A 56,327-nucleotide genomic window follows, 5' to 3' on the forward strand; every position below is an offset into this window, starting at 1 on the left:
TGGCCAGCAGCCACCACAACAAGATCCTGGAGGAGCTCGGCGAGGCGATGGAGGAGGCCTAGCCGGTCAGCTCGCCGCGGAGCTCCCCGCGACCGCACTGTCGAATCGCAGGGTGACCCGGGTGCCGGCCGGGGTGCGCAGCGTTTCCACGTCGTCGGCCAATCCGCTCATCAGGGTGAGCCCGCGTCCGCGGCGACGGCTGCGCAGGCTGGCCGACGAATCGCCGATCCACTGGCCGGTGTCGCTGACGGTGACGACGACGGTGTCGCGATGCAGGAAGGCCTCGACGGACACCGTCTGGCGCGACTCGTTGCGGCTGCCGTGTTCGATCGCGTTGGTGACCGCTTCACCGGTTGCCAACAGGATGTCCGTTTCGCGACTCGGCACGACGAAGATGCTGCTCAGCCAGCCCCGCAGCTGTTCGCGCGCGACGGGAATCTGGGCGGGCGCGGCCGACACCACGGTGGCGAAGCTATTCGCGGAGAGGTGGCTTGGCCGTAACGCAAGCACAACCACGTCGTCGCGGTAGCCGGACGGTGGGGCCATCCGGGAAAGCAACTCCGCACAGATCGATTCCACCGGCTGGCCGGCGCACTGCGCCGCCGCCGCTTGCAGGCGGGCGAATCCGTCGTCGAGCGTTTCGCCGGGTCGTTCCATGAGTCCGTCGGTGTAGAGCAGCAGCAGCCCGCCCGGTGGCAGCTCCGCCGTTGCGGTGGCTCCGGGCGGGTCGTCGGCGGTGTCGGTGGCGGCGCGCCGGGTCACCGACACCGGCGTACGCCGACCGGATTCCAAGAACATCGCCTGCCCGTCGGGCAGGACCAGCAGCGGATACGGGTGGCCGGCGCAGCTGTAGCTGATGGTGGCGGCACCGGCGGGGCCTTCGGTGTCGATCAGCGCGTAGGCGACCGTCGCGCAGCGCGCGCCGTCGACGCTGACGCCGTATCTGTCCAGCGCGCCCAGCACCGCGTCCGGCTCGCCCGCGGTGAGCGCGGCGGCGGCCACCGCGGCGCGCAGCCGGCTCATCACGATGGCCGCGGGCAGGCCGTGTCCGACCACGTCACCGACCGATATCGCGATCTTGCCACCCTGGTCCAGGGGGGTGACCGAATACCAGTCGCCGCCGACCCGCATGGCCTCACCGGCCGGCTGATAGATGGCCGCCACGACGGCGGCGGTGGAACAGCGGTCCAGGTCCAGCAGGTGCTCCTGAAAGTCGACGGCGATCTCGTGTTCGCGGGCCATCAGGCGCACCCGGTCCAACGCGGAGGACGTCAGCTCGGCCATGCGGCCGAAGGCATCGAGTTCGGCGGTGTCGAACTGGCGCGGCGCCGGCCACAGCAGCGAAAGCACACCCAGGATGCGGTCAGAGCCGTCCCGCAGCGGGTGGGTTACGCACGCGCGGATGCTCGCGGCGCTGTCCTGCACGGCGAGTTCGTAGCGCGGGGGCAGTTCGAAGGTGTCGGTGACGATCATGGGCTCGCCGGTTCGGGCGACGTCGGCGCCGATCAGCGGGGCATCGAGCGCGACGATGTGGTACCGGTCGCGGAACTCCGCGGGCAGATCGCCGGCGTATTCGAACCGCAGGTACTGCTCGCCGTCGATCACTCCGATCGCGACGGCACCGGCGTCTCCCGAGCCGAACGAGGAGCCCAGCAGGGCGTCCATGATTCCGGAGATCGAGTTGGTGGTCTGCAGCGCCGAGTCGAGGTGCACCAGGTCCGAGGCCAGGCTCGACTGCGCCTCACGGCGCTGCCGGTCACGCTCGCGGCCAACCGCCGACAGCCGCGACGCCACCCGGTCGATCAGCTCCTGTGACCGGAACGGCTTGGCCAGGTAGTCGTCGGCCCCACCGGCGTAGCCCTCGTTGACGGCGTCCGCGCCCGCCCGGGCGGACAGCATCAGGATCGGCGTCGCCGCCAGGTCCGGGTCCGCACGAACGGCGGCCACGAATCCGAAACCGTCCAGTCCCGGCATCATCACGTCGGTGACGATCGCGTCCGGGCGCAGGTTTCGGGTCGCGGCCAGCGCCGACTCGCCGTCGGCGACCAGAACCGTCTCCCAGCGGGTGGACAACACCCGGTCCAGGTGGGCGCGCATGTCGGCGTTGTCGTCGGCGATCAGCACCAACTGGCGGCCGGGCCGGGGCGCGGCGGCGACCGGTTCGGCAACCGACATCACCCACTGACTGGCCTCGGCGACATACGGATTGGTTTCGTCCAGCCCGGCGGGCAACGGGTGGACCACCGGACCTGAGACCGATCGCGGCACCCGGATGGTCACGGTGGTCCCGCGGTCCAATTCGCTGTCGATCTGGACCGTTCCGCGGTGCAGGTCGACCAGGCCCCGCACCAGAGACAATCCGATGCCGGTGCCCTCCACACTGCGTCCGCGCGCGTTGTCGACCCGGTAGAAACGCTCGAACAGCCGGTTCAGATCCTCGGCGCCGATACCGACTCCGGTGTCGCTTATGGCGAGCTCGCAGTGCGTGGAGTCGGTTCGGACCCGCACCGAGATCGTGCCCTGCAGCGTGTATTTGACCGCGTTGGACAGCAGGTTGAGGACGGTCGTCTCCCACATGCCCGGGTCGACGTCGGCCAGCGCCGCCGCGCAGTCCAGCGTGAGTTCGAGCCCGGCCCGGTGACACAGCTCGGTGAACGACGACGCAATCTGCGCGGAGAGCGCGCCGACGTCGGTGCGCACCAGCTTCGCGTTGGCCCGGCCGGCCTCGATGCGGGAGAAGTCGAGCAGGGAGTCGACCAGGCGCTGCAGGCGCCGCGCGTTGCGTCCCGCGGTGGTAAGCCGCTCCGCGAGAACGCTTTCCGGTGCCGCATCGGACAGCGCGTCATCGAGCGGTCCGAGCAGCAGGGTCAGCGGGGTCCGGAACTCGTGGCTGACGTTGGTCAGGAACGCGGTCTTGGCCCGGTCCAGTTCGGCCAGCGCGTCGGCGCGGTGCCGCTGCAGCTCGTAGGAGACGATCGAGGCGAATGTCGACGACAGCTGGTCGGCCAGCAGTTTGCAGAAACCGCGGTACTGCGTGTCGAGGGGACAGCGCGGATTCGTGCCGACGACCAAGGCGCCGGCGGTCGCGCCCTCACCCACTGGTAGCACCAGCACGCGGTCCGGGCAGTCGTCGCCCAAAGCCGCCTCGATGCCGGGAACCCTCGCCGCGAGATCGCCGATTTCTTGTACGTCGCCCCTAGACCGCGACGCCGGGTCCGAGTCGGTCCACTGAGCGAGCGAATTCGGCAGGACCGACAGCGCCGAGGCGGTAGCACCCCGCAGAGTGGTGTCACCCTCCGCGTCGGCGACATACATGGCGATCAATGGGAGGTCCGCCGGCTGTGCCGCGCACACCTCGACGGTCGCGCTCACCGCGTCATCGATGGTCTGGGTTTCCCTGACCGCGGACGCGACGGCGTTGAGCACGTGCAGCCGCCGCTCGCCCATCACCCGCTCGGTCGTCTCGGTGACCGCGCAGAAGATCCCGGACACATCGCCGCCGGCGGCGATCATCGGGCCGTAGGTGAAGGTGAAATATCGGTCCCGCCGCCGGCCTTCCATCACCATTGACAGCAGCAGGTCGCGGGACCAGGTGGCCGCGCCCGTCGCGACGACCCCGGCGAGCATCGGGCCGATCGAGTCCCAAATGTCCCACCACACTTCCCGGCCGGGCCGGCCCAGTGCAGCCGGATGTTTGTCCGCCAGGGCAGGTATGTAGGCGTCGTTGTAGACCAGGAAGAGATCCTGCGGCCCCAACCACAGCACGATCGGAAAACGCGACGTCAGCGCGGTCGCCACCGCCGCGCGGAATTCGGCCGGCCAGTCACCCGGGGGTCCCAGCGGGTGTGCGTCCCAGTCGTATTCGGCGAACCGCCGGCCCATCTCGCCGCCCAACGAAACAGCAGCGGCCAGGTCAGCCGGCAGTCGCGAGTCCATCACTGCCGTCTTCGTTGCAACGCCGCGGCTAACGTCGGGTAGATGTCGAAGACCCGGTCCAACTCGGTGACCTGGATCGGCCGCAGCACCTGGTCGTGGTCGGCGACCAGCCGAATTGACGTCCCGCCGGCTTTCGCGTCCTCGTGACAGTCGAGCACGGCGTTCAACGCGGCGCTTCCGAAGAAATCAACAGCCTGCAAGTCGATCACCACCGGTCGGACCGGCTGCGCCGAGGCCAGCTCGAGCGCGGTGGTCAGGTGAGCGGAAAGCTCACCGACATTACTGGAGTCGACATCGCCTTTGACGCTCACAATCACTACGTCTTCGTGAGCCTCGTGTTCGACCGCCAACAACCTCACGCCTTTCGCCGCAGTCAACGGGGAATCTGCAGCCGCTAAGCCCGACGACGCGGCAGGGATGCGCGGGCGCGCATCGCAGATCACTCGAGATTAACCCCTACCCGAACTGCTCGTTTGCCGATTCGCTGGTTACCCGATGTGCTCGGGAGGAATCCTCTCGTGCACGGTCAGCAGCAAATGGTCGAACTGACTCTGCACGGTGGCCGACGGAGCCGGCAGGCTGGCCACTTCGGTGAGCAGTTGCTTGGCTAGTGCACGCAGTTTCACGTTGGTCTCCTGCGACCGCCACTGCAGCACGCGAAACGCCTGCTCGGCGCTGACCCGGTAGATGGACATCAGCACGCCCTTGGCCTGTTCGATGGCCGCGCGGTTCTCGAACAGGTCCGGCAGCGCGGTGTCGAGCACCGCCTGCCGCGTCTCGTCGAACGTGTTTGTGAGGTCGATGTAGTAGCCGGCGGTGCCCAGCACGGCGCCCGACTCGTCCAGCATGCGGTCGGCGACGACGATCGCGTCGTGCACCGTGCCCGCGGTGTCGATGAACCGGTGCCGGCTGGAGAACGACTCCTCGGACTGCAGGGCGTAGTCGAGCAACTCCTGAACATGCGCGCGGTCGTCGGGATGCTTGTGCGACAGCAGCAGTTCGGTCGTCGGCACGACCTCCCCGGGTTCGTAGCCGTGCATCCTGGCCACCTCGTCGGACCATTCCCAGCGCTGACCCACGAACCAGAACCGGAAGGCGCCGATGTTCAGGTATCCGGGGGCCGGGTCGACCGGATCGGAAAATCGCACGCCGTCCCCATCGGATGACGATTCCCCTGTTCGCCTGCGCTGTTGCACGTTTGCATTTTTCCACTAAGGGAATGCCCTCGGCTACCGCCCCGGGGGAAAAGGCCGTCACGGTGCGATGTGCTCCGAGGTGGGGGTAACGTCGCGTGCGGACCCATCCATACGACGCGGGAGCGCACGCCGAGTGCGCTGAGAGGACGGCTCGGGGCCGTCGACCGTACGAACCTGACCGGGTAATGCCGGCGTAGGGAGATGAAAAATGACTGATGTCCTTTCCGGAACCGCGTCGGGCACCGACTCGCCCGGCGTCGAGCCTGCCGTGACCACCGGCCCCATCGCGGGCAGCAGCAAGGCCTATCGCGAGATCGACGGCCCGGACGGGGTGACCCTGCGGGTGCCGCTACGGCGGGTGCACCTGTCCACCGGCGACGACTTCGACCTGTACGACACCTCCGGGCCCTACACGGATCCGGACGCGACGATCGATCTGACGGCCGGACTGCCCGCGCGTGCCGGGCTGGTTCGCGACCGCGGCACCCAGCTGCAGCGCGCCCGAGCCGGGGAGATCACCGCGGAGATGGCGTTCATCGCCGCCCGCGAGGGCATGCCCGCCGAGCTGGTGCGCGACGAAGTCGCGCGGGGCCGCGCGGTGATCCCGGCCAACCACAACCACCCCGAGATCGAGCCGATGATCATCGGTAAGGCGTTCGCGACCAAGGTGAACGCCAACATCGGCAACTCTGCGGTGACGTCCTCGATCGCCGAGGAGGTCGACAAGATGGTGTGGGCCACCCGGTGGGGTGCGGACACCATCATGGACCTGTCCACCGGCAAGAACATCCACGAAACCCGCGAGTGGATCCTGCGTAACTCGCCGGTGCCCGTCGGCACCGTGCCCATCTATCAGGCGCTGGAAAAGGTCAAGGGGGACCCGACCGAACTGACCTGGGAGATCTACCGCGACACCGTGATCGAGCAGTGCGAGCAGGGTGTGGACTACATGACCGTGCACGCCGGGGTGTTGCTGCGCTACGTGCCGCTGACCGCCAAGCGCGTCACCGGCATCGTGTCCCGCGGCGGCTCGATCATGGCGGCCTGGTGCCTGGCGCATCACCGGGAGTCGTTCCTGTACACCAACTTCGACGAGCTCTGCGAGATCTTCGCCCGCTACGACGTCACCTTCTCCCTCGGTGACGGCCTGCGGCCGGGCTCGATCGCCGACGCCAACGACGCCGCGCAGTTCGCCGAGCTGCGCACCCTGGGTGAGCTGACCAAGATCGCGAAATCCCATGGCGTGCAGGTGATGATCGAGGGTCCGGGCCACGTCCCGATGCACAAGATCGTCGAGAACGTGCGGCTTGAAGAGGAGTGGTGCGAGGAGGCGCCGTTCTACACGCTGGGCCCGCTGGCCACCGACATCGCGCCGGCCTACGACCACATCACTTCGGCGATCGGCGCGGCCATCATCGCCCAGGCCGGCACCGCGATGCTGTGCTACGTGACTCCCAAGGAACACCTGGGGCTGCCGGATCGCAAGGACGTCAAGGACGGGGTGATCGCCTACAAGATCGCCGCGCACGCCGGCGATCTGGCCAAGGGGCATCCGCATGCGCAGGAACGCGACGACGCTTTGAGCACAGCGCGTTTCGAATTCCGGTGGAACGACCAGTTCGCGCTGTCTTTGGACCCCGACACCGCACGCGAGTACCACGACGAGACGCTGCCGGCCGAGCCCGCCAAGACCGCGCACTTCTGCTCCATGTGCGGGCCGAAGTTCTGCTCGATGCGCATCACCCAGGACGTCCGCGACTACGCCGCCAAACACGGCCTGGACAGCGAGGAGGCGATCGAGGCGGCCATGAGCGAGGGCATGGCGGAGAAGTCTCGCGAGTTCGCCGAGCACGGCAACCGGGTGTATCTACCGCTGGCCCAGCAGTGATCGCAAGCGCGGCCGCGGTGATCGCAAACGCGGCGCGGCCGGGCGCAGCGGGTCGCCGCCATCTGGCCCAGTGACGTTCCTGCCGCTGCCCGCGCCGGGCACGACCCCGCGGCGGGTGCTGTCCATCGCCGGATCGGACTCCGGGGGCGGCGCGGGCATCCAAGCCGACATGCGCACCATGGCGCTGCTGGGTGTGCACGCGTGCGTCGCCGTTACCGCGGTCACCGTGCAGAACACGTTGGGCGTGCAGAGTTTTCACGAGGTGCCCGGTGATGTCGTCGCCGGCCAGATCGAAGCCGTGGCCGGCGACATCGGCATCCAGTCCGCCAAGACCGGAATGCTGGCGTCGCCGCGCATCATCGACACCGTGGCCACCACGTGGCGCCGGCTCGGGTTGACGGTTCCGCTCGTCGTCGACCCGGTAGCGGCTTCCATGCACGGCGACCCGCTCATGGCACCGGCGGCTCTGGATTCGCTTCGCAACCAACTGTTTCCGTTGGCGACGCTGGTGACACCGAACCTCGACGAGGTGCGGCTGCTGGTGGACATCGACGTGGTGGACGGCGATTCACAACGCGCGGCGGCCAAGGCCCTGCATGCGCTGGGCCCGCAGTGGGTTCTGGTCAAGGGCGGTCACCTGCGGTCATCGGATCGCAGCTGCGACCTGCTCTACGATGGCGCCGATTTCCACGAGTTCGACGCGCAGCGGGTCTCCACCGGTAACGACCACGGCGGCGGCGACACACTCGCCAGCGCCGTAGCGTGCGCGCTGGCGCACGACTTCACGGTGCCGGACGCCGTTGCGTTCGGCAAGCGGTGGGTCACCGAATGTCTGCGCGCCGCTTACCCGTTGGGCCATGGCCATGGTCCCGTCTCCCCACTGTTCCGGCTGTCATGAATCTCGATCAGATCGCGGGCATCGCGCACGAGCCGAACGGTCACCCCAAGGGTGTGGTCGTCTTGACCCACGGCGCCGGCGGCAACCGGGATTCCGTTCTGTTGCAACAGGTGTGCGACGAATGGGCACAGCGGGGCTGGCTTGCGGTGCGCTACAACCTGCCCTACCGGCGGCGCCGGCCCACCGGACCGCCGTCCGGTTCGGCCGCCACCGATCGGGCCGGTATCGTCGAGGCCATCGAATTGTGCCGCCGCCTTGCCACCGGGCCGCTGATCGCGGGCGGACATTCCTATGGCGGCCGCCAGACATCCATGGTCGTCGCGGCCGGGGAGGCGGCGGTGGACGTGCTGACGCTGTTCTCCTATCCGGTCCATCCCCCGGGTAAGCCCGAGCGCGCCCGCACCGAGCACCTGCCCGACATCACCGTGCCGACGGTGTTCACCCACGGGACGTCGGATCCGTTCGGCACGCCCGACGAACTGCGCGCCGCTGCCGCGTTGGTCACCGGAACGACCGCGGTCGTCGAGATCGCCAGTGCCCGACACGATCTGCGATCCAAGACCCTGAACGTGCCGGCGCTGGCCGTCGACGCCGCGCTGCAGCTGCTCGGTCGGGATTAGACAGCTGCAACTGGACAGTTTTAGCTGTCTAATTTAGAGTGGTGGCGTGGATGGCATCAGCGACTCCGCGGCAGCGGCGGCGCGCGATATCCGGGTGGTGTTCAGCAGGCTACGGCGCCGCTTGAAAGACATCGCGGTCGACGGTTTGACACCGTCGCAGACGGCGGTGCTCACGCGGCTGTGGAAAGATGGGCCGTCGTCGGCCAGCGCATTGGCCGGCGCGGAACAGGTACGTCCCCAGTCGATGGCCACCATCCTCGCCGCCTTGCGCCAGCGCGGGCTCATCGAACGCGCCCCGGACCCGAATGACGGTCGGCGCCAGGTGGTCTCGCTGACCCCGGCCGGGAAAAAGCGGGCCGAAAGCGACCGTCGCGCACGCGAGGAGTGGCTGGCCCGCGCCATCCAGGAGCGCTACACCGAGGCCGAGCGACGCGTCATCGTCGACGTGTTGTCGCTACTCGAGCGCTTGACCGAGCAATGAAAGGACGCGTGCCACAATGGAAGTAGGACTGCACTTCATCGACTTTCTGCCGGGAGACCCGGCCCGCCTGGGCCCAACGCTGGCGGACGCGGCCAAGGCCGCCGAGCAGGGCGGCGCCACCCTGTTCACCCTGGCCGACCACTTTTTCCAGATGGAAGAGCTTGCACCCGCAGAGAATCCGTTCCTCGAGGGCTACACGACGCTGGGCTTCCTGGCCGCCCAGACGACCACGATCGACCTGGCCCTGCTGGTCACCGGGGTCACCTATCGCTACCCCGGCGTGCTGGCCAAGGCGGTCACTACCCTGGACGTGCTGTCGCAGGGCCGGTCGATGCTGGGGCTGGGCGCGGCCTGGTACGAGCGCGAGCACACCGCGCTGGGCATCCCGTATCCGTCGTTGAGCACCCGCTTCGAAATGCTCGAAGAGACGTTGCAGATCTGCCGGCAGATGTGGAGTGACAACGATGGGCCCTACCGCGGTGAGCACTACCGGCTGAACGAGACGATCTGTGCGCCGCAACCGATTCGGTGTCCCCCGATCCTGATCGGCGGGGACGGCGAGAAGAAGACGCTGCGCCTGGTCGCGCAATACGCCGACATCTGGAACAGCATGTCGACGGACGTCGACGAGCTCGAGCACAAGATCGAGGTGCTGAACCGGCACTGCGACACGGTGGGCAGAGATCCCGGTGACATCCGCAAGACGTCCGGCGGCCTCGCCGGCAGCGACCCCTTCGGGAACACCGACGAGTTCCTGAAGACGGTCGAACGCTACGCCGGGCTCGGTGTCGACATGATCAATATCGGTCCGCTGCCCGGCAATCCGGATCCGGTCGGCTTTGTCCGCCGCCTGGGCGACGAAGTGATTCCCCGGCTCGCCGAAATAGGTTGACGGGGTTGGTGTTGCGTTACCCGGGATAGCGCGAATAACAGGCGTCCGCATTGCCGGTCACGCCACCGCGGAAGGCCGCGATCCGGGTGAAACCGGCCGGCACGCTGGTGCCATCCGCGTCGCTGGCGACCAGATGGTTGGTGAGCAGGCCGGCAACCGCTTCGTCGAGATCACCTGCGGTCAGCACCAATTGGTTGCGCGAGGGCAGGTCGATCGGCTCTGCCATCTTGCGGTGCACCACACCGGTCAGGCATGCGGTCCGCAGCGCGGTCCACGGGCTCTGCATCGGCAGGCCGCGTTCATGCTGCACCGCCAGCGCATATCTCGACATCACGACGGACAGGGCGGTGTCGTCGCCTTGCGGCAGGGTCTGTTCCTTCTCGTCGGCGACGGTGCCCATGGCGGCGAGCCCGGGCAGGTCGATGACGATGGTGTTGGTGCCCGGGCAGTAGGACGCCGGCGGGGTGGCCTTGGCATCCGGGCAATCGGCCGGCTGATAGGACAGCGCCGGTGGGCTGGTCGGGGCGAAGATCTTTCCCAGCAGCTCCATCAGAGTCGACATGGTGTCCTTGTTGATCGGCACCTCACCGGTCTCGGGTGTGCCGGTGGTGGAGTCGACCCGCAGGGCGTTGGGCAGATCACCGCGGCGCTGCTCGATTTCGTTGCGGTTGATCGCCGCGCACGCCGAAGCGCCGTTGAGGAAACCCATCTGGAAGGCGCTGATACGGTCCAGGGCCGACCCGTGCGCGTCGTCGTTTTCGGTCTCGCTGTCCATCACCGGGTCACGCGTGGTGATGATTCCCGCCAGCACGTGGTCGAGCCCGTCGGCGGTGCTCAGCGTGAAACGCGGCGACTTGCCGTCGGCGACCCAGTACAGGTAGACGCCCGCGAAGCAATCGGCCTGCTGTTCGTGAACGATGGTCGCGTCCCGCCTGGTCACCAGCTTCGCCATCTGCTGCAGCGCATGGCCGAATTCGTGTGCCAGCACACCGGTGACGGACATGTCACCGAAATACTTCTGCGCCATGGGCATGAATACGCCGCGGTCCCAGGCGATCAGGTTGCACTTGCCGGTGTAGAAGGCGTTGACGAGTTTGTAGGTGTCGTTGTGGCACACGATCGGGCTGCTCGGATTGGTGGAGTCGTAGGAGACCATCTTGCTGACCGGAACGAACTTGCCCCGCAGCGACTGGTCGTACACCGACTGCCAGTAGTCCTCGATGTCGTTGACCGACAGCAGCGCCAAGGCGTCGATCGGCCCGTTGTCGGTGTTGAGCACCTTGCCGGTGGGACTCGGTGCGTTCGAACGGATCCCGCTGGGCCCATTGGTCGCGGGAAGGCCCCCGACCAGGAAGGGGTCGTTGAGCGTCGACAGCGCGCGCCCCTCGACGAACGTCGAGCAACCGCCCACCACGAGTACCGTCGCTGCCCACACGAGTGCCGACCTGAGCGCATGGCAATTCATGACCAACCTCATCCCGACCGGCTACAGGACAGCACCAAAGCAACTCATTCTAGAGGCATTGGCGATACGCGGCAGGAGGAATGGAGGGACCCAGCAAACACGGGTCGCGCGCGGAGTCGCTAGAAACGCGGTGGCTCGGTAACACCGACTGGCTCTTACTACATCCCCAGCCAGATCCGACACATCACCACCGCAGGCGAGTTTGCGTAGCGCTGGCACACGTCAAGCTTGCGTCCGCGACCGGCCCACACTACAGACACGGCGGAGGACCTTTGGTAAAGCGCCTAACCCGGTCAGGTTCTTTCCACAGGTCGATCGTTTGAACCACCCAGTAAACGGCGAATTCGCCGATCAACGCCACCTCGGCCACCAGGCCCCAATGGCCCCTTAACCCTGTTGACTGATGAACCCAGAGAACTGCAATCAACGTCGCCAGCATCAGCCAGGCAATCCCCCAGTAGATGCGCTTATAACCGCGCTGATGCGCTGACTTCGACGGGTCCTCTCGCCCGACGACATATGCGGTGCAGAACGTGGTGGCGATGAAGGCCGAGAGCAGCAGTACCGCGGCTGCGCCGTGGGCATATGCCTTGAACGCGTCCCGAAAGAACAGCAGCGCAATCAGGCCGAGCACCATAATCAGCCAGAAAACGCACAGCGACACTATTCCCCCCGGCCTTCGCATCCGCGGGGGGCGGCCGCGCATCCATTGGATCAGCATCACCGACCAGATCACCAAATAGCCCAGACCCAATGCGATGGCGACCGCCCAAACATTGGGAAACATGGCGGCCTGGGCGTGGTCGTCGAAGTCGAGCGGCAGATTAGCCGGCCCGGCGCACAGGTCCTCGGGTCGAGGCTGCGGCACTATCGCGGCGGTCAATGCGCTGACCCCGGCCAGAGTCAACAAGACATCCTCGGTGTCGGTGCTGCCCTTGTAGATGATGAATAGCGTGCCGAGCGCCAGGAGCGCGGCGATGACGAGGCTGTGCGCGGAGGTGTAATAGTAAGTGCTGATGGCCGATTGCCAGCAGTTTGCCGATATCTTTTCGATGATCACGCCCGCACCGAGCATCACCATTAGTACGACCATGGCGACGCGTAAGTCGCGGTATATGGCAAGCGTGACGGGAGTCCGAGGCCGGCCGGGGCTAGTCATGTTCGGTACCTGTTTGTGGACGATGTCGGGCGATATGGCTGACTGCACAGGATTTTAGGGACATTAGTCCAACGGTGTGCAGCTATGCGCTTCTGATTTGAAGTCGCGCCGCAGCGCTGTTGAGAGGGGGTATGCCACGGTGTCCCGCGCCATCTGGCAGCTGGCGATCACGCCAGCACCGAAACGTCTTCATCGAATGATGACCTGACACAGCGCCTTGAGATTCGACGTCTGCGTCGGCCCGCCGTTCGATGCCGTCGCGATCCACTGACACGGTAACGGGACCTGCTTTCGCGGCAAGGACTTCCGAAGCATCAAACCGCGGCCGACAAGTTACGGAACCCGGGTGCGATGCCTCTTGTTGTGCGGCGGCACACCGTTGACCCCACCGATCGACTCCGCGTAGCTACCGACGGCGAACCCGACGCCAGAACCCATGACCGCCAACGCTTCCCGGTTGATGTTGTCGACGGTGTCGCGCGGGCTCTGGAAGTTCGGGTCGAACGGCACGCCGGCCTGGCCGCCCCACAATCGGGCCTGCACGGGGGTTTTCGGCTGTGACGCGCCGGTGGTCATGCCCCCGACGGGCACGCCCGCAACCATGAAGGGGTGGTAGTCGGCCCTGGTGTCCAGCGGCATGTCCGCGGGACGCTTGCCGGCGAGGTTCAGGTAACCGGCCAGCGTGCGTTCGATGCCCGCCGAGCCTTCCGGCACGTCCGCGGCGGAGATGCCCGGCCCGGGCGGGCCGGACTGATCGCCGTCGTCGGTGAAGAATCCCGCGTTGGGCGAACCCAGCATGGTGAAGTTCAAATACAGCGCGATGTCGTTGAGTTGGTCGCGGTCCATGCCGAACACGTAGTCCATGACGCCGTTACGCCCGTCCTCCTCGGCGCCCCAGAACACGAACCGCACCGCGTTGTTCACCGGCGCCAGCGCGCCCAGCTGCAGCGCCGACTCCAACACGGCCGCCACCCCGGAACCGTCGTCGTTGATCCCGGGCCCGGCGCGCGAGCCGTCCAGATGCGCGCCCACCACGACGACGTCATGCGCCGACCCGGTCTTGGTCTGCGCCACGACATTTCGGGAAGTGATCTTGACGTTCTGCGCGTCCAGCACCAGACGTATCGGCGCGGTGGCGCCGGTCAGCGCGGCGGCGCCGGACGAACCCAGCACGGCGACCGGCACGGTCAGCTGTTTGAAGTAACCGGGGGTGAACAGCGTGGGCGGAGCCCCCCGCCCGGTGGGGGAACTGAGCACGATCAGCGCGCTCGCGCCCCGGGCCACCGCGCTGTTCTGTTTGTCGACCACCGAACAGTGCGCGTCGTCGACGATGGCGATCGCCCCCTTGGGCACGGTCACCGGGTAATCGCCTGCCGCACAACCCGACGGCTGTGTCGGCCGGATCGGCGGTCCCGTCAGTCCGCCGGGCGGTGTCTGAACCAGCAACGAGGCCTGGTCAACGGGATAGGTGCGTCCCGCGACGGTCAGCGTCGGCTTGCCCAACGACACGGTGTAGAGACGGTCGAACTGCGGAGTCTGTACGTCGAAACCTTTGTCGCGCAATGCTTTAGCCACATAGTCGACGCTGGCGTTGAAACCCGGTGTCCCGTCCGCGCGGTTGCCGCCGTTGGCGTTGGCGATGTTCTGCAAGGCGCGCAGGTGGGTCAGCATGCCCTCGGCGTTCACGCGTTTGGCCAGGCTATGCCCGAGGTCCGGGGCCGCCGTCGGCAGCCCCGGCCGCGTCGACGAACAACCGGCCACCACGGCGATCAGCAGCAGGGTCGCAGCCAGCCGGGAGATCATGATTTGACGAGCACGTGCCGGGTGCGGTCCGCCATGATGGGGACGCCGTTATGGCCGCCGAGGTCTTGCGCGTAGAGACCGAGCGCGTAGGCCACGCCGCCACCGTTGATTCCCAATGCGGTGCGGTCGATGTGGTCGAGGGTGTCGGTTTTCTGGTGGTAGTTGGGGTCGAACGGTTGGTCGGCGGTGCCGCCCCACAACTTGGCCTGGTCGGCAGACATTTTCCCCTCGGCGCCCGAGAACAGGCCGCCGGAGGGGATGCCCGCCAGGGTGAATCCGTCGTAGTCGGACCGTCCGTCGAATGAGGTGTCCTGCGCGGTCTTTCCGGCCGACTTCAGGTAGGCGACCAGCGTGCGCTCGATACCGGCCGACCCCTCGGGCACCACCGGCTGCCCGCGAGCGTCCACGGGCAGGGACTGGTCACCGTCGTAGGTGAAGTAGCCGGGGTTCGGCGAGGCGAGCATGTCGAAATTGAGGTACAGCGCAATGTTTTTCAGCGCCGTCAGGTCCAGCGACTCGACGTAGTTGCGCGACCCGATCAATCCGAGCTCCTCTGCGCCCCAGAAGCCGAACCGCACCGCATTGTGCACCTGTGGCGAACTTCCTAGCCGCACAGCGGTTTCCAGTATGGCGGCCACACCCGATCCGTTGTCGTTGATCCCCGGCCCGTCGGGCACGCTGTCCAGGTGCGCCCCCGCCATCACCACGTCGGTCGCCGACCCGGTCTTGGTCTGCGCAATCACATTGCGGGCGCGGAAACTCTGGGCGCTGGCATTGAGCTTGATCGTGGTGGGCCCGGGCTGCCCGCGCAGCTGCACTCCCACCGAGCGGGTCACGCTCAGCACCGGAATCTTCACCTCGGTGGCCGGCCCGAGCGTGCCGCCCATCTGTTGTTCGTCGACGTTGTCGGCGATGATCATCGCCACCGCGCCACGCTGTGCGGCCGCGTCTTCCTTCTGAGCGAACGGGCACGTGCCGCGATCCACCAGCAGCACGGCGCCCCGCACCGGCAGGTTGGCGTAATCGGCTGGCGCGCAGCCGAGGTTGTCGGCCGGCGCGGCGACCAGCGGCCCGCTCACCCCGTCCGGCCCGGTGCCCAGGCTGAAGTCCAGCGCCCGCGCCTCCACCGGTCTGCCACCGACGGTCAGTTCCGGCTTTTCCGCGTGGAACACCCGCGCCGAGAATTCAGGGGTTTGCACATCAAATCCACTGCCGCGCAGCACGTTTACCACGTAGTCAACGCTGGCCTCATATCCGGGCGTCCCCACCGCCCGGGTGCCGTTGTTCGCGTTGGCGATGTCTTGCAGCTTGGTCAGGTGAGCCATCATCGCTTCGGCCGTGACCTTGCCCCGCAAGGCGGAGGCAAACTTGCCGGCGGCGGGGTCCCCGCTCGTTTGCTGGGCGTCAGACGGCCGGTGGAAGCAGGCGGCTGAGAATACGGTTACGGCGATCACGGCGAGCAACGCCCGAATCGTCGTGGATTTGTTCACCATCGCGCCCCAGGTTAGACCGCGGCCCGAGCGGCCCGGATCAGGACACGGCGGGTATCAGACGTGCAGTGCGCTGAAGGGCGCAAAAGGGATGTTGCGCACCACGAACCAGGCCAGCACCAATGACAGTGTCACGACGGCGGCCCACCGTCGGTGTTGCCAACTGCGGATCCGCCGACCCACCAGGCGCCCGTAGGTCCAGGAAAAGTACGCCCACACCAACAGCACGACAGCCGCCAGGCCCAACGCATTGAACCTGGCGGCCGCCAACACATTGCCGTGCATGAGCGAATACAGCATGCGCAAGCTGCCGCAGCCGGGACAGTCGATCCCCAACAACGCCTTGGTGGGGCATACCGGCAGCGGGCCGTTCGGGGTGGTCGGGTCACTCGCCCAGATGGCGGCGCACATCAGCGTTGAGGATGCGGCCACCACCAGCGGCGCACCCAGATTCGCGTGCGTCGCCGCCCCCCAGCGGGTCACCATGATCGAACTTTAGAACATCGCGGCGAGTGCCGCGTTGGTGTTCGTGTTCAGCGCACCGACCGCCATCAAGATTCCATAGATGACACCGACGACGACGCCGATGACCGCCGACCAGATCACCCATTTCTTGGCGCTGTCGGCCGATGCCTGCGCTTCGGCGAAACGGCCCTGCGCCCACAACCCATTGACCTGGCTCGACTTGACGATCGCCACGATTCCGAAGGGAAGACAGCAGAAGAGGGTCACCAGGATCGACCACACCAGATAGTTATTCGGCGCTTGGCCGGCCGGCTGTTGCGGCGGGTAACCCGGGGGTGGCGGCGGAGGAGGGGGTTGTGTCATGGATTCTCCAGTCAAGAGAAGTTAGCTGGCGTAAAGCGGTGCTAACCATACCCGAGCGGACTCTGATCGGCACTAGCAATGAATAAATCCGGTTTAGGGCACCCCGGGCGCGAGTTATCCCCGATACGGCTGCGGACGCCGAAAGGCGGGATTACCGCCGCGCGTCAACATAATTCGAGATCCGGCGCAATCACCGCCGCACCACTATGATTTGCCTGGGCCTCTGCGGGTTGAGCCGGGAAGGATGCCTACACAGATAATTGCCTGCGGAATGTGTTGCTTTACCACGACATAGCCCTACTATCCGTGTTTAGAAGCGGCCGTTAAGGAGCCATTCATGTCTGATTTCAGCAACGTGCTGCGGGCGGCGACGGCAACCGCGCTGACGGGCGGTGTGGCCTTAGCGGGCAGCGTTACGGCGAGCGCGGATCCCGCCGCCGGTAGCCCGTCGGATATCAACAAGCTTGCGGCCTCGCTGTCGAAGGGCTACGGCCTGAACAACTGCACCGCCCAGAACATCGACCGCAGCACGCAACTGGCGGTGCTCACCTGCGGGCACAGCCCCGACCCGAGCGGTCCGGTCCGGGCCAAGTACGTCCTGTTCACCAACACCGACAACTTGGCGACCTCGTTCAGGGCCACTATCAAAGAGGACGTCCTGACCCCGTGCGGGGACGCCAACCAGTCGCCGTCGAACTGGCATAAAGACGGTTCGACCGCCAGCGCCGGGCAGGCGGCGTGCGGCACTTACCAAAACGGTGCCGAGATCATCTGGACCACGGACGCCAAGAACACGCTGAGCTACCTGCGCGGACCCAACACCGACGTTGCGGCCCTCTACCAATGGTGGCGCGCCAACGGGTGACAGTCCGGCTGGGCGCCGCAACCGATCCTGAACAGATAACCGAGAAACGTTCGCCCCTCTTTATTTCCATCAACCGCAGGGAGTCAGGAAAATGTCACATCTCAACACCGCGCTGCGAGCCGTGTCCGTCGCAGCTTTCACAGGCAGTCTGGCTCTCGCGGGCAGTGGCACCGCGATCGCCGAACCCAACACGGGTACCGCGGCGGACATGAACACGCTGGCCGCCTCCCTGTCGAAGGGCTACGGCCTGAACAACTGCAAGTCGCAGGAGCTCTCTGAAACCGGAGAACTGGCCGAACTCGTCTGCGGGCAAAACCCCGACTCGAACGGGCCGGGATCAGGCGTTTACGCGCTCTTCTCCAGCAGCACGAATCTGGGCTCCGCCTTCAGTTCCACCATCAAAGACGTGTCTCTGGCCGCGTGTGGGGACGCCGGGGCGTCCCCGGGAACCTGGAAACAGAACGGCCAGACCGGCGGCCAGATCGCGTGTGGCACTTATAAGAACTATGCGACGTTGACCTGGACCACCGACGCCAAGAATGTGCTCGGTCACCTGACCGCGTCCAATTCCGACGTCAACGCGCTCTACCAGTGGTGGCGCACCAACGGCTGACGTTTACAGCTGAGCGGCAATCAAATCCGCCACCGCGCGCATCCCGTCGGCGTTCGGGTGTAAGGGAGCGGGGCGTCCCGGCACCGGGACACCGAAGCGCGCCGGCAGCGTCGTCCACGGCTCCGCCGACCACGCGTGGTGTTGGCGGCCGGCCGCGCCCGCGCGGATGACTTCGCAACCGGTCGCCACGGCGGCGTCGGCCGTCATCCTCTCCAGCGTGGCGGCCACGTGCCGGCCCAGGTCGGCATCGGCGGGCGACAGCGGCGCGGCCGGCACACCCGCCGGCGGCAGGATGGTCAGGTAGTCGACGAAGAAAACCCTTGCCCGGGCGGATCGTTGACGCAGGGCACGGCCGACCGCGCACAGCGACTCGAACACCGCGTCCAGGGCCCGATCCCGCGCCTCGCGATCCAGCAGTTCGGCGATTCGATTCCCCAGCAGCGGCAGGTGACGCAGTGGACGCGGCAGTGAGGCGGCCACCAACAGCGGAATGTAGCCCACGTCGTTGCCGCCGATGGTGACCGTGATCAGGCTCTCGGTGCCGTCCAGCGCGGCGATCTGCGGTGGTGCGCCGCGTTGGATTTCGGCGAGGACGTGCGCGGTGGTCGCCCCGGAGAAGGTGACGTCGACCAGGTCGTGGTGGTAACGCTGCGCGATCAGATGCGCGTAGTTGCGCGCGGATCGGCCCGACCAGCGCGGGGCCCCCGCGGCGCGGGGCCGGATGCCGGGGCCGGCAGCCATCGAACTCCCCAGCGCGACATAACGACTCATCGCTGCGGGCTCGAAGCCTGTGCCCAGAATCGCTTCGGGATGCGCCCGGCGCGCCGGGCCAGATACCCGGCGGTCACGGCGGCGGCCATGGCAGCGGCCATCGCCGCGGGATCGGCGGCCCTGGTCACCGCGGTCGCCAACAACACGGCGTCGCAACCCAATTCCATCGCCAGTGCGGCGTCGCTGGCGGTTCCGATGCCGGCGTCGAGCACCACCGGAACGCCTGCCCGGGCGACGATCATCTCGATGTTGTGCGGATTGGTGATGCCGAGGCCGGTGCCGATGGGCGAACCCAGCGGCATCACCGCCGCGCATCCGGCGTCCTCGAGCCGGCGCGCCAGCACCGGATCATCGTTGGTGTAGGGCAGCACGACGAACCCGTCATCAACCAATTGCTCTGCAGCTCGCACCAATTCGACCGCGTCGGGCAGCAGCGTGCGTTCGTCGGCGATCACCTCGAGCTTGATCCAGTTGGTGTTCAGCGCCTCGCGGGCCAACTGCGCGGTGAGCACCGCCTCGGCCGCGCCGCGGCAACCCGCGGTGTTCGGCAGCGGCGTGATGCCCAGTCGGTTGAGCAGGTCGAGCAATCCGGTGCCGCCCTCGGCGTCGACCCGGCGTATCGCGACGGTGGTCAGTTCCGTGCCCGACGCCACCAGAGCCTCTTCCAGCACCGCGAGGTTGCTCGCTCCCCCGGTCCCCATGATGAGCCGCGACGCGAAGCTGCGGTCGCCGATGGTCAGCTTTGTATCAGCCACCTTGCACCGCCGTCACTATCTCGAGCCGGGCACCGTCGAAAAGTTCGGTGGCCCAGCGGGATCGCGGCAGCACCGCATCGTCCATGGCCACTGCCACGCCGCGGTCCGGAAACCCCAGGGAATCCAGCAGCGCGGCGATGGTGGTGTGCGCGTCGACATCGACCTTTTGCTCGTTGACCACGACGATCATTAGCGCCGCTCCTTCTCATCGCATCGCTGAAGCATCGTCGCAGCGCGGATCATCAAAGTGCTCCCACCGGGGCCAGTTCGGAAACGATCTGCTCGGCCGTCCAGGGCGCCAGCAGGAAGCCCGACCGGCCGTGCCCGGCAGCGACCAGCGTTCGCGCGTCCAGGCGATGCACCAACGGCAGATTGTCGGGGGTCATCGGGCGCAGCCCGGCGGCGCACTCGGCGAGTTCGTATTCACCCAGCGCCGGCAGCACCGCGCACGCGTCGTCGAGCAGGTCGCGCACCCCCGAGACGACGGGGGCGGTGTCGCGCCCGTGTTCGTACTGGGTGGCACCGACGACCACACCGTCCGCGCGCGGCACCAGATACACCTGCCGTCCGTGTACGCGAGCGCGAACAACGCGCTGCGGCAACGGCATACAACCCTTTCGCCACCGCAGTCGCAGCACTTCGCCTTTCACCGGGCGCACCTGCAGGCCCGGCCACAACGCGGGGGCGTCGATGCCGTTGGCGATCACCACCGCGTCACCCTCGACGCGCGACAGGTCGTGCGCCGGCGGCGCCCAGCACACCCCGAGACGCTCGCACTCCGCGCTCAGCGCGTCCAGCACGGCCCGGTTGTCGACGGCCAGCTCGGTGGGCGCCCGAAAGCCGTGCCGGATGCCCTGCGCCAGCAGCGGTTCGACGTCGCGCGCGGTCGACTCCCACACCACCGGATGCCCCTGGGCGGACAACCACTCGGCGACGGTGCGCAGGTCGGCGAAGTCGGCACGGTCGACGGCCACCACCAGCGACTCGCGCGCGGTGACCACCTCGGGCGGCAACCCGTCCAGGAACCCGCCCTCGCGCCACATCCGCAGCGATTCCAGGCCCAGCCGCAACAGGTGTTCCTCGCCGGGCCAGCCCTCGCTGTGCGGCGCCAGCATGCCGCCGGCGACCCATGATGCGCCCTTCTCGGAAGTGCGATGCACCCGCACCGACAACCCGGCCTGTGCCGCGCGACGCGCCACCGCGAGCCCGATGACGCCGCCGCCGATGACGGCCAGGGACCCCAGTGGTGGCCCGGAGGGCGTCCCGGTCATTCGCAAGCCTCCCTTCGCCGGCATGATCCGGATCAGGTGTGACGGTAAGGGCAGGCCCGGGTGGCTCCGGCTGTGCCCACTCTCAGCCCCGCATTGACTACCCGGGACTCCCGTGTCTAGTAGTTTTCTTCGGCCTCCACGCTAGCGCGCTAGCGTCTCGGTGTGCAGCGTCCCTTTGATAGACGACTTTCCGCTCTGGCCGAAGCGCGCCTGTATCTGTGCACCGACGCGCGCCGTGAGCGCGGCGATCTGGCCGACTTCGCCGACGCCGCCCTGGCCGGCGGCGTGGACATCATCCAGCTGCGCGACAAGGGATCGGCCGGTGAGCAGCGGTTCGGACCGCTCGAGGCGCGCGACGAGCTGGCGGCGTGCCAGATCCTGGCCGACGCGGCCCGCCGGCACGGCGCCTTGTTCGCCGTCAACGACCGCGCCGACATCGCCCGCGCCGCCCGCGCCGATGTGCTGCACCTCGGTCAGGGCGACCTGCCGCTGGCCGTCGCGCGCGACATCGTCGGGCCGGACATGCTGCTCGGCCTGTCCAGCCACGACACCGACCAGGCGACCGCGGCGGCACTCAGCCAAGCGGACTACTTCTGCGTCGGCCCGTGCTGGCCGACGCCCACCAAACCGGACCGCGCCGCGCCCGGCCTGCCGCTGGTGCGGGTGGCGGCCGAGCTGGGAACCGACAAGCCGTGGTTCGCGATCGGCGGCATCGACGAGCAGCGGCTGCCGGAGGTGCTCGGCGCCGGTGCCCGGCGCATCGTGGTGGTGCGGGCGATCACCGCGGCCGCGGACCCGCGGGCAGCGGCCCGACGGCTCAGTTCGGCGCTGGCAGCAGCTCGCTGATCCGGCGGGTCAGCTGCGAGGGCGCCTGGTCGGCCTCACCGGGCATACACCAAACGAAGACGCCGGCCTCGATCTCGATCGTGCGCGGCAGGTATTGCCGTCGCTCGTCGCGGCGGCCCAGCGGCAACAGCGCCGGCGCGGTGCGCAGCCGCTGCCAGCTGGCCGCGAATCCGGGATGCAGCGGCAGGTCGGCCACTTCGTTTTCGGCGACCCAGCGCATCTCGGCGCTCTCCCGGTTGGGGACGGTGTGCAGCAACTCATCCGCGTCGGCAACGACGGTGGTGTAGCTCCACCGCGTGCCGGCGATCCCGGCAACCTCGGCCGTGACCACGGTCGCGCGCACGGTGAGCCGCTCGCTGAGCAGCCCGGCCTCCTCGTTCGCTTCGCGGACCGCCGTCTCCTCCGGCGTCTCGTGGCTGTCCCGGGCGCCGCCGGGCAGCCCCCAGGTCCCGCCCTGATGACTCCAGACCGCGCGATGCTGCAACAGCACCGCGGGCGTGCCATCGGGTTGCGGGGCCCGCACCAGCAAACCGGCCGCGCCGAAGCGGCCCCAGTAATGGGCGCCGCTGTCGGAGATCACCCACCCGTCACCGTCGCCCTGCACTGATTCAGGATATGCAGACTTGGTTAGGGCGCCGTCAATTGCGTCTACCTCCACCCATCCATCCGAACATGCTCTTAGACTTCGCTTATAGAGGTCCGTGCAGCGAAACGAAGTGGCCAAGAGATGAGGGCTGATAAGACGTGACGGTTGAGCTGGCGCATCCGTCGACCGAGCCGCAGGGATCGCGGTCACCGGCCGAACCGGCTCATCCACGCTGGTGGTTCATCTCGACGACGCCCGGCCGCATCCTGACCATCGGCATCGTGCTCGCCGCGCTCGGCGGGATCAGCGCCTTCGCCACCTCGACCACCATCAACCACCGGCAGCAAGTGCTCACCACGGTGCTCAACCACACCGAGCCGCTGTCGTTCGCCGCCGGGCGGCTCTACACGACGCTGTCGGTGGCCGACGCCGCGGCGGCCACCGCGTTCATCGCCGAGGCCGAGCCCCAGCCCGTTCGCCAGCGCTACGAGCAGGCCATCACCGACGCGTCGGTCGCCGTGACCCGGGCCTCGAGCGGCCTCACCGACGAACCCCTGGTGCAGCTGCTGGGCCGGATCAACGCGGAGCTGGCCGTCTACACCGGCCTGATCGAAATCGCCCGAACCAACAACCGGGAGGGCAACCCGGTCGGGTCGTCGTACCTGTCGGAGGCGTCGGGGCTGATGCAGTCGACCATCCTGCCCGACGCGGCGCGGCTCTATCAGGCGACGTCGGAGCGGGTGGACGCCGAAACCACCGCGTCGACGCAGATTCCGGCGCCGGTCATCATGGTGGTCGGCGCCACCGTGGTCTTCGGCGCCTTCTCCCACCGCTGGTTGGCGCGGCGCACCCGGCGCCGAATCAACCCAGGCCTGGTGGTGGGCGCACTCGCTATCCTCGTCATGGTGGTTTGGGTTGGAACTGCGCTGACCATTTCTACGACGGCCAGTCGTAGCGCGAAGGACACTGCCGCCGAATCCCTCAAGACCGTCACCAACGTCGCCATCACCGCCCAGCAGGCGCGCGCCGACGAGACGCTGTCGCTGATCCGGCGCGGGGACGAAGAAAAGCGCAAGCAGTCGTTCTATCAGCGCATCGATTCCATGCACCGCCAGCTCGACCAATACATGTCCCGCAGCGACGCCGTCGACAAGCCGGACCTGGAGGGCGCCGATCAGCTGCTGTTGCGCTGGCGGCAGGCCAACGACCGAATCACCTCGTACATCTCGGTGGGTAACTACCGCGCCGCGACCCAGGTGGCGCTGGGCAGCAGCGAAGAAGATTCCACCCCGGCGTTCGACAAGCTGGAAGACGAGCTGGTCAAGGCCATGGATCAGGGTCGCATCCACCTGCGCAACGACGTCATCAACGCGCGCAGCGGACTGTCCGGCGCCCAGGTGGGTGGCGTGGTGCTCAGCCTCGGCGCCGCCATCGCGGTGGCGCTGGGCCTGTGGCCGAGGCTGAAAGAGTATCGATAATGATCCGCCTGCCCCTCCTTCGCCGGGCGTGCACCGTGGCCGCCGCGGCGGTGGTGCTGGCGGGCTGCGGACACACCGAATCGCTGCGTGTCGCCAGCGTGCCGACGTTGCCGCCGCCGACACCGGTCGGCATGGAGCAGTTGCCACCGCAGCCGCCGCTGCCGCCCGACGGGCCCAATGAAAACTGCGATCTCACGGCCAGCCTGCGCCCCTTTGCCACCAAGGCGGAGGCCGACGCGGCGGTCGCCGACATCCGCGCCCGTGGCCGGCTGATCGTCGGGCTCGACATCGGCAGCAACCTGTTCAGCTTCCGCGACCCGATCACCGGCGAGATCACCGGTTTCGACGTCGACATCGCCGGCGAGATCGCGCGCGACATCTTCGGGGCACCGTCGCACGTCGAATACCGGATCCTGTCGTCGGACGAGCGGGTCACCGCCCTGCAGCGCTCCGAAGTCGACGTCGTGGTCAAGACCATGACCATCACCTGCGACCGGCGCAAGCTGGTGAACTTCTCGACCGTGTACCTCGACGCCAATCAGCGCATCCTGGCCCCGCGCGACTCGTCGATCGTCAAGGTCGCCGACCTGTCCGGCAAGCGTGTCTGCGTGGCCAAGGGCACCACGTCGCTGCACCGGATCCAGCAGATCGATCCGCCGCCCGTCGTGGTGTCGGTGGTCAACTGGGCCGACTGCCTGGTGGCGATGCAGCAACGGGAGATCGACGCCGTCAGCACCGATGATTCGATCCTGGCCGGTCTGGTCGAAGAGGACCCCTACCTGCACATCGTTGGCCCCAACATGGCCACCCAGCCCTACGGCATCGGGGTGAACTTGAACAACACCGGGCTGGTGCGGTTCGTCAACGGCACTCTGGAGCGGATCCGCCGCGACGGCACGTGGAACACGTTGTACCGCAAGTGGTTGACGGTGCTGGGCCCCGCGCCGGCCCCGCCCACACCGAGGTATCTGGACTGATGGCCGAGCCGGACAAGCACACCGAGCAGCCGGAATCCGGCTCGGAGGACGTCGGGCCGGGCACCCAGCCGGCCGACGTGCAAAGCGGCGCCGCGACGGGACGCCTGCAGGCCACCCAGGCGCTGTTCCGCCCCGACTTCGACGACGATGACGACGACGACTTTCCGCACATCTCGCTGGGTGCCCTGGACACCGACCCGCAGGACCGCATGACGGTGGCGACGCGCTCGGTGCCTGCGGTCAGACAGCTCGGCGGTGGCCTGGTCGAGATCCCGCGCGGACGGGACATTGATCCGGTCGAAGCCCTGATGACCAACCCGGTGGTGCCGGAGTCCAAGCGCTTCTGCTGGAACTGCGGAAAACCGGTGGGCCGGTCCAGCAAGAAGGCCAAGGGCACGTCGGAGGGTTGGTGCCCGGCCTGCGGCAGCCCGTATTCGTTTCTGCCGCAACTCAATCCCGGCGATATCGTCGCCGGCCAGTACGAGGTCAAGGGCTGCATCGCGCACGGCGGCCTGGGCTGGGTCTACCTGGCGGTCGACCACAACGTCAACGACCGGCCGGTGGTGCTCAAGGGTTTGGTGCACTCCGGCGACGCGGAGGCGCAGGCGATCGCGATGGCCGAACGACAGTTCCTGGCCGAGGTGGTCCACCCGCAGATCGTGCAGATCTTCAACTTCGTCGAACACAAGGACCAGCACCAGAATCCGATCGGACTCATCGTCATGGAGTACGTCGGTGGGCAGCCGCTCAAGCACGGGAAGGGCGAGAAGCTACCCGTCGCCGAGGCCGTCGCCTACCTGCTGGAAATCCTGCCCGCGCTGAGCTATCTGCACTCCATCGGCCTGGTCTACAACGACCTCAAGCCCGAGAACATCATGCTCACCGAAGAGCAGCTCAAGTTGATCGACCTGGGCGCGGTGTCGCGAATCAATTCGTTCGGATACCTTTATGGCACACCGGGTTTCCAGGCACCGGAGATCGTGCGGACCGGCCCGACCGTCGCCACCGACATCTACACGGTGGGCCGCACGCTGGCCGCCCTCACGCTCAACCTGCAGACCCGCAACGGCCGTTACGTCGACGGCCTGCCCGAACACGACCCGGTGTTGACCACCTACGACTCCTTCCGCCGGGTGCTCCGCCGCGCCACCGATCCCGACCCGCGGCGCCGGTTCGCCAGCACCGAGGAGCTGTCCGCCCAGCTGCTGGGTGTGCTGCGCGAGGTGGTCGCCCACGACAGCGGGACGCCGCGGCCGGGCCTGTCGACCATCTTCAGCCCCAGCCGCTCGACGTTCGGGGTGGACTTGCTGGTCGCACACACCGACGTGTACCTGGACGGCCAGGTCCACTCCGAGAAGCTGACCGCCCGCGAGATCGTGACCGCATTGCAGGTGCCGCTGGTGGATCCGGCCGACGTCGCGGCCCCCGTTCTGCAGGCGACGGTGTTGTCCCAGCCGGTTCAGACGCTGGATTCGTTGCGCGCGGCCCGGCACGGCACGCTGGACGCCGACGGCGTCGAGGTGTCCGAGTCGACCGAACTGCCGCTGATGGAGGTCCGCGCGCTGCTCGATCTCGGCGACGTGGCCAAGGCCACCCGCAAGCTCGACGACCTGGCCGAGCGGGTCGGCTGGCAATGGCGGCTGGTGTGGTACAAGGCCGTGGCCGAGCTACTCACCGGCGATTACGACTCGGCCACAACGCATTTCATCGAAGTGCTGGACACCTTCCCCGGCGAGCTGGCACCCAAGCTGGCGCTGGCCGCCACCGCCGAACTGGCCGGCGACGTCGACGACCACAAGTTCTACGAGACGGTGTGGAAGACGAATGACGGCGTCATCTCGGCGGCGTTCGGATTGGCCAGAACGCTTTCCGCGGAAGGGGATCGGGCCGCGGCGGTGCGCACGCTGGACGAGGTGCCTGCCACCTCGAGGCACTTCACCACCGCGCGACTGACCAGCGCTGTGACCCTGTTGTCCGGCCGCACCAAGAGCGAGATCACCGAAGAGGACATCCGCGACGCGGCCCGGCGGGTGGAGGCTTTGCCGCCCACCGAACCGCGCGTGCTGCAGATCCGCGCCCTGGTGCTGGGCTGTGCGATGGACTGGCTGGAAGACAACAAGGCCAGCACCAACCACATCCTCGGGTTCCCGTTCACCGAGCACGGGCTGCGGCTGGGCGTCGAGGCGGCGCTGCGCAATCTGGCCCGCGTCGCCCCCACCCAGCGGCACCGCTACGCGCTGGTGGACATGGCGAACCGGGTTCGGCCCACCAGCACGTTCTAGGGCCGCCTTGTCGCGGCTTTCCGCGCCTGTCCGATCGAGTGGGCGTCTGGGGCGGCGAAATGCCGAGATTCTCGCCGTGAGCGCCCAATCAAAGCCGTCAGCACCCACTCGATGCGGCGATAGCGGCCGTGACGCGGCGAATGATCGACGCGGGCCGGTCCTCGGCGACGACCCGGACGACGATCCAGCCCATCTGCTCCAGCATTTCCAGGCGACGGATGTCCTTCACGTACTGGCGCCGATCCGTTCGATGCTGGTCGCCGTCATACTCCACCGCAACCATCAGGTCTTCCCAACCCATGTCGAGATAGGCGAGCGGGATGCCGTCCGCGCCGAGTACCGGTATCTGGGTCTGCGGGCGTGGCAGGCCGGCGTCGATGAGGAGTAGCCGTAGGTAGCTCTCCCGAGGCGATTGAGCACCGGGATCCACCATGGCCAAAGCGGTTTCGAGCCGTCTCAACCCGGGCGAACCGGGATGGGACTTGGCGACGCGCAGCACGTTCTCGATCTTGAAACCCGTTGCGCCGGCCAGAGCGTCCAGTCGCACCACCGCCGAACGAATGGCCCCGCCCCTGCCGATATCGAAGGCGGTCCGCTCCGGCGTCGTGATCGTCCGCCCTTCCATCACCTGCGTCTCCCCAACGACAAGGCGACCGCGGCGCCGCACTATCCCTTGGGGAGGCACGGTGTTGACCGCCCCAAGCTCGATGGGAAAGTTGTCGGGAATCCATTTGGAGCCGTGCATCCCCGCGGCGGCCCCACCCACGATGACGCCGCGGCGGCCGGACCAGAGCCAGGCCGCGATGGTGCGCGTACGCAGCGAGGCCGGCGCGTCGTTCGCGAGGTAGACGCCGGGGAAAACCGCACGGTATCGCGTCCGCAGCTGATGGCGGGTCACCACACCGCCCGCGAGGGCCTCACTGCCGATGAACGGCTCCGTCATGCCGCGCAGGATCACACACGCGGGCCGGATCGCGTGCACCCGCATCCACAGGATCGCAAGCAAATCGCAAGGAAGACCGGGCATAGTTATCGCATGGCAGGCCAGTCCACCGCGTGGGTCAGCACGGCCCGCATGCTGCGCCGGGCCGGGTTCGGGGCGACCGGACCCGAGGTGGACGCGGCCGTCGGCCGGGACTGGCCCGGCTACGTCGACGTGATGCTGGCCGGCGACCCCGGCGCCGACCCCGGCGCGGTCGCCACCCCGATGCCCGCCTTTGCCGCATCGAAGCCGCCCGGCAGGGGCGCCACACCGGCCGCGCACAAGCAGTACAACCGGCAGAGCTGGGTGGCGTATTCGGAATTCGGGCGCCGGGTGCGGGCCAACGCCTCGCAGGGCACCGACCACGGCACGGCCGGCCCCGTCTTCATCGCCGGTGCGCCCGTGCGGGGCGGCTTCTACGGCGAGCAGCCCAGCCTCACCGACCTCGACAACGGAGACCTGAAGTACAGCACCGATTTTCGTGACATCTACGCCGAGCTGCTGGCGCGGACGGTCGGTGCCGATCCCACGCCCTCGGTCGGCACCGGGCGAAACACGCTCGGCCTTCTATCCGCCCAGCACGCTCACGCAGTCCCGGGCGATGGCGAGCTCTTCGTTCGTCGGGATCACCAGCACGGCGATCGGTGAATCGTCGGCGGAGATCTGGCGGGCACCCTTGCCGCCACCGAGGTTGCGGCGCTGATCGAGGATGATGCCCAGCTCCTCCATGCCGGCGACCGCGTCGCGGCGCACCGCCGGGTCGTTCTCCCCGATCCCGGCGGTGAAGCTGATGACGTCGGTGTGGCCGAGGACCGCCAGGTAGGCGCCGATGTACTTGCGCAGCCGATGCGTGAACACGCTGTAGGCCAATTGCGCGGCCTCGTCGCCGGACTCGATCATCGACCGCAGCCGGCGAAAGTCGCGTTCACCGGAAAGCCCCAGCACGCCGGACCGCTGATTGAGCATGGACTCGACGTCGTCGACTTCCATCTTGGCCGCATGCGACAGATAGCCGACGATACTGGGATCGATGTCGCCGCTGCGGGTGCCCATCACCAAACCCTCCAGCGGGGTCAGGCCCATCGAGGTGTCCAGCGGCCGGGTGCCGGCGATCGCCGAGGCCGAGCAACCGTTACCCAGGTGCAGCACAATCTGTTTCAGGCCGCCGACCGACCGGTCCAGGAAGGCGGCGGCCTGCTCGCTGACGTAGTGGTGCGACGTGCCGTGGAACCCGTACCGCCGGATCTGATACCGCTGTGCCAGACCGCGATCGATGGCATACGTGGCGGCGGCGGGCGGCAGGTCGTGGAAGAATCCGGTGTCGAACACCGCGATGTGGGCGATGTCGGGAAGCAGTTTTCGCGCGACCTCGATGCCCTTGAGCGCGGGCGGGTTGTGCAGCGGGGCCAACTCCGACAATTCGTCGAGCTTGCGGATCACCGTGTCGTCCAGCAACGTGGGCCGATGAAAAGTGTTGCCGCCATGGACCACTCGATGACCCACGGCGACGATGTCGCTCGTCTTCAGGTCGATGCCGTCGTTGGCCAGCGTGTCGAACGCACTCCGCAGCGCGGCGTCGTGGTCGGGCACCGACGACTTGTCCTCGCCGATCCGCTCCACCAGACCCGTCGCCCGGGCGGTACCCGAATCGGGTTCGACCAGTTTGTATTTCAGAGATGACGAGCCAGAGTTGATCACCAGCACGAGGCGAGGGTCGCTACTTCCCATTGCCGCCACCCTGAGCCTGGATCGCGGTGATGGCAACCGTGTTCACGATGTCTTCGACCAACGCGCCCCGGGACAGGTCGTTGACCGGCTTGCGCAACCCCTGCAGGACGGGCCCGATGGCGATGGCACCGGCGCTGCGCTGCACCGCTTTATAGGTGTTGTTACCCGTATTGAGGTCGGGAAAGATCAGCACCGTGGCGCGACCGGCCACCGGCGAGTCACGCAGTTTGGTGGCCGCGACCGACGGTTCGATGGCGGCGTCGTACTGGATGGGTCCCTCGACCGGCAGATCGGGGTTCCGTTTCCGCACCAATTCTGTTGCCGTCCTGACCTTGTCGACGTCGGCCCCGCTGCCCGAGTCGCCGGTCGAGTACGACAGCATTGCCACCCGCGGCTCGATGCCGAACTGCGCGGCGGTGCGCGCCGACGAGATCGCGATGTCGGCCAACTGCTCCGGGGTCGGGTTCGGGATGATCGCGCAGTCCCCGTAGGCCAGCACCCGATCGGGCAGGCACATCAAGAAAATGCTGGACACCGTCGAGACGTCCGGGACCGTCTTGATGATTTCGAACGCCGGTCGGACGGTATGCGCCGTCGTGTGCGAGGCACCGGACACCATGCCGTCGACCATGCCGTTGTACACCAGCATGGTGCCGAAATACGTGGCGTCGCGCATGATCTCACCGGCCTGCTCGAAGGTGACCCCCTTCGCCTTGCGCAATTCGGCGTACTGGTCGACGAACCGGTGGCGCAACTCGCTGGTGCGCGGGTCGATCACCTTCGCGTCGCCCAAGTCCACCCCGAGTTCCCCCGCGCGCTGACGAATTTGGGCTTCGTCGCCCAAGATCGTCAGGTCGGCGACGCGCCGCTGCAACACGCGGCCCGCGGACTTGAGGATGCGGTCGTCGTCACCCTCGGGAAGGACGATGCGCTTGCGGTCCGAACGCGCCTGCAAGGTGAGCTGATGAATGAACATCTGCGGCGTGGTCACCGTCGGGATCGGAATGGCAAGCTGCGCAAGAAGATCCGTGATGTCGACGTGCCTGTCCATCAGCGCCAGTGCGGTGTCGATCTTGCGCTGCGAGCTCGCCGTGACCCGGCCCCTGGCCGCGGCGGCCGCGCTGGCCGTGTCGTAGGTGCCCAGCGCGGTGGCGATGATCGGCAGCCGCAGCCGCAGGCCGGCGACCAGCGCCGCGATCGACGGATGCAGCTCGAAGTCCCCGTTGAGCACCAGGCACGACAGCGACGGAAAACCTTCGGCGGCATGGGCACTGGTCACTGCGAGCACCACGTCCGAGCGGTCGCCGGGGGTGATTACCGCCATGCCGTCGCTCAGCCGTTCCAGCACGTGGTCGGCGGTCATCCCGGCGACCAGCACGCCGGTGACCTCGCGTTCCCGCAACGACTCCTCACCGCCGACCGGCGTCCCGGCCACGGCCTTTTCCAATTCCGCCACCGTCGGCGCCGACAGCAGCGGCTCCTCGGGCAGCACGTAGCTACGCTGGGCGAACCCGCGCAGCGCCTCGGCCACCGCCGTCAGCTGGCTCGGCTCGCAACGGTTGGCCACCACCGCCGCGGTGTGGGCGTGCTGGGCGTCCAGCTCGGCCAGGCAGACCTCGACGACGGCGGCGACCTCCGCGGCCGTGCGCCCATTGCCGCTGACCGTCAACAGCAGGGGCGCACCGAGATTGACCGCGATGCGTGCGTTGGTCGACAGCTCCGCGGGCCGGGTCACGTCGGTGTAATCGCTGCCGACGATCACCACCACGTCGCAGGCCTCGGCCACCACGTGATAGGCGTCGACGATGTCGGCGATCGCGGCGTCGCCGTCAGCGTGCAGCTGGTGATAGGTCACCCCGACGCACTGCTCGTAGGACAGCCCGGCCGTGGTATGCCCGAGGAGCAGGTCCAGGATGTAGTCGCGGTCCTCGCCCAGCCTGGTAATCGGCCGGAACACACCGACTTTGGCGACCGTCGCGGTCAGCCGGTGCAACAGCCCGAGCGCGATCGTCGACTTGCCGGTCTCCGGCTCGGGGGCGGCGATATAGATCGCGGTCGCGGACCCGGAGACCACTCGTCCGCCCCTCAGGCCAGCCGCCGCAGCCGCGGCGCCAGGTCCTTCTCGAAGAGTTCCAGGAACCGGCGCTGGTCATGGCCGGGCGCGTGGAACACCAGGTGGTTGAGGCCCCAGTCCACATAGTCCTTGACCTTGGCGACCGCCTCGTCGGGATCCGACGCGACGATCCAGCGCTTGGTGATCTGTTCGATGGGCAGCGCGTCGGCGGCCTTCTCCATCTCGATCGGGTCGTCGATGGAGTGTTTCTGCTCGGCCGTCAACGACAGCGGCGCCCAGAACCGGGTGTTCTCCCGGGCCAGTTCGGGGTCGGTGTCGTAGGAGATCTTGATCTCGATCATCCGGTCGACGTCGTCGGGATTCTTGCTCGCCGCTTCGGCGCCCTCACGCATCGCGGGAATGAGCTTGTCCTTGTAGAGCTCCTCGCCCTTGCCGGAGGTGCAGATGAAGCCGTCGCCGGCGCGCCCGGCGTACTTGGCGACCTGCGGTCCGCCCGCGGCGATGTAGATCGGGATACCGCCCTCGGGTACGTCGTAGATCGAGGCGCCCTTGGTCTTGTAGTACTCGCCCTCGAAGTCCACGCGGTCGCCAAGCCACAGTTCGCGCATCAGCCGCACCGACTCGCGCAGCCGCGCGTAGCGCTCCTTGAATTCCGGCCACTCGCCCTCGTATCCGGTGGCGATCTCGTTGAGCGCCTCGCCGGTGCCGACGCCGAGGAAGATGCGGTTGGGGTACAGACAACCCATGGTGGCGAAGGCCTGCGCGATGACGGCGGGGTTGTACCGGAAGGTCGGGGTGAGCACCGACGTGCCCAGCACCAGCCGCTCGGTCCGCTCGCCGACCGCGGTCATCCAGGCCAGCGAGAACGGGGCGTGTCCGCCCTTGTGCCGCCACGGCTGGAAGTGGTCACTGACGGTGGCGCTGTCCATACCGTGTGCTTCGGCGGCCACAGCCAGTTCGACGAGCTCGCGCGGAGCAAATTGTTCAGCGGACGCTTTGTATCCGAGTTTCAGTTCAGCCACGAGTCTTTTCTACTCCTACCTTCTCTTAGACTCGCGTCCATGGCCCACCAGCCGACTCTTGTTCAAGTGACCGACACGGTCTATCTCGCGCAGGGCGAGGCCGTTAACTGGACGCTGGTCGTCGACGGCACCGGGGTGATGCTGATCGACGCCGGATATCCCGGGGACCGCGAGGACGTGCTGGCTTCGCTGCGCGAGCTGAGCTACGGCCCCGGCGACGTGCGCGCCGTCCTGCTCACGCACGCACACATCGACCACCTGGGCTCGGCGATCTGGCTCGCCAACGAATACGGCACCAAGGTGTACTGCCACGCCGAGGAGGTCGGCCACGCCAAGCGCGAGTATCTGGAACAGGCGTCGGTTTTCGATGTCGCCCTGCGTATTTGGCGGCCACGCTGGGCCGCGTGGGGCCTGCATGTGCTGCGCAGCGGCGGCCTGATTCGCGACGGCATCCCGTCCACCCGGCCCCTGACCGCCGAGGTGGCCGCCGGGCTGCCTGGCCAGCCGAGCGCCGTTTTCACCCCCGGGCACACCAGCGGGCACTGCTCGTACGTGGTCGACGGCGTCCTGGTCAGCGGCGACGCGCTGATCACCGGGCACCCGCTGCTGCGCCGCGGCGGCCCGCAACTGCTGCCGGCGGTGTTCAGCCACAGCCAGCAGAACTCGCTGCGCAGCCTGGACGCGCTGGCCCTGCTGGACACCGAGATCCTGCTGCCAGGGCACGGCGACGTGTGGCACGGCCCGATCCGGGAGGCGACCGCGCGGGCCAGCTCGCTGGCTCAGTGACCACATCGGCACCGCGAAAGTTCCTATTGTGTGACTCACGAACGTGCCAGCACATCCGCTAGCTGATATCGGACGTGCCCTATCCCTTGAAACCCGTTGTGACGGTACCTAAGTCAGCCACTTCTCAAAGGCGATCGGGACAAACGGGCCCCAGTTCGGGAGCGGATCCGGCGGTATCCGGGTGTATCCCGTCGCGTCATAGAGCGCCGCGGCCTCGGGCTGCCGATCGCCGGTGATCAGGTAGAGCCGCCGGTACCCGCGGGCCCGGGTTTCGGCCTCCAACGCCGCCAGCAGCGCCCGCGCGTAACCGCGGCGCCGATGAGCGCCGTCGGTCCAGATCCGTTTGAGTTCGGCGGTGTCGGCGTCGTAGCGGAGAAACGCACCGCCGGTCACCGGCACGCCGTCCAGCACGCCGATCAGCAATCCGCCGTCCGGCGGTGCCAACTCGGCCTTGGGCACGGGCAGCCAGGTCAGATGGGTGCTCGGTGTGCCGCCGTATCGCTGCGCGTACTCGACGGCCAGTTCGGCCAACAGCGGTTGTGCCAGCGGGTCATCGTGAGTGGCCGACACGAACTGCAACTGGCCTTGTGGCGGGCAAGATTGCGGCATCACCACAACTCAAACGCGCGTCGCGGTGACGTATTCGGGGATGAACTCCGAGTCGCCGGGCCCGGTCCGCCGCCGCCTGCCCAGCCCCATCGCACCCAGTAGCTCGGTGATGCTCCAGCCGGCCGTCTCCCAACCGTTCGACGCCAAATACTCTGGCACGTAATGATATTCGCCGGGGTAGGTCAGGCTGGCCAGATCGACGTCCAGGCCGCGTTGCCGCCAGCCGTCGACAAAGGCGCGCTCGGCGCCGAGCTGCAACGGATTCCAGGTGGGCATGTGATCGGCGGTGAACCGGCTGCCGGGGGCGCTGGCGGTGGTGACGGCCTGCAGCACGTGATTCTGTTCGCCGGGCGGCAGATACCCGACGAGCAACTGCTCGGCGACCCAGACCGTGGGCTGGGTCGGGTCGAACCCGACCCGACCCAGCGCTGCCGGCCAATCCTGGCGCAGGTCGACGCCGATCGCACGCCGGTGGGCCGCCAATTGGGCGTCCAGGCCGTGCAGCACTTCGGCTTTGAAGTCGAGGACCTGCGGCTGATCGATCTCATAGACCGTCGTCCCCCGCGGCCACCACAGCCGGTACGGCCGGGTGTCCAGGCCCGACGCCAGGATCACCACCTGCCGGATGCCCGCCCGGCCGGCGTCGGCCAGAAATTCGTCGACGAACCGCGTATGCGCCGCCAGCGCGTCCATCAGCGCCGTCATCGCCGGGTCGTCGCCGTCGTCCTCCGCGAAGACATGATTTTTGATCGCCCGGGTGAGGTAGTCGATCCCGACGGCGCACAGCAGCGGCTCGGCGAACGGATCGTTCAGCAGGCCCCTGTTGGTGGCCACCGCCCGCGCGGCGGCACCGAAAGTCGCGGTCACCGCCACGTCGGCCGTCTGCGTCATGGTCGTCTCAGACGCCGGAGCGACGCCGCAGGGCCAACCCGGCGCCCACTCGCCAGCCCAGCAACAACAGCGCGGTGACCGTCGTCGCCACCACCACGAAACTTGCCGCCACGCCCGCGGAGGTCGCCTTGCGCAACAGCATTCCGACGACCACGGTGGACAACCACACGACCACCCCGGTGGGCCGCACGGCGGTCGGCTGTCGCCACCCGCGCGAGGCCAGCCACCCGACGACGGTGCCGGTGAGAAACGGCCAGGCCGTCACGGCGACGCCGGTGACGTTGAGCCCTTCGTCGTGGCTGCGGCGCCCCACGGCGCAGAACACCAGCACACCGAGGACGTCCACCGCGAACCAGGCCAGCCACTGGAGCCGAAGCATGCAGGCAGACTACCGGGGCGCTGCGCGATCCTTGACCACGCGGCGGCGGTGAACCTACATTCGTCAGCAATGAATACTCATTCACCGCGCGGCCTGGCGGTGCTCGGTGTCGGCGGCAACCTGACGATGGTGGCTTAGTGGCAGGCTGATCCCATGAGTACCAAGACACCACCCGCCTTCGACCGCGACGACCCGCTCGGCCTCGACGCCTCGCTATCCAGCGACGAGCTCGCGGTGCGCGACACCGTCAGGGAATTCTGCGCCGAGCATGTCCTGCCGCACGTCGCGGAGTGGTTCGAGATCGGCGATCTGCCGGTCCGCGAACTGGCCAAGGGGTTCGGCCAACTCGGCCTGCTGGGCATGCACCTGGACGGGTACGGCTGCGGCGGTGCGTCCGCCGTGCACTATGGGCTGGCCTGCGTGGAGCTGGAGGCCGCCGACTCCGGTCTGCGATCGATGGTCTCGGTGCAGGGCTCGCTGGCGATGTTCGCGATCTGGAATTTCGGCTCCGAGGAGCAGAAACAGGAATGGCTGCCGCCGATGGCCACCGGCGAGCTGCTCGGCTGCTTCGGGCTGACCGAACCCGACGTCGGATCCGATCCCGCCGCGATGAAAACCCGTGCGCGCCAAGACGGTTCGGACTGGGTGCTGAACGGCCGCAAACTGTGGATCACCAACGGCTCGGTAGCCGACGTCGCCGTTGTCTGGGCCGCCACCGACGACGGGATTCGCGGCTTCGTCGTCCCCACAAAGACACCGGGCTTTTCCGCCAACACGATTCACCACAAGCTGTCGCTGCGGGCCTCGATCACCAGCGAGCTGGTGCTCGACGACGTGCGGGTGCCCGCCGAGGCGATGCTGCCCGAGGCCAAGGGGCTGCGCGGGCCGCTGTCCTGTCTGTCCGAGGCCCGGTACGGAATCATCTGGGGCTCGATGGGAGCGGCCCGCTCGGCCTGGCAGGCCGCGCTGGATTACTCGACGCAACGCACCCAGTTCGGCCGCCCCATCGCGGGCTTCCAGTTGACCCAGGCCAAGCTCGTCGACATGGCGGTCGAACTGCACAAGGGCCAGCTGCTGTCGCTGCACCTCGGCCGCCTCAAGGACAGCGTCGGGCTGCGCCCCGAGCAGGTCAGCTTCGGCAAGCTCAACAACACCCGGGAGGCGATCAAGATCTGCCGGACCGCACGAACCATATTGGGCGGCAACGGAATATCGCTCGAATACCCCGTCATCCGGCACATGGTGAACCTGGAGTCGGTGCTGACGTACGAGGGGACACCGGAGATGCACCAGCTCGTCCTCGGCCAGGCGTTCACCGGCAGCGACGCCTTCCGGTAATAAGGGGAAGACATGGCCGCACGGCTGGAGTACACGCCCGAGCATCACCAATTCCGGCAGTTGGTGCGGGATTTCGTGCGGCAGACCGTGGTACCCAAACACGAGGACTCGGAGAAGCGCGGCCAGTGGGATCGCTCGCTGTTCCTCGAGGCCGGCAAGCTCGGGCTGCTGGGCTTCTCGGTCCCCGAGCATCTCGGCGGCCCGGGTGTGGCCGACTTCCGCTACAACGCGATCGTGATCGACGAGTTACAGCGGGCCGGCGCGGCGGCCGAGGCCATCGCCTTCACGCTGCAAAACGACGTGGTGCTGCCCTATCTCACCGACCTGACCACACCGGAACAGCAACAGCGGTGGCTGCCCGGCGTGGTCACCGGTGAGACGGTGCTCGCCATCGCGATGACCGAGCCCGGCACCGGAAGCGACCTGGCCGGGATCCGCACCGCGGCCGTGCGCGACGGCGACGACTACGTCGTCAACGGCGCCAAGACGTTCATCTCCAACGGCCAGATCGGCGATCTGTTCGTCGTCGCGGTGCGCACCTCGCCGGATCGCCACCACGGGCTTTCGCTGCTGGTCGTCGACCCCGCCACGCCGGGCTTCGCGCGCGGCCGCAACCTGGAGAAGATCGGCCTGCACGCCCAGGACACCAGCGAGCTCACCTTCACCGACATGCGGGTGCCGCGGGCGAACCTCCTCCAAGAGGAGGGCAAGGGCTTCTATCAGCTGATGAAGAACCTGCCCCAGGAGCGGCTCGCGCTCGGGGTGGGCGCGGTGGCCGCCGCGGAAGGCATTCTGGCCGAAACCCTCGACTACGTGCGTGACCGCACCGCGTTCGGCTCACCGATCGCCGGTTTCCAGAACAGCCAATTCGTCCTGGCCGAACTGGCGACCGAAATCGACATCGCCCGCACCTATCTGGACGACTGCCTCGCCGAACACCTGGCGGGCGAGCTGACCGCCGCGCGAGCCGCCCGGCTGAAGTGGTGGACCACCGACCTGCAGGTGCGTACCGCCGACCGCTGTCTGCAGTTGCACGGCGGCTACGGATACATGCGCGAATACGGCGTGGCGCGCGCCTTCGTCGACGCCCGCATCCAGACCATCTACGGCGGCACCAACGAGATCATGAAGACGATCATCGCCAAGGACCTGGGCATCTGAGGTCGAGCGTGACGACTGACTACAGCGATCTGCCCGTCGAGGAGGCGGTGCGCGCGGCCCGCGCCGGCTCGCGCCGCCGCCAGGTGCTCGACGCCGCGGTCACGGTCATGGGCCGCAACGGGTTTCACCAGATGTCCATGCAGGATCTGGCCGCCGAAGCCAACGTCAGCGTCGGCCTGATCTACAAGTACTTCGGCGGCAAGGAGGACCTGCTGCTCGCGACGATCGTGCGCATCCTGGACGTGTTCCGCGATCAACTGGCACCGGTGATCGCCGCCGCCGGCGACGACATCGTCGACCAGCTGACCGCCGGCGTTCGCCGCTACATCGAGATCGTCGACGAGAACCTCGACGGCGTGGTGCTGACCTACCGGGAGAGCCGCACCCTCTCCGCGTCCGGGCGCGCCCAGATCAAGGACCTCGAAATCGCCACCGCCGCACCGCTGCGCGCGGTGATCGAAGCGGGCATCGCCCAGGGCGTGTTTCGCGGCGTCGACGTCGACCTCATCGTGTTCGACATCATGCTGCTGGCCCACGGCTGGGCGCTCAAGCACTGGCACTTCGGGCCGATCTACGGCATCGATCAATACATCGCGCTGCAGACCCGCCACGTGCTGACCGGATTGATTGCCGACGAGCGCCGCGCCGACTACGCGCACGTGCTGAAATAGGGGCATGAGACTCACCGCGCGCCCGATTCGCAGCCTGATCGCGCTGCTGACCCTGGGTGCCGCCGCCGGTATGCCCGCGGCGGTCGCCGATCCCACTGCGGCGCTGCCCGCGATGACGTCCAGTGGCAGCGGGCCGATCATCGGCGGCGGCTCGGCGGCCGCGCAGGGAATCTCCCAGCAGCTCTTTAGCTTTGGCAACCCCAACGCGGTCCAGGAGGTGGACGGCTCGGACGCGGCGCAGTTCATCACGGCCGCGGCCGGGGCCGCCAACCAGCAGCTCGCGAGCCCCTTCTCGCTGCTGCGCCGGGCGTTGACCTGCCAGACCAACAACGCCGGATTCGGGGCCCGCGCCTATCGGCGCAACGACGGGCAATGGGGAGGCGCAATGCTGGTCGCGGCCAAGAGCGCCACACCCAACCTCGACAGCCTGGTCGCCTGCGCCAAGACCAATTGGCGAAGGACGGCGGCCGGCGGCGAAGCCGCGATGTGCGACAACGGCTGGACCACCCCCACCTCCTACGAAAGCCGCCGCGGCGAGACCTATTACATCCTGCTGGCCGGCACCGCCGCCGACTTCTGCAGCGACCTCAACGCCAAGTACAAGAGCGACGCCAACGCGTGGCCGTTCTAGCCGGCCTCGGGTGTGCCCGATCGACCGGTGAAACCGGTTGCCGACTTGACGGTTTCGCCCAACCTGGCCGCGGCCGGACACGGCGCTTGTTTGAATTCATATCCAGTCAGCGCACAACACCGCCGGCCAGCGGCTAAATAGCGTTCCAATATAGCCTCGGCTGGATACCCGCGCAGGATAATTCCATTTCTCCCCGCCGCCGAGTTTTGCTGAAATTCAATTCATGCCAAAGCGGCCGCATCCCGCCGGTGATCCGGCGTCATCCGTTTGACGAAACGTACCGCGTTATCCGTGAAATCCCTTATCTACGAGCCAATGACCGCGTAAGCTCCCCCACGTCGGGCATCAGACAATCGTCTCTCCCAGACAAGGGGGTTGTTATGTCACGTCGTACCGGAAAAATCGTCCTCGCCTTGGTCATCGCTTTCGCAGCACCAATGACCTCGGCTTGCACGGTTCCGCTCGTTATCGATTGCGGTCCCGGTTTGACTTGCACTGGCGGATAGCCGTTCAGTAACCGAACGGGCCACAAAGCGATTTGCGGCCTTTTCGTTCGTATCAACCTTCGCCTAGCGAAGACCAAAGGTGACCGGCCGGAGCCGTGACATGGGTCGCTGACTCAACGCGGCCCCGGCCGGGATCCGCTACCACACAGAGCATTTCAGCCAGGTGATGCCGAGACCCGATTGCTGTCAACGGGTTTCGGGCTGCTGCGCCCTTGAAGGCCACTCGTGGTTGTCGCGCGCGGTATTCCCGTCTTCGCGCAGGCCTCGCCTTTCTGCGGGGTGGCGTCGTACGGTGGACATGCGCTGGGAAGATCGACTCCCAGGCCCACGTGTGGAAGAAGGGACCGGCATGTCGCGCCATCGCGTCGTCATCATCGGAAGCGGATTCGGTGGCCTGAACGCGGCCAAGGCACTCAGACGGGCCGACGTGGACGTCACCCTGATCTCGAGGACCACCACCCACCTGTTCCAGCCGTTGCTGTACCAGGTGGCCACCGGCATCCTGTCCGAGGGCGACATCGCGCCGACCACCCGGCTCATCCTGCGCCGGCAGAAGAACGTGCGGGTGCTGTGGGGCGAGGTCAGCGAGATCGACCTGACGGCCAAGACGGTGACGTCACACCTGATGGGCATGCAGACGGTGACGCCCTTCGACAGCCTCATCGTGGCCGCCGGCGCGCAGCAGTCCTATTTCGGCCATGACGAGTACGCGGCCTTCGCGCCGGGCATGAAGAGCGTCGACGACGCCCTCGAGCTGCGGGCCCGCATCCTCGGCGCGTTCGAGGCCGCCGAAGTGGCCACCGACCCCGCCGAGCGGCAGCGCCGCCTGACGTTCGTGGTGGTCGGCGCCGGGCCGACGGGGGTCGAGCTGGCCGGCGAGATCGTCCAGCTCGCCGAGCGCACGCTGGCCGGGGCGTTCCGGACGATCACGCCCAGCGAATGCCGGGTCATCCTGCTCGACGCCGCGCCCGCGGTGTTGCCGCCGATGGGCGAGAACCTGGGCCTCAAGGCGAAACGGCGGCTGCAGAAGATGGACGTCGAGATCCAGCTCAACGCGATGGTGACCGCGGTGGACTACATGGGCATCACGGTCAAGGAGAAGGACGGCGGCGAGCGGCGCATCGAATGCGCGTGCAAGGTGTGGGCCGCGGGCGTGCAGGCCAGCGAGCTGGGCAAGATGGTCGCCGAGCAGTCCGACGGAACCGAAACCGACCGCGCCGGACGGGTGATCGTCGAGCCCGACCTCACCGTCAAGGGGCATCCGTACGTGTTCGTCGTCGGCGACCTGATGTCGGTGCCGGGCGTGCCCGGGATGGCGCAGGGCGCGATCCAGGGGGCGCACTACGCCACCACGCTGATCAAGCACGCGGTGAAGGGCCACGACGATCCGGCCAACCGCAAACCGTTCAAGTACTTCGACAAGGGCAGCATGGCGCTCATCTCGCGCTACAGCGCCGTCGCGAAGGTCGGCAAGCTGGAGTTCGGCGGCTTCATCGCCTGGCTGGCGTGGCTGCTGCTGCACCTGTACTACCTGATCGGCCACCGCAACCGCATCGCCGCCATGTTCGCCTGGGGGATCTCCTTCCTGGGCCGCACCCGCGGCCAGATGGCCATCACCAGCCAGATGATGTACGCCCGGCCGGTGGTGGACTGGGTGGAGCGCCAAGCGCAGGAGGGGACACTGGCCGCGGCCGAACGCATCGAAGCGGCCGAGAAGCAGGCCGGCTAGCTCCCCGACTAGCCCAAAGCCCGGTCGATGTCGGCGATCAGGTCGTCGGTGCCCTCCAGCCCGACCGAGATCCGGACCACGCCGTCGCCGAGGCCGATCGCCGCGCGGCCCTCCGGGCCCATCGCCCGGTGCGTGGTGGTGGCCGGATGTGTGACAAGGGATTTGGCGTCGCCCAGGTTGTTGGAGATGTCGATCAGCGACAGCTTGTCCAGCACCTCGAAGGCCCGCTGCTTGGCCTTCGCGTCGGGGCAGTCCAGCGCGAAGGTGATCACCGTTCCCCCGCCGGACATCTGGCGCTTCGCCAGGTCGTACTGCGGGTGCGACGGCAGGAACGGGTAGCGAACCCAACTCACCGCCGGATGGGTCTCCAAGAATTCCGCGATCCGGTGCGCTGAGGAGTTGCTGTAATCAACCCGAACAGCCAGCGTCTCAAGGCCTTTCACCAACACCCAGGCGTTGAACGCGCTCAGCGCCGGACCGGTGTGCCGCATCAGTTTCTGCACCGGGCCGTCGATGTACTCCTTGTCACCGAGAATGGCCCCGCCGAGCACCCGGCCCTGGCCGTCGATGTGCTTGGTGCCCGAGTACACCACCACGTCCACCCCCAGCGGAATGCCCTGCTGCAGAAGTGGTGTGGCAAAAACGTTGTCCAACACCACTTTCGCGCCCGCGGCGTGGGCGAGCTCGCACACCGCCGCGATATCCACCAGCGACTGCATCGGATTCGACGGCGTCTCGAAGAACACCGCTTGTGCGGGCTTGGACAGCGCCTCTTCCCACTGCGCGAGGTCGTCGCCGTCGACGAAAACCGTCTCCACGCCCCAGCGCGGCAGGATCTCGTTGCACACCACGAAACACGACCCGAACAGGCTGCGCGACGCGACCAACCGGTCCCCCGCGCCCAGCAGCGCACCCAGCGAGGTGAACACCGCCGCCATGCCGCTCGCGGTGGCGAAGGCCGCCGGCGCCCCTTCCAGCAGGCGCAGCCGCTCCTCGAACATCGTCACGGTCGGGTTGCCGTAGCGCGAGTAGACGAAGTGGTCCACCTCGCCGGTGAACGACTGCTCGGCCACCGCCGCCGAGGAGTAGACGTAGCCCGACGTCAGATACATCGCCTCGGCGGTCTCGTCGAATCCCGAACGCAAGAGCCCGCCGCGCACCCCGATGGTCGCCTGGCTGACTCCCTCGGGCAGCGCCGCGGGCGTGCGGACGCCGTCGTCGGCTGGGGTCATCGCCGGTTCAACCCTGTTTCCAGGGCAATCCGATTGCCCGCCAACCTGTTTCGCCGCGGTGTCCGTTGACATCGAGCTGGCCCTCGAAACCGTCCACGATGTTGTAGGCCGGTGTAATGCCCAGCTCGGTCGCCGCCTCGGCGGCCCCGATCGAACGCTGGCCGGAGCGACACAAGAACAGCACCGGGCGCTGCTCGTCGGTCTCCGGCGGCGCCACCCGCTCGCGCAGTTCGTCGGCGAAATTCGCGTTGTGCCGTCCGTCGGACAAATTCCACTCCAGGAACAACACCTCACGGCCGAGACTGGACAGATCGGGCACACCGACGAATCGCCATTCGGCGTCGGTCCGCACGTCGACCAGGACGGCGTTGGGGTTGTCGCTGAGCAGCTTCCATGCCTCCAGCGGCGAGATGTCCCCCGCGTAGGAGTGTGCGCGCTCTGTGCTCATGCTCGTATTCCCTCGTCGTTCGTTGTCAGCCACACTATCGAGGCCATCGCCGTACTTACCCAGCCGGGGGCGAAGGATGCGCGCGAATCCCGCGCCAACTCAGCCGGGTGACGGTGGCGCGGCAAGCCGCCCGGCGACCTGGCCGGCGCGCTCCCGCGCGGCCGCCACCTCCGGCGCCGTGGCCAGTGCCCGGTAGCCGCCCCCGGCCACGCGCAGGTCGCTTTCCGGCACGCTCAACGCGCCGCTCAGCGCGGCGGGGTCGTGAACGTCGGGCGGGTCGATCGCGCGGGCGGCGGCCGGCGAAACCATCATGGTGTCCACCGGCAGGCCCAAGATGGTGCGGGCCTGCAGTTCGAACGCGGAGAGCCGCTGACTGCGCAGCGTCACCCAGGCGCTGTCGGCCGGGCGTGACGTGACATCGGCGAAGTACACCTCGTCGCCGTTGACCATTAATTCGACCGCGAAGACTCCCCGGCCGCCCAGCGCCTTGACGATCCGCGCGGCGATCGACTTCGCGGCGTCCGTGGCGGCCGCGCTCATCTTCTGCGGCTGCCAGGATTCCAGCACCTGCCCGCCGGAGCCGCGATGACCGATGGGCGAGCAGAACTCGATCACCGGACCCGTCGGGCCCTCGCTGCGCACCGCCAGCAGCGTGACGCAAAACTCGACCTCGACCACGGTTTCGGCCAGCACCCGGGGCTGTCCGGGGCCCGCGTGACCGGCCACCGCCCGTTGCCACGCCGGCCCCAGGTCTTCCCGTCGCGCCACCACCGACTGCCCCGGCCCGGTCGGCCCGACCACCGGCTTGACCAACAACGGATATCCGGCGTGCGCGCCCACCGCCTCGAGTTCGCCCAGCGATCCGACGAACCAGAACGGAGCGGTGGGCAGCCCCAACTCGTCGGCGGCCAGCCGGCGCAGGCCCTCGCGGTCGGCGCTGAGCCGCACGGCGCGGGCGCTGGGCACCAGCCCGGTGTGGTTGCCGGCGGCGGCCACGGCGTCGAGAACTTCGACGGCGACGGTGTCGGTCGCGGTCACCACGAAGTCGGGTCGCAGCCGTTGCAGCGCCGCGGACAACTCGGCGGCGTCGGTCAGCGGGAGCACCAGGGCCTGGTCGGCCACCCCGTGCGCGGGTGCGCCCGGGTGCGCCTCGACGGCGATCACCCGGGCCCCGAGGCGTCCCAAGTCGATCGCCAGCTCCCGGCTGATCTCGCCGGCACCCAGCAGCACCACCGTCGGCCTGCCGTCGGTCGGGGCGCCGGGCTGGGCTTCGGCGCGCGCGGGAGCTGGCTGGGGCACGACGAGCGCCGTCGTCTCGTCGTCCCGTCCGTCGGTGGGGCCGTCAGTCACGGCTCAAGGATAGGTCGGTCTCGGAAGTGCCCGGCCGACTCAGGGCTGGCCTGGGAGTAACTGCACCATCAGGCCGTTGGCCTCGGCCAGCAGCGCGTCGTCGGCGTCGAGGAGTTCCGCGGACACGAACGCCTTGCGCCCCTCGGTGCGGGTGACCCTGCCGCGCACCACCAACGGAACGTCGATCGGGGTGATCTTGCGGTAGTCGACGTGCAGGAACGCCGTCCGGCTGATGGGCCGGTTCGCGGCGTGCGAGATCATCCCGAACATGTGGTCGAACAGCAGCGGCAGCACGCCGCCGTGCACGGCCATGTTGCCCCCGACGTGAAAGCGGGTGAAACCGCCGCGCATTTCGCAGCCGTCTGGCTGGTATCGCGTCAACGTCCACGGCGGCAGCAGCAGGCTGCCCATGCCCGGCAGGTCGGGAGTGCGCCCCGCGGGCGCCGCACCCTCGGCGGCCTGAGACGGCCCCAGCAGCTCGGTCAGCGCCACGACACGATCGGCCGCGTCGTCCCACACGTCGTCGTCGGGGTCGGCGGACACGGCGAGGTCCTGCAGCCGGCGCATCGCCGCCACGAACCGCCCGAATCCGGGCCCCGGGCTGGCCACCCCGTATTCGGGGAAGCCGCCGTGGTGTTCGTATTCGGGGTCGAGTTCTTTGGGATCCTGGGCCGCATCCGTCACGGGCGGGCTGCCAGCACGTCACGCCGCACGATGGTCTGTTCACGCCCGGGGCCCACACCGATGCATGAAATATGCGCTCCCGCAAGCTCTTCCAGCCGCAGCACATAGTCGCGCGCCTTTGCGGGCAGGTCGTCGAACTCCCGCGCGTGCGAGATGTCCTCCCACCAGCCGGGCAGCTCTTCGTAGATGGGTTCGGCGCGCGCCAGGTCGCTTTGCGTCATCGGCATGTCGTTGGTGCGGTCGCCGTCGATGCGGTAACCGACGCAGATCGGCACCGTTTCCAGGCTGGACAGCACGTCGAGCTTGGTCAGGAAGAAGTCGGTGATGCCGTTGACCCGGGTGGCGTAGCGGGCGATGACGGCGTCGAACCAGCCACAGCGGCGCCGCCGCCCGGTGGTGACGCCGAATTCGCCGCCGGTCTTGGACAGGTATTCGCCGTTCTCGTCGAACAGCTCGGTGGGGAACGGGCCGGAGCCCACGCGGGTGGTGTAGGCCTTGAGGATCCCCAGCACGGTGGTGATGCGCGTGGGGCCGATGCCGGACCCGACGGCCGCGCCGCCGGCGGTCGGATTCGACGACGTCACATAGGGATACGTGCCGTGGTCGACGTCGAGCAGGGTGCCCTGCGAGCCCTCCAGCAGTACCGTTTCACCGGTCTCGAGCGCGGCGTTGAGCAGCCGCCGGGTGTCTCGGATGCGGTGCCTGAACCCCTCCGCCTGCTCCAGCAGGGACTCGACGACCTGGTGCGGGTCCAGCGCCTTGCGGTTGTAGATCTTGACCAGGATCTGGTTCTTGAGTTCCAGCGCACCCTCGACCTTGTGGGTCAGCACCTCGGGGTCAAGCACGTCGGCGACGCGGATCCCCTGGCGGGCGATCTTGTCCTGGTAGCAGGGGCCGATACCGCGGCCGGTGGTGCCGATCTTCTTGTTGCCCATGTAGCGCTCGGTGACCTTGTCGATGGCCACGTGGTAGGGCAACAGTAGGTGGGCGTCGGCGGAGATGAGCAGCTTGGTGGTGTCCACGCCGCGATCCTCGAGGCCCTTCAGCTCGTCGAGCAGCACGCCGGGGTCGATCACCACACCGTTGCCGATGACGTTGGTGACGCCGGGGGTCAGTACGCCCGATGGGATGAGGTGCAGCGCGAAGTTCTCGCCGGTGGGCAGGACGACGGTGTGCCCCGCGTTGTTGCCGCCCTGGTAGCGCACCACCCACTGGACGCGCCCACCGAGCAAATCGGTGGCCTTACCTTTGCCCTCGTCGCCCCACTGGGCGCCGATGAGGACGATTGCCGGCATGACACGCTCCCACCTGATCTCGCCTGCGTATTGTGGTCCAGCCGGTGACCCACCCTAGCCTGGCGACCACGCGGGGCGCCGGTGGCCAGCTGAGGAGCCGGGCAAATCAGCTTAAGCCAGGAGCCGGCGAGACAGGCGTGACAGAGCCGGTGAAGGCGGGCACCAACGTCGCCGACGCGGTGGTGGTGTTCGGCGGGCGCCGGGTGCAGCGGCCTCACCCGAACGGCGCCCCGACCGGGGCACTCGCCGTCGCGGGCGGCTTGGCCGCGCACACACCGGTCCTGGTGGACGCGTCCAGCATCAGACACAGGCCATTGGCCACCTGACCTTTCTTCGAGGCCGACCAGCCCGGATGCACGGGCTTCCCGTTCCAGCTGATGAGCGTCCAGCCATCGTGGGGGCTGCCCTCGATCACGACGACGCCGGTATTGGGCAGCGGGTCGAAAAGCAGGAGCAGCGGATCGGGATTCTTGACGCTCATCATCGTCCCGACGCCGATGGCGAATTCGCTGGAGAACGCCACCTCGGTCACTCTGCCGTTCGCGGCGCGGACCGGGTTGGCAAGGGCACTGGCGTACATCGTCTGGAGCACGTCACCGAAGCCGGTGGCGTTGGTCGCGGCACTGCCGTACATGGTTTGGAGCGCGCCGTTGAAGCGCCTGCGGAATTCGAACCCGTTGGCATCGGTGGAGCCCGGAGCCAGCATCGGCACGATGCGTAGCCCGAGCAGCCACGCCACCGGGCCCAGCAGGTATGCGAGCCCGGCGAGGCTGAACTGCGGCTGGCCGTTGAAAGCGCCGGCGTCGATCTCGTTGAGGCCCGGCAAAGCCTGCACATTCATCCCCAATGCGGAAGCCAACGGCGCGGCGGTCTGCTGCGTCCTGATCAACTGCGACGCGAAGATCGCGGCGACCGGGCCCTTTGCCGCGAGAACGCCGGCGACGGTCTGCGCCTGTTGCTGACCCAGCTGGGTGAGTACAGCTCCGGGCACCGCCGTGTCGATCAGTCGCGCCGCGTTGGCCACCGACTCCCCGTGTCGCACCAAGTCGATCACGATCGATTCGTCCGCCGAGGCTGTCGCAGATCCGTTGCACAGCAGAATAATTGAAAGCACCACGGCGCCAAGGCGGCCGAGTTGCTGCGTCAGCAACGGACGCGCGTGAGGCCGGCACCCGACACGAACAGTGCGATTCGCGCGGTTGACAAGATGGCGGTGAGTCGGCGAATGGTCGTTCTCCGTTCTCTCAACCACTCGTGGCGGGATTCCGCGCAACGTCGGCCCTGTGGCAGGAGTAAAGTATCCGGGTGTTTCCCAGCAGCGGTGCAACAACTTTCGCAGTCGACACCATGTTGTGACTGTGTCGTTATGACAAGGGCTTCCGACGTCGAAGTTCGTATCTGATCATCGATCGGACCAGAGTGGTTGGATGACAAAGGCTTTGGATGTTTGTTGATTGGATAGAACTGTGACGCAGGAAGATCGAGCCGCCGCGATCCTTCTGTTCGGCAAAAGGCCCGCCTATCAAACGTTGCGGGGCATGCCCGCCCACCGGGTCGTCAGTGAAACCGACATCGATGCCGCGATCGGCCCATACCGGCGGCTGGTCGTGCTGGGCGCCGACGCCGAGCTGGCCACGGTGCTGACCCGGCTGTTGCGCGCCGACCGGCTCGACGTCGAGGTGGCCTACGTGCCGCGCCGCCGCACCCGGGCCACCCGGATCTACCGCCTGCCCGCGGGAAGCCGGGCGGCGCGGCGGGCCAGGCGGGGCTCGGCGCGGCGGGTGACACTGATCCGCGACGAGACCGGGTCGGCGATCGTCGGGCGGGCCCGCTGGCTCCCGCCGGAGGGCGCGCGGTTCATTCACGGCGAGGCGGTGGTCGACGACACCACGTTGTTCGACGGCGACGTCACCGGCGTGTGGATCGAGCCGACGCTAACCGCGCCGGGCCTGCGCGCGGCGATCGACGGCCCGGGGGTGGGCCGCCTCTGGCGCCGATGGGTCACCGGCCGCGCCGCCCAACTGGGCAGCACGGGTGCCGCCGTCCTGCGTGACGGCGTTCCCGCCCCGCGCGACGCCCGCCGCTCGGCGTTCTACCGCAACATCGAAGGCTGGCTGCTGGTCCGCTAGTTTCGACCGGTGACCTTCCGCGCCTCCCAGCACGAATCGGTACGGCCCAGCCCGATCTTTCTGGGCCTGATCGGGTTGACGGGCGTCGGCGCCGCGCTGGCCTGGTCGGCCGGGATCAGCACGCGGCCGCTGGCCTATGCCGGGGTGTTCATCTTCGTGATCTCCGGCTGGCTGGTGTCGCTGTGCCTGCACGAGTTCGGGCACGCGGTGACCGCCTGGCGGTTCGGCGACCACGACGCCGCCGTGCGCGGGTACCTGACGCTGGATCCGCGCCGCTACAGCCATCCCGCGCTGTCGTTGCTGCTGCCGATGGTGATCATCTTGCTGGGCGGCATCGGCCTGCCCGGCGCGGCGGTCTACGTGCGCACCTGGTTCATGTCACCGGCCCGGCGCACCATGGTCAGCCTGGCCGGCCCGGCGGCCAACCTCGTGCTGGCGGTGCTGCTGCTGACGGCGACGCGGTTGTTCTTCGACCCGGCGCACGCGGTGCTGTGGTCCGGGGTGGCATTCCTGGCTTTCCTTCAGCTGACCGCCGTGTTGCTGAATCTGCTGCCCATCCCGGGCCTGGACGGCTACGACGCCTTGGAACCGCATCTGAGTTCCGAGACCCAGCGTGCGCTGGCGCCGGCCAAGCAGTGGGGCTTCGTCATCCTGTTGTTCTTGCTGCTGGCACCGGTGCTCAACCATTGGTTCTTCGGGGTGGTGTTGTCTTTGTTCGACGTGTCTGGTGTGCCGGACGTGCTGGTGGGCTGGGGCAACGCGCTGACCCGCTTCTGGAGCCGCTGGTTCTGACCCTTGCCATATATGCGTCGATACGCATATATTTCGCGGCATGGGCGCAGGCCACAACCACACCCCCGCCGAGACGGACGCCGCCCGGCTGATACCGCGCATGATCATGGCCGCGGCGATTCTCGCGGCGTTCTTCGTGGTGGAGCTGGTCACCTCGCTGCTGATCAACTCGATCGCGCTGCTGGCCGACGCCGGCCACATGCTGACCGACGTCGTCGCCGTCTTCATGGGGCTCGGCGCCGTCACACTGGCCCGCCGCGGTAGCTCGTCGCCCGCCCGCACCTACGGCTGGCATCGGGCCGAGGTGTTCACCGCCGTCGCCAACGCGGGGCTGCTGATCGGCGTGGCGGTGTTCATCCTCTACGAGGCGATCCGACGGCTCAGCGAAGCGCCCGTCGTCCCCGGCGTGCCGATGATCGTGGTCGCGCTGGCCGGGCTGGCCGCCAACTTCGTCGTCGCGCTGCTGCTGCGTTCCCACTCGTCGGGCAGCCTGGCGGTCAAGGGCGCCTACATGGAGGTCATCGCCGACACCGTGGGCAGCCTGGGTGTGCTGATCGCCGGTGTGGTGACCGTGACGACGCACTGGCCCTACGCCGACGTGGTGGTGGCCGTGCTTGTCGCCCTCTGGGTGCTGCCCCGGGCCGTCTCGCTGGCCCGCGACGCGCTGCGCATCCTGTCCGAATCGTCGCCGACGCACATCGACGTGGCGGAACTGCGCTCCGCGCTGGGTGCCGTCGACGGGGTGACCGACGTGCACGACCTGCACGTGTGGACGCTCTCACCGGGCAAGGACATGTGCACCGCACACCTGATCAGCGGCGGCGACTCCGCCCGGGTGCTGCACGACGCGCGTGCGGTGTTGTCGGCCCGCGGGCTGGAACACGCCACGATCCAGATCGACTGCCCCGACGACAGCGATTGTTCGGAAGGCTTCTGATCAGAGCCCGAGCTCGTTGCGCGCGGCGGGGTCGCAGTCGTCGAGCAGGTCCAGGCACCGCGCGTACTCGTCGGTTTCGCCGATCGTGTCGGCGGCGCGTGCCAGCGCCGCCACACACCTCAGGAAGCCCCGGTTGGGTTCGTGCGCGTAGGGCACCGGGCCGAAGCCCTTCCAGCCGTTTCTGCGCAGCTGGTCCAGGCCACGGTGGTAGCCGGTGCGGGCATAGGCGTAGGCGGTGATGGCCTGGTCGTCGGCCAGCGCCCGCTCGGCCAGCGCCGCCCAGGCCACCGACGCCGTGGGGTGCGCGGCGGCGACGATGCCCGGGTTCTCACCGGCGAGCAGTTCCGCCTCGGCATCGGTATCTCCAGGCAGCAGGATCGGGTCGGGCCCTAGAAGATCTCCCATCGGCGTCATGGCTCTATTCTGCAGCTCGCCCGTTTTGCCCGCGTGACGCACCTCGGCCATCGCCGCGAGTCGGGTACTCGGTCGCTAAGCTCTGCAACTACCCCACTAAGCGGGAGGACAGTGGTACTCATGCCCAACCCATCCGAACCCGGACGCGGCGGCACGCCGCAACGGCCCGGGTTCGACCCACGCGAGTCTCGCACCGAACCGAGCGACGAGTGGGGGGCCGAGTCCGGCTTCCAAAGCGGCGACGACGCCACCGAGAGCGTCCCTATGGTCCCCAGCGACTCCGAGACCGAGACCGTGGTGATCAACAGACCCGACCCGCGCAGCGGCCCGCAGGAGATCCCGGACGAGCCGCAGCGCGAGCGTCGCTTCACCGCGCCGGGCTTCGACGCCAAAGAGACCGCGATCATCTCCACCACCCCGGAACCCGCCACCGAGGTCTTCTCGACCCCGCCGGACGGCACCGCACAGTTCGGGGTCCCACCCAAACCCGCTGTGCCGCAATCGATCCCACCCCGACTCGGCGGGAAACTGCGCACCAACCGGCAATTCAACTGGGGCTGGGTCCTGGCAATCGTCGTGATCGTGCTGGCGCTGGCGGCGATCGCGATCCTGGGCACGGTGCTGCTCACCCGGGGCAAACACACGAATGTCTCGCAGGAAGACCAGGTTCGGCACACGATCCAGAACTTCGACGTCGCGATCCAGCGGGGTGACCTGACCACGCTGCGCACCATCACCTGCGGCACCACCCGTGACGGCTACGCCGATTACGACGAGCACGCGTGGGACGAGACCTATCGGCGGGTGTCGGCGGCCAAGCAGTATCCGGTGATCGCCAGCATCGATCAGGTGGTGGTCAACGGTCAGCACGCCGAGGCGAACGTCACCACGTTCATGGCCTACGACCCGCAGCTGCGCTCCACCCGCAGCCTGGATTTGCAGTACCGCGACGACCGGTGGAAGGTCTGCCAGTCCGCCAGCGGCTAGCTCAGGCGCTCGCGCCGAGTGTGCGGCCAGCCGCTCGTTCGGGGTCGAGTGTGCGGCTAGCTTCACACTCGAGCGGCTAGCTCAGGCGCTCAAAGACTTTCCCGCGCAGTGCAGGTCGGTGCAGGCCTGGACCACCCGCTCGGACATCGACGCCTCGGCCTTCTTGAGATAGCTGCGTGGGTCATAGACCTTCTTGACGCCCACCTCGCCGTCGACCTTGAGCACGCCGTCGTAGTTGCCGAACATGTGGCCGGCGATCGGGCGGGTGAACGCGTACTGGGTGTCGGTGTCGACGTTCATCTTCACCACGCCGTAGCGCAGCGCCTCCTCGATCTCCGACGTCAGCGAACCGGAACCGCCGTGGAAGACGAAGTCGAACGGCTTGGCCTCCTCGGACAGCCCCAGCCGGGCCGCCGCCACCTTCTGGCCCTGCGCCAGGATGTCGGGGCGGAGCTTGACGTTGCCCGGCTTGTAGACGCCATGCACGTTGCCGAACGTCGCGGCCAGCAGATACTTGCCGTGCTCGCCGTGGCCCAGCGCGTCGATGGTCTTCTCGAAGTCCTCCGGCGTGGTGTACAGCTTGTCGTTGATCTCGTGGGCGACGCCGTCCTCCTCGCCGCCCACCACGCCGATCTCGATCTCGAGGACGATCTTGGCGGCCGCCGCCTCCTTGAGCAGCTCTCGCGCGATCACCAGGTTCTCGTCGATCGGCACGGCCGAACCGTCCCACATGTGCGACCCGAACAGCGGATCCTGACCCGCCGCCACCCGTTCGGCCGAGATCGCCAGCAGCGGGCGGACATAGGTGTCCAGCTTGTCCTTGGGGCAGTGGTCGGTGTGTAGCGCGACGTTGATCGGATATCTGTCCGCAATGCAGCGGGTGAACTCGGCCAGTGCCACCGCGCCGGCCACCATGTCCTTGACACCCAGCCCCGACGCGAATTCGGCGCCCCCGGTGGAGAACTGGATGATCCCGTCGCTGCCGGCATCGGCGAAGCCTTTGATGGCCGCGTTCACCGTCTCCGACGAGGTGCAGTTGATCGCCGGGAAGGCATACGTGCCTTCCTTGGCGCGCCGCAGCATCTCGGCGTAAACCTCGGGCGTGGCGATGGGCATCGGACACCTCCTGACGGCTGCTCCTACCCAACCACGGATGTGTGGTCGGCAGCTACCCGGCGGACCGGGGCGCGTGTTAGGCCGGGCTTTGTGCGGGCCAGCGTCGTTTCGCCGGTATGTTGAGCAATCATGAGCACCGCCGTGACGGCCCTGCCCCACATCTTCGACCCGATGTATTGGTTGGGCGCCGACGGCGTCTTCGGGTCCGCGGTGCTGCCCGGCATCCTGGTCATCGTCTTCATCGAGACCGGGCTGCTGTTTCCGTTGCTGCCCGGCGAATCGCTGCTGTTCACCGGCGGGCTGCTGGCCGCCCACCCGAACCCGCCGGCCAGCATCTGGGTGCTGGCGCCCGCCGTCGCCACCGTGGCGATACTGGGCGATCAGACCGGGTATTTCATCGGCCGGCGGATCGGCCCGGCGCTGTTCAAGAAGGAAGACTCCCGGTTCTTCAAGAAGCACTACGTGACCGAGTCGCACGCGTTCTTCGAGAAGTACGGGCCCTGGGCGATCATCCTGGCGCGGTTCGCGCCGTTCGTGCGGACGTTCGTCCCGCCGGTCGCCGGGGTGTCCTACATGCGCTACCCGGTGTTCTTGGGCTTCGACATCGTCGGCGGCATCCTCTGGGGCGGCGGCGTGACGCTGGCGGGCTACTTCCTGGGCAACGTGCCGTTCGTGCACCACAACCTGCAGAAGATCCTGCTGGTGATCCTGGTCGTCTCGCTGATGCCGGCGTTGATCGCCGCCTGGCGAAGCTCTCGGGGACGGCGGCACCAGGCGGCCGAGCCCGACAAGGAACCCGAGCGGCTGCCGGCCACCGACTAGTCGGGTCAGACCGCGACGTTGAAGTCGCAGCCGGTCTTGGCGCGAACCTCCTCGACGGTCACCCCGGGCTGCAGCTCGGTGAGCGTCAGTCCCCGTCCCGGCTCAACGTCGAAGACGCACAGGTTGGTGATGATCATGTCGACGACGTTCTTGCCGGTCAGCGGCAGCGTGCACTGGCTGAGGATCTTCGGACTGCCGTCCTTGGCGGTGTGGTCCATCAGCACGATCACTCGCTTGACGCCCGACACCAGATCCATTGCGCCGCCCGGTCCCTTGACCATCTTGCCCGGCACCATCCAGTTGGCCAGGTCGCCGTTCTCGGCGACTTCCAGGGCGCCCAGGATGGACAGGTCGATGTGGCCGCCGCGGATCATCGCGAAGGAATCGGCGCTGCTGAAGAAGCTGGACCCGGGCAGGCTGGTGATGGTCTGCTTGCCCGCGTTGATGAGGTCGGGATCGACGGTGTCCTCGCTCGGGTAGGCCCCGATGCCGAGCAGTCCGTTCTCCGATTGCAGCGTGACCTTGATGCCGTCGGGAATGAAGTTGGCCACCAGCGTCGGGATGCCGATGCCCAGGTTCACGTAATAGCCGTCGCGCAACTCCTGGGCGGCGCGCTGGGCCATCCGCTCGCGGACGGGGCTGTCGTTCTTCAGCGCGGCACCGCCGCTGGTGGTGCGGAACTCGATGCGCTTCTCGTAGCCGGTGCCCGCGATGATGCGGTCCACGTAGATGCCGGGGGTGTGGATCAGGTCGGGGTCCAGCTCGCCGACCTCGACCAGCTCCTCCACCTCGGCCACCGTGATCGCGCCGCAGGTGGCGATCATGGGATTGAAGTTGCGCGCCGTCTTGCGGTAGACGAGGTTGCCGGCGGTGTCGCCCTTCCACGCCTTGACGATCGCCACGTCGGCCCGAATGCCTTCTTCCAGAACGTATTCGGTGCCGTCGAAGACCCTGGTGTCCTTGCCCTCGGCAAGGTTGGTGCCGAAGGCCGTCCGCGTGTAGAAGCCGGGGATGCCCGCGCCGCCGGCCCGCAACTTCTCCGCGAGCGTGCCCTGCGGCGTCAGCACCAGGTCCAGCTCCCCGGCCAGCACCTGGCGCTCGAACTCCTTGTTCTCGCCGACGTAGGAGGCGACCACCTTCTTCACCTGCCGCCCCTTGAGCAGCAGTCCCATGCCGAAATCGTCTACGCCGGCGTTGTTTCCGACGATGGTGAGGTCCTTGATGCCGCTGTCGACCAGAGCCTGGATCAGCTTCTCCGGGATGCCGCACAGGCCGAAGCCACCGGCGGCGATGGTGATGCCGTCCTTCAGCAGGCCGTGCAGAGCCGACTCTGCGTCGTGGTGGACCTTATTGCTCACAGGGCGCTCCTGTTCTCGTGCGGCGACTCGGCGGAGACGTTACAGGCGGCCTCCATGAGCATCCACCCCGACAGCTGCACCGACAGGTCCCGTTCGGCCACCTCGGAAGCCATCACCGCGCCCTCGACGAACTCCGCCTCTTTGCCGCCCGCGGTGGGCAGCTGGGCGTCGCGGTCCCAGAACGGGCCGAACACCGGCAGCCCGTCCGCCGTCTGCCTGTTGTCCCAGGCCGACCTCGCGCTGGCCAGCACGATCTGCCGGGCGGTGTCGCGGGCCAGCACGTCGTCGGCCCCCTCCCCCGGCAGGGCGGTGGCCACCAGCGCCAGGTAGCGCGCGGTCACCCCGGCGAACAGGCCGCCGTCCCCGCCGCCGGCGCCGGTCAGCACGCCCGCAGGGGCCATGTGGTCGTGCACGGCCGCGACCAGCCGGTGCACCCGGGGCGCGTGCCGATCGTCATGGGTGCGTGCCGCCAGTTCCGTCTCCAGCCCGAGCACCACGCCCTGGCAGTAGGTGTACTGCGCGCGCACCAGCGAGCCGGCTTTGATGCCGTCGAACACCAGGTGCGTCTCCGGGTCGATCAGGGTCTCGTCGATCCAGTCGGCCATCTGCTGGGCGCGCCGCATATGGTCCCCGTAGCGCGCGAGGAAGATCCCCGCCGGGCCGTTGGCCGGGGCGTTGAAGAACTGGTCGGACTTGCGCCACGGGATGCCGCCGCCGTCCTCGGGCACCCATGCCCGCAGGAATTGGTTGGCGAGCTTGGGCAACGCGCGCGGGCGCTCGACGCCGGCGATCCGGGCGGCGCGTTCCAGCGCCAGCGCCAGCCAGGCCATGTCGTCGTAGTAGCTGTTGATCCACGAGAAGTTGTTGCGCAGCCGGTGCGAGCGGACCTGCCGGTTGATCTCGGTATGCCGGTGCGGCTGCGGGTCGCGCGCCTGGGCGTCGACCAGGCAGTCGAGCAGATGCGCCTGCCACCAGTAGTGCCAGGTGCCGAACCAGCGGTCGCGCCGCGTGGCCGGCCAGGCCACCACGCCCAGTTGGGTCGCGGGCAGGCCCCACAGCCGCTTCAGGTGTCGTTGCGTGACGGCGGCTTCGCTGCTGGCCGCGCGGTTGGCCCAGAGCTGATCCATACCTGTCGATCCTGCCCCACGCCGGTGGC

Annotated in this window: 54 protein-coding genes, 1 pseudogene and 1 riboswitch (1 of these 56 only partly in view); of the genes and pseudogenes, 24 read left to right on the plus strand and 31 right to left on the minus strand. The window is 67.9% G+C overall.

Features of this window, described 5'->3' with window-relative positions:
• Positions 1-62, plus strand: partial view of a hypothetical protein gene (locus A5688_RS10375; RefSeq protein ID WP_120312372.1) — the end only. It extends 214 nt beyond the left edge of the window; only the last 62 of its 276 coding nucleotides appear in the window; its start codon lies off the left edge, out of view; its stop codon occupies positions 60-62.
• A gap of 4 nt (positions 63-66) precedes the next feature.
• On the opposite strand, the gene A5688_RS10380 is transcribed toward A5688_RS10375, so the two are convergent.
• The 3 genes from A5688_RS10380 to A5688_RS10390 form a co-directional block, all read right to left on the minus strand.
• On the minus strand, positions 67-3,936 hold the full coding sequence (locus tag A5688_RS10380; protein ID WP_067911033.1) for a SpoIIE family protein phosphatase: 3,870 nt from the start codon (positions 3,934-3,936) through the stop codon (positions 67-69).
• Positions 3,936-4,295, minus strand: coding sequence for an STAS domain-containing protein (locus A5688_RS10385; protein WP_067826866.1), 360 nt, complete (start codon positions 4,293-4,295; stop codon positions 3,936-3,938). Before A5688_RS10385 ends, A5688_RS10380 begins: the two co-directional genes overlap by 1 nt.
• Before the next feature lie 129 nt (positions 4,296-4,424).
• Positions 4,425-5,084 (minus strand): PAS and ANTAR domain-containing protein, encoded by a 660-nt coding sequence (locus A5688_RS10390; protein ID WP_082955106.1) that lies wholly within the window; start codon positions 5,082-5,084, stop codon positions 4,425-4,427.
• A gap of 154 nt (positions 5,085-5,238) precedes the next feature.
• Positions 5,239-5,349: riboswitch (TPP riboswitch) on the plus strand.
• On the opposite strand from A5688_RS10390, the gene thiC reads away from it, so the two are divergent.
• From thiC to A5688_RS10415, 5 genes are all read left to right on the plus strand, one after another.
• Positions 5,341-7,020 carry a phosphomethylpyrimidine synthase ThiC gene (thiC, locus tag A5688_RS10395; protein ID WP_067911024.1) on the plus strand — a complete coding sequence of 560 codons (1,680 nt, stop codon included), beginning with the start codon at positions 5,341-5,343 and terminating at the stop codon, positions 7,018-7,020. (Overlaps the previous riboswitch by 9 nt.)
• Before the next feature lie 70 nt (positions 7,021-7,090).
• Positions 7,091-7,918: a bifunctional hydroxymethylpyrimidine kinase/phosphomethylpyrimidine kinase gene (thiD, locus tag A5688_RS10400; protein WP_067826855.1), complete on the plus strand. Its 828-nt coding sequence runs from the start codon at positions 7,091-7,093 to the stop codon at positions 7,916-7,918.
• The gene (locus A5688_RS10405; protein WP_067826852.1) at positions 7,915-8,538 is read left to right on the plus strand and encodes an alpha/beta hydrolase family protein; all 624 of its coding nucleotides are present in this window, start codon (positions 7,915-7,917) and stop codon (positions 8,536-8,538) included. Before thiD ends, A5688_RS10405 begins: the two co-directional genes overlap by 4 nt.
• 46 nt (positions 8,539-8,584) lie before the next feature.
• Positions 8,585-9,019: a MarR family winged helix-turn-helix transcriptional regulator gene (locus A5688_RS10410; RefSeq protein WP_067826850.1), complete on the plus strand. Its 435-nt coding sequence runs from the start codon at positions 8,585-8,587 to the stop codon at positions 9,017-9,019.
• 16 nt (positions 9,020-9,035) lie between these two features.
• Positions 9,036-9,911 (plus strand): LLM class F420-dependent oxidoreductase, encoded by an 876-nt coding sequence (locus tag A5688_RS10415; protein ID WP_067911021.1) that lies wholly within the window; start codon positions 9,036-9,038, stop codon positions 9,909-9,911.
• Between the two features lie 16 nt (positions 9,912-9,927).
• Here A5688_RS10415 and A5688_RS10420 read toward each other — a convergent pair whose 3' ends face one another.
• From A5688_RS10420 to A5688_RS10445, 6 genes are all read right to left on the minus strand, one after another.
• Positions 9,928-11,376, minus strand: coding sequence for a neutral zinc metallopeptidase (locus tag A5688_RS10420; protein WP_067826846.1), 1,449 nt, complete (start codon positions 11,374-11,376; stop codon positions 9,928-9,930).
• A gap of 250 nt (positions 11,377-11,626) precedes the next feature.
• Positions 11,627-12,457 carry a hypothetical protein gene (locus tag A5688_RS10425; RefSeq protein ID WP_067826843.1) on the minus strand — a complete coding sequence of 277 codons (831 nt, stop codon included), beginning with the start codon at positions 12,455-12,457 and terminating at the stop codon, positions 11,627-11,629.
• Between the two features lie 411 nt (positions 12,458-12,868).
• Positions 12,869-14,338: a M28 family peptidase gene (locus tag A5688_RS10430; protein WP_067911018.1), complete on the minus strand. Its 1,470-nt coding sequence runs from the start codon at positions 14,336-14,338 to the stop codon at positions 12,869-12,871.
• Positions 14,335-15,831 (minus strand): M28 family metallopeptidase, encoded by a 1,497-nt coding sequence (locus tag A5688_RS10435; RefSeq protein ID WP_067911016.1) that lies wholly within the window; start codon positions 15,829-15,831, stop codon positions 14,335-14,337. The genes A5688_RS10430 and A5688_RS10435 overlap by 4 nt, the downstream gene beginning before the upstream one ends.
• Before the next feature lie 54 nt (positions 15,832-15,885).
• A complete protein-coding gene (locus A5688_RS10440) occupies positions 15,886-16,314 on the minus strand; it encodes a DUF2752 domain-containing protein (protein WP_067826835.1) in 429 nt (142 codons plus the stop codon).
• Between the two features lie 9 nt (positions 16,315-16,323).
• Positions 16,324-16,656: a CD225/dispanin family protein gene (locus tag A5688_RS10445; RefSeq protein ID WP_067826833.1), complete on the minus strand. Its 333-nt coding sequence runs from the start codon at positions 16,654-16,656 to the stop codon at positions 16,324-16,326.
• A 337-nt stretch (positions 16,657-16,993) separates the two neighbouring features.
• Between A5688_RS10445 and A5688_RS10450 the strand changes: the two genes are divergently transcribed.
• Together A5688_RS10450 and A5688_RS10455 are read left to right on the plus strand one after the other, a co-directional pair.
• Positions 16,994-17,521, plus strand: a complete 528-nt coding sequence (locus tag A5688_RS10450) for a serine/threonine protein kinase (RefSeq protein ID WP_067911012.1) — start codon at positions 16,994-16,996, stop codon at positions 17,519-17,521.
• A 91-nt stretch (positions 17,522-17,612) separates the two neighbouring features.
• Complete coding sequence (locus A5688_RS10455) at positions 17,613-18,134, plus strand: serine/threonine protein kinase (RefSeq protein WP_067826828.1); 522 nt, start codon at positions 17,613-17,615, stop codon at positions 18,132-18,134.
• A gap of 3 nt (positions 18,135-18,137) precedes the next feature.
• Here A5688_RS10455 and A5688_RS10460 read toward each other — a convergent pair whose 3' ends face one another.
• The 4 genes from A5688_RS10460 to thiO are packed head-to-tail and all read right to left on the minus strand — an operon-like array spanning position 18,138 to position 20,931.
• The gene (locus A5688_RS10460) at positions 18,138-18,905 is read right to left on the minus strand and encodes an SGNH/GDSL hydrolase family protein (protein WP_067826824.1); all 768 of its coding nucleotides are present in this window, start codon (positions 18,903-18,905) and stop codon (positions 18,138-18,140) included.
• A complete protein-coding gene (locus tag A5688_RS10465) occupies positions 18,902-19,660 on the minus strand; it encodes a thiazole synthase (RefSeq protein WP_067826821.1) in 759 nt (252 codons plus the stop codon). The genes A5688_RS10460 and A5688_RS10465 overlap by 4 nt, the downstream gene beginning before the upstream one ends.
• Positions 19,653-19,850 carry a sulfur carrier protein ThiS gene (thiS, locus tag A5688_RS10470; RefSeq protein WP_067826818.1) on the minus strand — a complete coding sequence of 66 codons (198 nt, stop codon included), beginning with the start codon at positions 19,848-19,850 and terminating at the stop codon, positions 19,653-19,655. Before thiS ends, A5688_RS10465 begins: the two co-directional genes overlap by 8 nt.
• A gap of 52 nt (positions 19,851-19,902) precedes the next feature.
• A complete protein-coding gene (gene thiO, locus A5688_RS10475) occupies positions 19,903-20,931 on the minus strand; it encodes a glycine oxidase ThiO (protein ID WP_067911009.1) in 1,029 nt (342 codons plus the stop codon).
• A gap of 162 nt (positions 20,932-21,093) precedes the next feature.
• On the opposite strand from thiO, the gene thiE reads away from it, so the two are divergent.
• Entirely contained in the window at positions 21,094-21,777 is a 684-nt protein-coding gene (gene thiE / locus A5688_RS10480) for a thiamine phosphate synthase (RefSeq protein WP_067826815.1), read from the plus strand.
• Here the strand turns inward: thiE and A5688_RS10485 are convergent.
• On the minus strand, positions 21,749-22,381 hold the full coding sequence (locus tag A5688_RS10485; RefSeq protein ID WP_067911002.1) for an NUDIX hydrolase: 633 nt from the start codon (positions 22,379-22,381) through the stop codon (positions 21,749-21,751). The genes thiE and A5688_RS10485 overlap by 29 nt on opposite strands.
• A gap of 140 nt (positions 22,382-22,521) precedes the next feature.
• Between A5688_RS10485 and glnX the strand changes: the two genes are divergently transcribed.
• Genes glnX through A5688_RS10500 form a run of 3 tightly spaced genes read left to right on the plus strand, consistent with a single transcriptional unit; the run spans position 22,522 to position 27,100 of the window.
• The gene (gene glnX / locus A5688_RS10490; RefSeq protein WP_067910999.1) at positions 22,522-23,841 is read left to right on the plus strand and encodes a protein kinase G-activating protein GlnX; all 1,320 of its coding nucleotides are present in this window, start codon (positions 22,522-22,524) and stop codon (positions 23,839-23,841) included.
• Positions 23,841-24,818, plus strand: a complete 978-nt coding sequence (locus tag A5688_RS10495; RefSeq protein WP_067826806.1) for a glutamate ABC transporter substrate-binding protein — start codon at positions 23,841-23,843, stop codon at positions 24,816-24,818. The genes glnX and A5688_RS10495 overlap by 1 nt, the downstream gene beginning before the upstream one ends.
• Positions 24,818-27,100, plus strand: coding sequence for a serine/threonine-protein kinase PknG (locus tag A5688_RS10500; RefSeq protein WP_067826803.1), 2,283 nt, complete (start codon positions 24,818-24,820; stop codon positions 27,098-27,100). The genes A5688_RS10495 and A5688_RS10500 overlap by 1 nt, the downstream gene beginning before the upstream one ends.
• A 97-nt stretch (positions 27,101-27,197) precedes the next feature.
• On the opposite strand, the gene A5688_RS10505 is transcribed toward A5688_RS10500, so the two are convergent.
• Entirely contained in the window at positions 27,198-28,043 is an 846-nt protein-coding gene (locus A5688_RS10505; protein ID WP_067826874.1) for an endonuclease domain-containing protein, read from the minus strand.
• Positions 28,044-28,388: 345 nt separating this feature from the next.
• On the opposite strand from A5688_RS10505, the pseudogene A5688_RS10510 reads away from it, so the two are divergent.
• A pseudogene (locus tag A5688_RS10510) lies at positions 28,389-28,658 on the plus strand (DUF1501 domain-containing protein); the annotation flags it as partial.
• On the opposite strand, the gene A5688_RS10515 reads toward A5688_RS10510, so the two are convergent.
• From A5688_RS10515 to fgd, 3 genes are read right to left on the minus strand one after another with little or no spacing between them, the layout of a single operon-like run.
• Complete coding sequence (locus A5688_RS10515; protein WP_067826796.1) at positions 28,650-29,810, minus strand: acetate kinase; 1,161 nt, start codon at positions 29,808-29,810, stop codon at positions 28,650-28,652. The pseudogene A5688_RS10510 and the gene A5688_RS10515 sit on opposite strands and share 9 nt — an antisense overlap.
• A complete protein-coding gene (pta, locus tag A5688_RS10520) occupies positions 29,800-31,884 on the minus strand; it encodes a phosphate acetyltransferase (protein ID WP_067826793.1) in 2,085 nt (694 codons plus the stop codon). The genes A5688_RS10515 and pta overlap by 11 nt, the downstream gene beginning before the upstream one ends.
• A gap of 11 nt (positions 31,885-31,895) precedes the next feature.
• Entirely contained in the window at positions 31,896-32,906 is a 1,011-nt protein-coding gene (gene fgd, locus A5688_RS10525; protein ID WP_067826790.1) for a glucose-6-phosphate dehydrogenase (coenzyme-F420), read from the minus strand.
• A 39-nt stretch (positions 32,907-32,945) separates the two neighbouring features.
• Between fgd and A5688_RS10530 the strand changes: the two genes are divergently transcribed.
• Positions 32,946-33,692 (plus strand): MBL fold metallo-hydrolase, encoded by a 747-nt coding sequence (locus A5688_RS10530; protein ID WP_067826787.1) that lies wholly within the window; start codon positions 32,946-32,948, stop codon positions 33,690-33,692.
• Between the two features lie 108 nt (positions 33,693-33,800).
• Here the strand turns inward: A5688_RS10530 and A5688_RS10535 are convergent, their stop codons facing one another.
• The 3 genes from A5688_RS10535 to A5688_RS10545 are packed head-to-tail and all read right to left on the minus strand — an operon-like array spanning position 33,801 to position 35,571.
• Positions 33,801-34,304, minus strand: coding sequence for a GNAT family N-acetyltransferase (locus A5688_RS10535; RefSeq protein ID WP_067826872.1), 504 nt, complete (start codon positions 34,302-34,304; stop codon positions 33,801-33,803).
• A gap of 6 nt (positions 34,305-34,310) precedes the next feature.
• Positions 34,311-35,192 (minus strand): class I SAM-dependent methyltransferase, encoded by an 882-nt coding sequence (locus A5688_RS10540; RefSeq protein WP_067910995.1) that lies wholly within the window; start codon positions 35,190-35,192, stop codon positions 34,311-34,313.
• 7 nt (positions 35,193-35,199) lie between these two features.
• Positions 35,200-35,571: a DUF3054 domain-containing protein gene (locus A5688_RS10545; protein WP_067910992.1), complete on the minus strand. Its 372-nt coding sequence runs from the start codon at positions 35,569-35,571 to the stop codon at positions 35,200-35,202.
• 153 nt (positions 35,572-35,724) lie between these two features.
• Between A5688_RS10545 and A5688_RS10550 the strand changes: the two genes are divergently transcribed.
• From A5688_RS10550 to A5688_RS10570, 5 genes are all read left to right on the plus strand, one after another.
• Positions 35,725-36,909, plus strand: coding sequence for an acyl-CoA dehydrogenase family protein (locus A5688_RS10550; protein WP_067826779.1), 1,185 nt, complete (start codon positions 35,725-35,727; stop codon positions 36,907-36,909).
• 12 nt (positions 36,910-36,921) lie between these two features.
• Entirely contained in the window at positions 36,922-38,070 is a 1,149-nt protein-coding gene (locus tag A5688_RS10555; RefSeq protein WP_067826777.1) for an acyl-CoA dehydrogenase family protein, read from the plus strand.
• An 8-nt stretch (positions 38,071-38,078) separates the two neighbouring features.
• Positions 38,079-38,741, plus strand: a complete 663-nt coding sequence (locus A5688_RS10560; protein WP_067826774.1) for a TetR/AcrR family transcriptional regulator — start codon at positions 38,079-38,081, stop codon at positions 38,739-38,741.
• A gap of 4 nt (positions 38,742-38,745) precedes the next feature.
• Positions 38,746-39,372: a hypothetical protein gene (locus A5688_RS10565; RefSeq protein WP_067826767.1), complete on the plus strand. Its 627-nt coding sequence runs from the start codon at positions 38,746-38,748 to the stop codon at positions 39,370-39,372.
• A gap of 855 nt (positions 39,373-40,227) precedes the next feature.
• A complete protein-coding gene (locus A5688_RS10570) occupies positions 40,228-41,607 on the plus strand; it encodes an NAD(P)/FAD-dependent oxidoreductase (protein ID WP_067826869.1) in 1,380 nt (459 codons plus the stop codon).
• Between the two features lie 8 nt (positions 41,608-41,615).
• Here the strand turns inward: A5688_RS10570 and A5688_RS10575 are convergent, their stop codons facing one another.
• The 6 genes from A5688_RS10575 to A5688_RS10600 all read right to left on the minus strand — a co-directional run bounded on the left by A5688_RS10575 (position 41,616) and on the right by A5688_RS10600 (position 47,733).
• Positions 41,616-42,839 (minus strand): O-succinylhomoserine sulfhydrylase, encoded by a 1,224-nt coding sequence (locus tag A5688_RS10575; protein WP_067914093.1) that lies wholly within the window; start codon positions 42,837-42,839, stop codon positions 41,616-41,618.
• A 7-nt stretch (positions 42,840-42,846) separates the two neighbouring features.
• Positions 42,847-43,287 (minus strand): rhodanese-like domain-containing protein, encoded by a 441-nt coding sequence (locus A5688_RS10580; protein ID WP_067914079.1) that lies wholly within the window; start codon positions 43,285-43,287, stop codon positions 42,847-42,849.
• A 99-nt stretch (positions 43,288-43,386) separates the two neighbouring features.
• Positions 43,387-44,637, minus strand: a complete 1,251-nt coding sequence (purT, locus tag A5688_RS10585) for a formate-dependent phosphoribosylglycinamide formyltransferase (RefSeq protein ID WP_067914076.1) — start codon at positions 44,635-44,637, stop codon at positions 43,387-43,389.
• 39 nt (positions 44,638-44,676) lie between these two features.
• On the minus strand, positions 44,677-45,321 hold the full coding sequence (locus A5688_RS10590) for a PaaI family thioesterase (protein ID WP_067914073.1): 645 nt from the start codon (positions 45,319-45,321) through the stop codon (positions 44,677-44,679).
• Positions 45,318-46,616, minus strand: a complete 1,299-nt coding sequence (locus A5688_RS10595) for an adenylosuccinate synthase (RefSeq protein WP_067914070.1) — start codon at positions 46,614-46,616, stop codon at positions 45,318-45,320. The genes A5688_RS10590 and A5688_RS10595 overlap by 4 nt, the downstream gene beginning before the upstream one ends.
• Before the next feature lie 214 nt (positions 46,617-46,830).
• A complete protein-coding gene (locus tag A5688_RS10600) occupies positions 46,831-47,733 on the minus strand; it encodes a histidine phosphatase family protein (protein ID WP_120312519.1) in 903 nt (300 codons plus the stop codon).
• A gap of 421 nt (positions 47,734-48,154) precedes the next feature.
• On the opposite strand from A5688_RS10600, the gene A5688_RS10605 reads away from it, so the two are divergent.
• From A5688_RS10605 to A5688_RS10615, 3 genes are read left to right on the plus strand one after another with little or no spacing between them, the layout of a single operon-like run.
• On the plus strand, positions 48,155-48,745 hold the full coding sequence (locus tag A5688_RS10605; RefSeq protein WP_242660381.1) for a peptidase M50: 591 nt from the start codon (positions 48,155-48,157) through the stop codon (positions 48,743-48,745).
• 9 nt (positions 48,746-48,754) lie between these two features.
• Entirely contained in the window at positions 48,755-49,537 is a 783-nt protein-coding gene (locus tag A5688_RS10610) for a site-2 protease family protein (protein ID WP_067839029.1), read from the plus strand.
• A gap of 40 nt (positions 49,538-49,577) precedes the next feature.
• Positions 49,578-50,474 carry a cation diffusion facilitator family transporter gene (locus A5688_RS10615; RefSeq protein ID WP_067839026.1) on the plus strand — a complete coding sequence of 299 codons (897 nt, stop codon included), beginning with the start codon at positions 49,578-49,580 and terminating at the stop codon, positions 50,472-50,474.
• Here A5688_RS10615 and A5688_RS10620 read toward each other — a convergent pair whose 3' ends face one another.
• Positions 50,475-50,888 (minus strand): DUF3151 domain-containing protein, encoded by a 414-nt coding sequence (locus tag A5688_RS10620; protein WP_067914103.1) that lies wholly within the window; start codon positions 50,886-50,888, stop codon positions 50,475-50,477. It lies immediately after the preceding gene.
• A 120-nt stretch (positions 50,889-51,008) separates the two neighbouring features.
• Here A5688_RS10620 and A5688_RS10625 point away from each other — a divergent pair, with 120 nt between their 5' ends.
• A complete protein-coding gene (locus A5688_RS10625; RefSeq protein ID WP_067839023.1) occupies positions 51,009-51,875 on the plus strand; it encodes a hypothetical protein in 867 nt (288 codons plus the stop codon).
• 81 nt (positions 51,876-51,956) lie between these two features.
• On the opposite strand, the gene fbaA is transcribed toward A5688_RS10625, so the two are convergent.
• Positions 51,957-52,991: a class II fructose-bisphosphate aldolase gene (gene fbaA, locus A5688_RS10630; protein ID WP_067914060.1), complete on the minus strand. Its 1,035-nt coding sequence runs from the start codon at positions 52,989-52,991 to the stop codon at positions 51,957-51,959.
• A gap of 129 nt (positions 52,992-53,120) precedes the next feature.
• On the opposite strand from fbaA, the gene A5688_RS10635 reads away from it, so the two are divergent.
• Positions 53,121-53,813: a DedA family protein gene (locus tag A5688_RS10635; protein ID WP_067839016.1), complete on the plus strand. Its 693-nt coding sequence runs from the start codon at positions 53,121-53,123 to the stop codon at positions 53,811-53,813.
• A gap of 5 nt (positions 53,814-53,818) precedes the next feature.
• Here A5688_RS10635 and A5688_RS28320 read toward each other — a convergent pair whose 3' ends face one another.
• Together A5688_RS28320 and A5688_RS10645 are read right to left on the minus strand one after the other, a co-directional pair.
• The gene (locus A5688_RS28320; protein WP_067839013.1) at positions 53,819-55,171 is read right to left on the minus strand and encodes a 3-oxoacid CoA-transferase; all 1,353 of its coding nucleotides are present in this window, start codon (positions 55,169-55,171) and stop codon (positions 53,819-53,821) included.
• Complete coding sequence (locus A5688_RS10645) at positions 55,168-56,298, minus strand: glycoside hydrolase family 76 protein (protein WP_067914056.1); 1,131 nt, start codon at positions 56,296-56,298, stop codon at positions 55,168-55,170. Before A5688_RS10645 ends, A5688_RS28320 begins: the two co-directional genes overlap by 4 nt.
• Between the last annotated feature and the right edge of the window lie 29 nt (positions 56,299-56,327).

This window comes from Mycobacterium mantenii (assembly GCF_001667865.1).
GTDB lineage: Bacteria > Actinomycetota > Actinomycetes > Mycobacteriales > Mycobacteriaceae > Mycobacterium > Mycobacterium mantenii_A.

Excerpts from the sequence above, each read along its gene's own strand:
- A5688_RS10435 (WP_067911016.1), bottom strand. The coding sequence starts at position 15,831 with ATGGTGAACAAATCCACGACGATTCGGGCGTTGCTCGCCGTGATCGCC.
- A5688_RS10565 (WP_067826767.1), top strand. The coding sequence starts at position 38,746 with ATGAGACTCACCGCGCGCCCGATTCGCAGCCTGATCGCGCTGCTGACC.
- A5688_RS10380 (WP_067911033.1), bottom strand. The coding sequence starts at position 3,936 with ATGGACTCGCGACTGCCGGCTGACCTGGCCGCTGCTGTTTCGTTGGGC.
- A5688_RS10635 (WP_067839016.1), top strand. The coding sequence starts at position 53,121 with ATGAGCACCGCCGTGACGGCCCTGCCCCACATCTTCGACCCGATGTAT.
- A5688_RS10460 (WP_067826824.1), bottom strand. The coding sequence starts at position 18,905 with ATGAGTCGTTATGTCGCGCTGGGGAGTTCGATGGCTGCCGGCCCCGGC.
- A5688_RS10605 (WP_242660381.1), top strand. The coding sequence starts at position 48,155 with ATGCCCGCCCACCGGGTCGTCAGTGAAACCGACATCGATGCCGCGATC.
- A5688_RS10615 (WP_067839026.1), top strand. The coding sequence starts at position 49,578 with ATGGGCGCAGGCCACAACCACACCCCCGCCGAGACGGACGCCGCCCGG.
- A5688_RS10495 (WP_067826806.1), top strand. The coding sequence starts at position 23,841 with ATGATCCGCCTGCCCCTCCTTCGCCGGGCGTGCACCGTGGCCGCCGCG.
- A5688_RS10575 (WP_067914093.1), bottom strand. The coding sequence starts at position 42,839 with ATGACCCCAGCCGACGACGGCGTCCGCACGCCCGCGGCGCTGCCCGAG.
- A5688_RS10550 (WP_067826779.1), top strand. The coding sequence starts at position 35,725 with ATGAGTACCAAGACACCACCCGCCTTCGACCGCGACGACCCGCTCGGC.
- thiC (WP_067911024.1), top strand. The coding sequence starts at position 5,341 with ATGACTGATGTCCTTTCCGGAACCGCGTCGGGCACCGACTCGCCCGGC.
- A5688_RS10515 (WP_067826796.1), bottom strand. The coding sequence starts at position 29,810 with ATGGGAAGTAGCGACCCTCGCCTCGTGCTGGTGATCAACTCTGGCTCG.
- A5688_RS10415 (WP_067911021.1), top strand. The coding sequence starts at position 9,036 with ATGGAAGTAGGACTGCACTTCATCGACTTTCTGCCGGGAGACCCGGCC.
- A5688_RS10620 (WP_067914103.1), bottom strand. The coding sequence starts at position 50,888 with ATGACGCCGATGGGAGATCTTCTAGGGCCCGACCCGATCCTGCTGCCT.
- A5688_RS10570 (WP_067826869.1), top strand. The coding sequence starts at position 40,228 with ATGTCGCGCCATCGCGTCGTCATCATCGGAAGCGGATTCGGTGGCCTG.
- thiO (WP_067911009.1), bottom strand. The coding sequence starts at position 20,931 with ATGACCGGGACGCCCTCCGGGCCACCACTGGGGTCCCTGGCCGTCATC.
- A5688_RS10625 (WP_067839023.1), top strand. The coding sequence starts at position 51,009 with ATGCCCAACCCATCCGAACCCGGACGCGGCGGCACGCCGCAACGGCCC.
- A5688_RS10405 (WP_067826852.1), top strand. The coding sequence starts at position 7,915 with ATGAATCTCGATCAGATCGCGGGCATCGCGCACGAGCCGAACGGTCAC.
- A5688_RS10430 (WP_067911018.1), bottom strand. The coding sequence starts at position 14,338 with ATGATCTCCCGGCTGGCTGCGACCCTGCTGCTGATCGCCGTGGTGGCC.
- A5688_RS10530 (WP_067826787.1), top strand. The coding sequence starts at position 32,946 with ATGGCCCACCAGCCGACTCTTGTTCAAGTGACCGACACGGTCTATCTC.
- A5688_RS10595 (WP_067914070.1), bottom strand. The coding sequence starts at position 46,616 with ATGCCGGCAATCGTCCTCATCGGCGCCCAGTGGGGCGACGAGGGCAAA.
- A5688_RS10450 (WP_067911012.1), top strand. The coding sequence starts at position 16,994 with ATGTCTGATTTCAGCAACGTGCTGCGGGCGGCGACGGCAACCGCGCTG.
- A5688_RS10580 (WP_067914079.1), bottom strand. The coding sequence starts at position 43,287 with ATGAGCACAGAGCGCGCACACTCCTACGCGGGGGACATCTCGCCGCTG.
- A5688_RS10445 (WP_067826833.1), bottom strand. The coding sequence starts at position 16,656 with ATGACACAACCCCCTCCTCCGCCGCCACCCCCGGGTTACCCGCCGCAA.
- thiS (WP_067826818.1), bottom strand. The coding sequence starts at position 19,850 with ATGATCGTCGTGGTCAACGAGCAAAAGGTCGATGTCGACGCGCACACC.
- A5688_RS10645 (WP_067914056.1), bottom strand. The coding sequence starts at position 56,298 with ATGGATCAGCTCTGGGCCAACCGCGCGGCCAGCAGCGAAGCCGCCGTC.
- fbaA (WP_067914060.1), bottom strand. The coding sequence starts at position 52,991 with ATGCCCATCGCCACGCCCGAGGTTTACGCCGAGATGCTGCGGCGCGCC.
- A5688_RS10455 (WP_067826828.1), top strand. The coding sequence starts at position 17,613 with ATGTCACATCTCAACACCGCGCTGCGAGCCGTGTCCGTCGCAGCTTTC.
- A5688_RS10505 (WP_067826874.1), bottom strand. The coding sequence starts at position 28,043 with ATGACGGAGCCGTTCATCGGCAGTGAGGCCCTCGCGGGCGGTGTGGTG.
- A5688_RS10425 (WP_067826843.1), bottom strand. The coding sequence starts at position 12,457 with ATGGTGATGCTCGGTGCGGGCGTGATCATCGAAAAGATATCGGCAAAC.
- A5688_RS10420 (WP_067826846.1), bottom strand. The coding sequence starts at position 11,376 with ATGAATTGCCATGCGCTCAGGTCGGCACTCGTGTGGGCAGCGACGGTA.
- A5688_RS10555 (WP_067826777.1), top strand. The coding sequence starts at position 36,922 with ATGGCCGCACGGCTGGAGTACACGCCCGAGCATCACCAATTCCGGCAG.
- A5688_RS10440 (WP_067826835.1), bottom strand. The coding sequence starts at position 16,314 with ATGGTGACCCGCTGGGGGGCGGCGACGCACGCGAATCTGGGTGCGCCG.
- A5688_RS10540 (WP_067910995.1), bottom strand. The coding sequence starts at position 35,192 with ATGACGCAGACGGCCGACGTGGCGGTGACCGCGACTTTCGGTGCCGCC.
- A5688_RS10500 (WP_067826803.1), top strand. The coding sequence starts at position 24,818 with ATGGCCGAGCCGGACAAGCACACCGAGCAGCCGGAATCCGGCTCGGAG.
- A5688_RS10545 (WP_067910992.1), bottom strand. The coding sequence starts at position 35,571 with ATGCTTCGGCTCCAGTGGCTGGCCTGGTTCGCGGTGGACGTCCTCGGT.